This is a genomic window from Prochlorococcus sp., from assembly GCF_965655815.1.
GTDB classification, from domain to species: domain Bacteria; phylum Cyanobacteriota; class Cyanobacteriia; order PCC-6307; family Cyanobiaceae; genus Prochlorococcus_A; species Prochlorococcus_A pastoris.
In genome coordinates this window covers 57,672-114,084 of record NZ_CBFHHZ010000001.1, presented here as the reverse complement: position 1 = coordinate 114,084, position 56,413 = coordinate 57,672, and the positions used below count along the sequence as shown (strand labels likewise).

Sequence of the window (56,413 nt, the reverse complement as noted above, 5' to 3'; positions counted from 1 at the left end):
TTTATTCGAAAATCTGAAGACTTTAGATCCCTTAAATACTAGTAAGTTTTCTATGGATCAATTAACAAAAATATGTGATCTAAACGAAATTAAAGCTGCACAAATGAGTCTAGACGCTGAATTGACTCATTGGAAAGATGGCAAGAAAATGATTTGTAGAGAATGGATAAAAAATGTATTAGCTGATTTATCTTTAACTGCAGAAAAGTTAAATATGACTCATCTTTTGAAACCTATTTATAAAGTTCTTGAGGAAGGAAATCAATCTATGAAATGGATAAAACAATATAAAGAAGGATTGTCTATTGAGGATATTATGAAATTCACTGCTCATAAGATGATTCAAAGTGAAGAAGAAAGTATTTAATAATATAAACAAATATTTGATCCCAATATATTTACTTATGACATAATAATTATATGGAATCTATGAAACAGTTTAAAAATAATAATGTGGATCTTATAAGCAACAATGATCCGTTGGATAAAAATCGTGTATTGATAGAAGATTTGTGGGAATCTGTATTGAGGGAAGAATGTCCAGATGATCAAGCAAATCGTTTAATACAGCTGAAGGAATTAAGTTATTCAAATCAAGTTGAAGAATGTAGTTCCAAAAATTTTAAAACTGAAATAGTTGATATTGTTAATTCTATGGATTTAGCTGAATCAATTTCTGCAGCCAGAGCTTTTTCATTATATTTCCAGCTAGTTAATATTTTAGAACAAAGAGCGGAGGAAGATAGATATATTCAAAGCTTTACTAATCAGAATGTTAAAAAATCACAAGAAAATCTAGACCCATTTGCTCCTGCTTTAGCAAGGCAAAATGCTCCCGTAACATTTAAAGAATTATTCTTTAGGCTTAGAAGATTAAATGTCCCCCCAGGAAAACTAGAGGAATTACTACAAGAAATGGATATCCGATTAGTTTTTACCGCACATCCTACAGAGATAGTTAGACATACAATTAGGCATAAGCAAACAAGAGTAGCTAATCTGCTGCAAAAAATACAAGTTGAAAAGTTTTTAACAATTGAAGATATTAAATCTCTCAAAATACAACTAAAAGAAGAAATAAGACTTTGGTGGAGAACAGATGAGTTACATCAATTCAAACCATCAGTAATAGATGAAGTTGATTATGCACTACATTATTTTCAACAAGTGCTCTTTGATGCGATGCCTCAGTTAAGAGGGAGAATTTCTTCAGCCCTTACTGAAAATTATCCAGACGTTCAGATGCCAACTGAATCTTTTTGTACATTTGGATCTTGGGTAGGCTCTGATAGGGATGGGAATCCATCAGTTACTCCTGAAATTACTTGGAGGACTGCCTGTTACCAAAGACAATTAATGTTAGAGAGGTATATCAAAGCGACCTCTAATCTTAGAGATCAACTAAGCGTCTCAATGCAATGGAGTCAAGTAAGCTCATCTCTTTTGGAATCACTAGAAACCGATAGGGTTAAGTTTCCTGAAATTTATGAAGCAAGGGCAACAAGATATAGATCAGAGCCTTATAGATTGAAATTGAGTTATATTTTAGAAAAATTAAGATTGACTCATGAACGAAATAATTTACTAGCTGAAGGCGGATGGAAGTTATCTTTAGAAAGGGAATCTGATAACAAAAATTTAGAGCTGGTTGAAAAATTACATTACAAGTCTGTTGCTGAATTTACTTATGACCTAGAATTAATAAAAAATAGCCTTAATAGTACAGATTTAACTTGTGAGGCCGTAAATAAATTATTAACTCAGGTACATATTTTCGGCTTTTCTTTAGCAAGTTTGGATATACGTCAGGAAAGTACTAGACATAGTGATGCAATACAAGAATTAACTAATTACCTTGAGTTGCCAAAACAATATGATCAAATGTCTGAAAAAGAGAAAATACAATGGCTTAATGAGGAATTAAATACCAAAAGGCCCTTGATTCCCTCTGAAGTTAACTGGAATAAAAGTACTGAAGAAACTTTCTCAGTTTTTAAAATGGTCAAAAGATTGCAAGAAGAATTTGGAAGTCGTATTTGTCATTCATATGTTATTTCAATGAGTCACAGTGCATCTGATTTGCTTGAAGTCCTTCTTTTAGCAAAAGAGATGGGACTAATTGATCAAGGTTCTCAAAAATCGACATTGTTGGTCGTCCCTCTGTTTGAAACTGTTGAAGATCTGCAAAGAGCTCCTGATGTAATGGAGCAATTATTTCAATTAGATTTTTATAAGTCATTATTACCAAAAGTTGGAGAAAGTTTTAAACCTCTCCAAGAGTTAATGTTAGGTTATTCAGATAGCAATAAAGATTCAGGATTCTTATCTAGTAACTGGGAAATTCATAGAGCTCAAATTGCTCTTCAAAATCTTTCAAGCAAAAATAATATACTTTTAAGACTGTTTCACGGTAGAGGAGGTTCCGTAGGAAGAGGAGGAGGTCCTGCTTATCAAGCAATATTGGCTCAACCAAGTGGGACGCTCAAAGGAAGAATAAAAATTACAGAACAAGGAGAGGTTTTAGCTTCTAAATATAGTCTTCCTGAATTGGCATTATATAATTTGGAGACTGTTACAACAGCGGTTATTCAGAATAGTTTGGTTAACAACAGACTTGATGCTACACCAGAATGGAATGACTTAATGACTAGGTTGGCAGAAACATCTAGAATCCAATATAGAAAATTAGTACATGAGAATCCAAATTTGCTAACTTTTTTTCAAGAGGTCACTCCAATCGAGGAAATTAGTAAATTACAAATATCAAGTAGACCCGCAAGAAGGAAAAAAGGCGCAAAGGATTTATCAAGTTTAAGAGCAATCCCCTGGGTATTTGGCTGGACACAGAGTAGATTTCTTTTGCCAAGCTGGTTTGGAGTGGGTACGGCTTTATCTGTAGAATTAAAATCAGATCCTGAGCAAATTGAATTACTTAGAGTACTTCATCAAAGATGGCCCTTTTTTAGAATGCTCATATCTAAGGTAGAAATGACATTATCTAAAGTTGATTTAGAAGTAGCGAAATATTACGTTGACACACTTGGGAGTAAAGAAAATTCAAAGTCGTTTGAGGAGATTTTTGATGTTATCTCTAAAGAATATAATCTTACTAAATCCTTAGTGCTTGAAATAACTGGTAAAAATAAGCTTCTAGAATCAGATAGAGATTTAAGATCATCCGTTAACTTAAGGAATAAAACCATAATTCCTTTGGGATTTTTACAAGTCTCACTTTTAAGAAGACTTCGAGATCAAACAAGACAACCTCCAATTAGTGAGTTTATTGAGGATAGGATTGAGTCTAAAAGAGCTTATAGTCGTAGTGAATTATTAAGAGGAGCACTTTTAACAATTAATGGAATTGCGGCAGGCATGAGAAATACAGGATAATCATTGCAATATTTTTCCCAAAAAAAACTAATTCTTCCAGAGGGTTATTTTATCAATTCTTCACAAGTTCCAACTGCTAAGGATTTAAATAGACTTTTGGTAAATAGTGGTTGTGAGTCATTCCCAATACAAAAGTTATCTCTTGCTATTAAAAGTAGTAATTTTTTCTTCACGATTCAAAACGAATCTAAAAATAATCTTTATGGTTTTGTAAGGGTCACATCAGATAGAGGACTCAACGCTAACTTATGGAATTTATGCGCTGAAAAAGGCAATAATCAAAATCTTTTTTACTCAATATTACTTCAAGTGACCCTTGAAAAAATAAATAGGGAAATGCCAGGATGTAGTATTTCTGTTCAAGCGCCAGTAACTTCATTTAAAAGTTTAGAAGAAAGTGGATTTATACTAGATCCGAATGATATTAGAGTAATGAGCTTTAAACTTTAAATCTTTTATTACGAGCATGGAGGGAGTCGAACCCCCGACTCTCAGAACCGGAATCTGATGCTCTATCCAACTGAGCTACATGCTCTAAATTTTTCAATTTCTTTAAAGAAATTCTAAATAGTTTAAATTTAGCTAATTTAACTAAGGAATGCATTAAAAAAATTTTTTTAAATAACTTAAAAATTTATAATTTTCGAAATCATAAAAGTTTTGAGGTCGACCTTAATGAGCAAAGAGCTATCGTTCTTGGTTGTAATGGTGTTGGTAAGTCAAATTTACTGGAATCTGTCGAAGTTCTTAGTCAATTAAAATCTAATAGAGCATTAAGTGATAAAGATTTAATAGAAAATGATAGCGACATGGCCGCTATTTTTGGTCAAATTGATTTCACTGATAATTTGAAAGTTAATTTATTTAGGAAAGGAGCTAAAAAGATTTATGTAAATGATTCTTTATTGAAAAAACAGACTGAAATACAAAATTATATTAGGAGTGTATGTTTCTGTTCTAATGATATTTATATTGTCAAAAGTGAACCTGGTTTCAGAAGATCTTGGATTGATAAAGTTGTATCTCAGCTTGAACCAGTATATGTAGAGCTGATTCATAGATTTAATAGACTTTTAAAGCAACGAAGTCATTTTTGGCGTTCAGAAAGCTTTCAAAAAGATATATCTTCAGAAGTTATTGAAAGTTTTGATATTCAAATGTCATTAATTAGTACAAGAATTTTTAGACGTAGAAGGAGAGCTCTATCAAAAATTAAACCATATGTTGAATATTGGCATAATCATTTAAGTAAATCCAAAGAGCAAATTGGTATAAATTATCTTTCTGGTTTAGAAAATATCAATCAAGAAGAAGAAGAAGTTATCAGTAAGAAAATATTGGAACAACTACAAAAGCAGAGGCCGTTAGAGGCGGTGACTGGTAAATGTAATTTTGGTCCTCATCGTGATGATATAGAGTTTCTGATTAATAATATCTCTATAAGAAAGTATGGCTCATCTGGTCAACAAAGGACTTTTATTTTGGCTTTAAAAATGGCCGAACTGGATTTATTACGTAATATGATTGATTTACCTCCTATTCTTATATTGGATGACGTTTTGGCTGAGCTTGATATCACTAGACAAAATTTATTACTGAATTCTGTAGGAAAAGATAGTCAATGTTTGATAAGTGCAACGCATTTGGATAAATTCAATAAATCTTTTTTAAGCTCTTCGCAGATGATATACTTATAATTAAAAATTTTATAAGTTTTAGTTAATCTATAAACTCTAATACAATTAATTAATGGAAGTTCCCAAAAAAAATCAAACTTTCACAGCATTAAATGATAAGAAGCAATTAGTTAATAATAGTAAGCATTTTTTGTTAGAACTTTATAGATGTGATTACGAAAAATTGAATGACGAATCTTTTTTGCGTTGTACTTTAAATAATGCTGCCAAATTAGCTAATGCAACAGTTTTGAATCTAATAAGTAATAAATTTGAACCTCAGGGTGTTACAGCAATTGCTTTACTAGCTGAATCTCATATGTCAATACATACATGGCCTGAAGCCCATTATTCTGCAGTTGATATTTTTACATGTGGTCAAAATATGAAGCCAGAAATATCATGTAAATACTTAATTCAAGCTTTCATAGCTAAAGAACATCTTTTGCGTATAATTGATAGAAATCTACCTTCAGAAGTCCATAGTCAATTAAAAAAATAAATTAAATTTTGAAACTTATCTATTTAGCTTGCCGCTTATTAAACCCTCAAGATCTAAGCTTGTACAATTAAATCCTAGATTAGAGAAATAGTTAACTAATTCATTAAAATCATATTCTTTACAAAATATTTGTAATTCATTTTTGGGAATCTCAATTCTTGCTGTTGCACCATGACATCTAACTCTGACTTCTGATATGCTCCCTTTCTTAATATATTCTTCAGCTTTTTCTACCATGTTTAGTCTTTCATTTGTAATTTGATTTCCATAAGGAAATCTTGATGATAAACAAGGTTGAGCAGGTTTATCCCACCAAGGGAAACCTAAAGCTTTTGATATATCCCTTATATCTTTTTTTGTAAACTTAAATAATGCTAAGGGAGATAAAACTCCTGCTTCTTTAGCTGCTTGAATCCCAGGCCTGTAATCGTCAATATCGTCAAGATTAACTCCGTCACAGACAATTTTGTAATTAAGTTTTTTAGATAAAAATGTAGTGTGTTTGTGAAGCTCTTTTTTGCAAGCAAAACATCTATTTTTAGGATTTTCACTATAACTAGATTGATCTAATTCTGAAGTCTCAATTTCTAAATGTTGTATTCCAATCCATCTTGCTTGAGTTTTTGCCTCTTCAAGTAATGTTTTAGTTAATGCGGGGGAAACTCCAGTAATTGCAATAGCTTTGCTTCCTAATTGCTCAAATGCCAAAGAGGCTACCAATGTACTATCTACTCCTCCTGAATAGGCAACACAAACGCTATTGAGATTTTTGAAAAAGTTTCTAATTTCCTTGAGTTTTTCACTTTGTTCATGAGAGAGGATTTCAAGTTTATAGAACATACGACTGTTATTAAAAATTAAATTAAGATATACATAGGTTGAGTTTATTATTAAAGTTTTAATAATATTATTAACTATATCCTAGATTAAATTTACTAACTTTTCTCAATTGACAAACACTGGTAGAAATAGAGGTATTGGTATTGTTACCGCAAGTGACAGTAAAGAAAGATCCAAAGGTCAATTACATATTTACGATGGGGAAGGAAAGGGAAAAAGTCAGGCCGCCTTAGGAGTGGTACTTAGAACAATAGGTTTAGGGATATGCGAAAAGAAACAGTCAAGAGTTTTATTGCTCAGATTCTTAAAAGGTCCTGAGAGGTCATATGATGAAGACTCTGCAATAGAAGCATTACAAAGAGGTTTCCCTCATTTAATAGATCATGTGAGAACTGGGAGATCTGAATTTTTTAATGCTGATCAAGTTACAAAATCGGATATTACTGAGGCTGAGAGAGGTTGGAATATTGCTAAAGGAGCAATTGCTAGTTCCCTTTATTCTGTCGTTGTTCTTGATGAATTGAATCCTGTTTTAGATTTAGGGATGCTTAATATTGAGGAAGTGGTTAATTCTCTTCAAAATCGACCTGAAGATTTGGAAATAATTATCACAGGAAGATCAGCACCCTCTTCACTGATATGCATATCTCAACTTCACTCAGAAATGAGATCATGCTTAAAAGGGGATTTAAATAAATCTCATAGAAAAATGAATAACCCCGCTGGTATTGAAGTTTATACCGGCGAAGGTAAAGGCAAATCCACGAGTGCATTGGGTAAAGCTCTGCAAGCTATTGGCAAAGGAATATCTCAAGATAAAAGTCATAGAGTTCTAATATTACAATGGCTAAAGGGTGGTAATGGTTATACCGAAGATGCTGCAATAGAAGCGTTGAGAGAGAGTTACCCACATTTAGTCGACCACCTACGTTCTGGGAGAGATGCCATAGTATGGAGGGGGCAACAACAGCCAATTGATTATGTTGAAGCTGAACGAGCTTGGGAAATTGCAAAAGCGGCTATTTTGAGTGGTCTATATAAAACTATTATTTTAGATGAATTAAATCCAACTGTTGATTTAGAACTTTTACCTGTTGAATCTATATATCAAACTCTCATAAAAAAACCTGCAGATACAGAAGTTGTTATTACTGGGAGATGTAAAAATGAACCATCATACTTTGAACTAGCAGATGTATATTCTGAAATGGTTTGTCACAAGCATTACGCAAATGTTGGAGTTGATTTAAAGAGAGGGGTGGATTATTAGTTTTTTTTAATAATTAACCTATTATTACTTTATTGATTTTTTTTATTCCCCCTTCTATTGATGTTGAGGAAATTTTAAATTTCATCAAAATTTTTGATGCTTTTTCTGAACGTTTTCCTAATTGACACAATGTGAAAATTTCTTTAAATAAACTTTCTTGTTTAATAAATTCTAGGTGAGACTTTTGTTTGAGATTATTGATGGGTATAGATATAGAACCTTTTATAGAGCCTTTATTAAACTCTTCTTTTTCTCTAACATCTATTAGAAGTATTTTATTAAATTTTGCTTTGTATAAAGTATTAAATTCTTGAGCGTTAATTTTCTTGATTTTAATATTATCTTGGCATTCATTATCTTTGTAAAAATCTTCAAATTGAGAAAGGTTTTTAATATTTTTATTTAACTTGTCAGATTTTAAATTTAAAGTTTTTATATTCATATTTAGTAGGTCAAAAATCATAATCTTGCCGTCAAGAATCTCTCCTTTATTTAGAATAATTTTTATTATTTCATTTACTTGTAAAATCCCTATAAGACCAGTTGAAACTCCCACAACCCCAAACTCTTCACAACTTGGGATATTATTTTTTACGGGAGATTCTGGTAGTAAGTCTCTTAAATTAGGACTCTTTTTATTGAGATTAAAGACACTTATTTGGCCCTCAAAACCCTGAACACTTCCAAAAACTAAAGCCTTATTAAGTATTAAACAGGCATCGTTTATTAAATACCGAGTACCAAAGTTATCTGAACAATCACAAATAATATCAAAGTCTTTAATGATTTCAATAACATTTTCGGAGTTTATTCTTTTATTAAATGTTGTTACTTCAATATTAGGATTAAATCTTTTAATTCTTTCTTGGGCAGAATTAATTTTTAAATTTCCAACCGTATTTGTTTCATGAATAATTTGTCTTTGTAGATTCGACTTTTCAACTTGATCATTATCAACTATTCCAATTCTTCCTATTCCTGAAGCGGCAAGATAAAGTAAAACTGAAGAACCCAGTCCGCCTGCTCCAATACATATTACTGAACTATTTTTTAGTTTTAATTGCCCTTTAAATCCTATTTCTTTTAGAGTTAAATGTTTTTTGTATCTTTCCTTTTCATCTAAAGATAAGAAATCAGAATTTAGATCAGTTGATATTACCATTTTTATTATAAAAAATAATCTATGAAAATATAATAATTTAAAAAATTATCTTAGTCTTTTTATTTTTTTATGTTGATGAAGTTTTTAAGTGCTTTTTGTTAGAACAAGATGATATTGTGAATTTTTTTAAATTCAAATTTGGGGTTAAATATCTTAAAACTTTCCTATTATCAATGTTTATTTCAGAATACAAAATGTTTCGGTTCGGAATTATGCATAACAAAAAGGTAGTCAACAGACAATTTTTCCGATACTGTCTGGTTCATATATTAAGTTGACTGAATTCATGAGTGATAACACTCCTGAGTCAAATCAAGACTCCGGCTCCGAAACAAACTCAGAAAGTAAAAGCTTTTCAGAGAAGTATTCTGATGTAATGGGAAAAATCAATGAAACACTTGGAACTATTGATTGGACCCAAATGGGAAAGTATGGTAAAGCAGCGGGCATAATTGCCGTTGTAGTTATCGCTCAAATAATAATTAAAGTTATTATTGACACGATTAATTTTTTCCCGATTCTACCTGGCCTTCTAGAATTACTAGGAGTAGTCGTTGTAGGTCAATGGAGTTGGCAAAATCTCCGTACAAGTGAAAATCGTGAAGCAGTTCTAGAGAAGGTCCAAAATCTCAAAAAAACATATTTAGGATAAATTTAGTTTACATACTCAATATATTCCTGATGTAGCTTTGGACTTGATGACAATATGAACCACCAAACATATTGGCATGATTTAATATGTGATAAAAATTATAAATAATAGTTCTTCTTTCAGATCCTTTTTTAATTGGAACAATTTTATGATAATTTTCGTAAAATTCATTTCGAAAATTACCAAATAATCTTGTCATAGCAATGTCTACTTCGCAATCTGCCCACCAAGATGCAGGGTCAAATATTACACCTTTATTCATAAGAGTTACTCCGATATTTCCCGACCATAAATCACCATGAACAAGTGATTTCATCGGTTCATGGTCAAGTAGTACCGATTCTATTTTTGACTTTATTTTATTTTTAATATCAATTTCTAAAAAATCTTTTTCTAAGATTGCTAATTGAGGTTCAATTCTTAAATTAATAAAACATTTAATCCAATCCTTTTCCCATCCTTTTATTTGATTTGTGGTTCCTATAAAACCATGAATCGGATATCCAAAACTTGGTTGATTAAATTTATTTGATTCAATATGCATCTCTCCTAAACCCCTTCCTAATTTTTCCTGATCACTATTCTTCATATCTATCCATTCCAATAATAAAAGTTCTACATTATTAACCTCTAAGTAGGTAATGATTTTAGGAACGATTAAGTTTTCATAGTTAAGATATTTTTGTAGATTATTAAGGCAAGATTTTTCAAATTCGAGAAATCTTCCTTCTCTTGCATTTCTTTTAAGAAAGAATTTAGCGTTTTTAAATTTTATTTGCCACGACTCATGAATATCTCCCCCCAAAACTTGTTTTATACTTTTTGGTGATCCTTCACCTAATTGATAACAAATTTCGTTAAGTTCGATATGTGGTATTTTTTGCATTTTAATGTCAAAGACTGAAATTGTTGTTGTTGGTGCTGGTATAGCAGGGCTAACTTCTGCGGCAATTTTATCAAAACTAGGGCTTTCAGTGACTTTGATTGAGTCGCATACTCAATCGGGAGGTTGTGCAGGAACCTTTAAAAGAAAAAGATATATTTTTGATGTTGGAGCAACTCAAGTCGCTGGTCTGGAAGAAGGGGGAATACACTCTAAGATTTTTAAATTTTTAGATATTCCTCTTCCTGAAGCATCCATCTTAAATCCAGCTTGCATTGTTGACTTAAAAGATGGCAGCAAGCCAATTCCTATTTGGTATGACAAAGATGAATGGATTAAGGAGAGGGAGATGCAGTTCCCAGGTAGTCGTCAATTTTGGCAACTATGTAATTTAATTCATCAGAGTAATTGGACTTTTGCTAATAATAACCCTGTATTACCCGTCAAGAATTTTTGGGATTTTTCGCAACTTCTTAAAGCATTAGTTCCAACGAATTTAGTTACAGGAATATTGATTAAATCTACTATCTTTGATCTTTTACGTTTTTGTGGATTATCTAATGATGAAAGATTAATTAAGTTTCTTAATTTGCAATTAAAGCTTTATTCACAAGAAGATGTTTATAATACTGCAGCTTTATATGGTTCTACAGTGTTGCAAATGTGTCAAAAACCACATGGTTTATGGCATTTAAAAAAATCAATGCAGGCTTTAAGTGATGCTTTAGAAGATTCATTAAAAAAAAGGGGAGTTAATATTGTTTTCGGGCAAAAAGTAAATTCCATTAATTTTGATTATGTAAAAAAAAGTTGGAAAGTTTGTGCATCATCTAAGCAAGAGAAGATGGTTTACTTCGCCGATGATGTAATTTATACACCTCCTCCACAATCTCTTTTGAAACATCTAGAAAATCCTCTAGATAATAATTATAATTATAAAAAAAGAATACAAAGTCTTCCTGATCCAAGCGGTGCGTTAGTCTTTTATTCAGCTTTAAAAAAAGAACATATTAAAGTAATCTCTTCCAATCATTATCAGTTTGTTTCAAATGAATTAGGGTCACTTTTTGTATCCATAAGTGAGGAGGGAGATGGAAGAGCTCCAAAAGGAGAGATTACATTGATAGCAAGTCTTTTTACAAAAACGAACGACTGGTTTAGTTTAGATAAACATGACTATATAAAGAAAAAAAAGGAGTATTTACAAAAAATATCAACGGCACTTCAAAACCAATTTGATATTGCTTCTGAAAATTGGCTTCATAAGGAATTGGCTACTCCATTAGGATTTGAAAGGTGGACTAATAGGCCAAATGGGATAGTAGGTGGTCTAGGTCAAAATCCTGATATTTTTGGATTATTTGGGTTATCAAGTAGAACTCCTTTTAAAGGTTTATGGTTATGTGGCGATTCTATTTATCCAGGAGAAGGGACAGCGGGTGTTAGTCAGTCAGCATTAATGGTTGCAAGGCAACTTTTAGCTTCTAAAGGAATTAATGATTTTTATTTATAAGATTTTTTAATTTGTAAAATTTGATCTGATTTCTATCGCTTTTGTAAGTTTTTCAGATAATAATTCCCACTTATTGTTTTTGATTAGAGATTCGATTTCATTAATATTTTTTTTAAATTCTTTAATTGCTTTTAAGATATTTGTCTGATTATTCATAGCCAAATCCAAACCTAAATTCGGATTTCCACCTCCAACTCTTGTTGTATCCGCATAACCTGAAGCGGCAAGTCGTTGAGTTAGAGCTAATAGCGATTCATTTTTCTCTGTATTGGCAGTTTTAATTAATGAAGAAGCAACAAATATCGGTAAATGAGATATTAAAGAAACAGCTTCATCATGCTCTTTTGGTGATGCTTTATAAATCTCACATTGCATAGAAGTTATTAATTTACTCAGCGTTTTTAATGAATGTGAATTGGTTTTCGAAGTAGGAGTGATAATCCATTTTGCATTTTCTAATAAACTTTCGAAACCTGATTCAACTCCTTTTTCTTCTGAGCCTGCCATGGGATGTGAACCAATAAATAATGGATGTATCCCCCCCCATGTGTTAATTATGGGTTCTTTTATAGAACCGACATCAGTCACTATTGCATCTTTTGGAATCGCATTTATTAGGTCGTTAGAAGGATAGATTAGATCTTTAATCGGTAATGCCAATATAATTAGAGAACATTCTCGTAGGATGCCTAAATCGCAGCTAACAACGTTTGCAAGATTTCTCTCTATTGCCTTTTTTTTATTAAGGTTATTGTTCGTGACTCCGTAAATAGTGTGTTTTAATCTTTGGAGTTTTAATCCTATTGAACCACCAATAAGTCCTAGACCTACAATTCCAATATTCATTGATTTATTTATTTGAGGCTTTTTTATATTGATAACAATTTTTTGTATATTAAGATCATGTTTTTTTCAATTTGATATTACTAAAATTATATAATGCTTGAAATTTTAAGTCATCAGTACTTAAAAAGATTTATTAGATCCCATGAGATAGATTGGGATCATATTTATTCTTTCGGGAGAATAATTTCAAAGTGTCTTCAAACAAATGAAACGTATCTGATTAACTCGGAAATTTTTTCTACTAATATTTGGCTACCCGCTCTGTTGATTTCTATATTTTTATTCGAAGAAAATTCGACTTTTGTTTTATCTCAAGACAAAATAGAATTTTTAAAAAATAATTACTTAGGAGAATTAAAAAGTCTTGGGTTAAATTTTATTTTAGAAAATGATCAAATAATTTTTTCAAATCACCGAGTTTGTTTTATCTCTCTGGAAAAACTGCTAGGTGATGTAAATATTTTTAATGCTAGAAATCATCGCATTATTTTTTCTGGGATTGAAAATATAAAAGAAGATTTAAAAAACTATTTTAGAATTTCATTTTTGAAAAAAAATTGGTTTCATAAATTTGAACAATCATCATTTAAAAGTCAAAAGATAATTAGTACGTACAACCTACTTAAAAAGAAGTTTTTCTTGAGAAAAGTTTTAGATAGTAGGAGTATTTTTTTAGATAAAGAAGAAATAAATTTTCTTTCTAATTTCTTTTTTGAAAACTCTTCCTATTCTGATCAATTTTTGAGGGTAAGTAATGCTCTTTCTGCAGGTTGGGCATGCTGGGTAACTTTAGATGATATAAATTTTGAGTGGAATTTTTATTTAGAACCTATAGATGAACTTTCTCAGATAAAACATTTACTAATTAATAATAAATTTGTTTTTTTGTCCGCATTAAGAGAAGATAATTTTTTTCAAAAGTATCTCAAGAAAGAAAGTTTAGACATTGATTTGGTAATGAACTTTAAGAGTAATTTTATTGAAAATAAAATCTTAATATACGTTCCGCCTAGACAAATGCTTCCAAATAATCCAATGTTTACAAAAAATATTTTAGATAAGTCTAAAAAATTAATAATTTTCTCAAAAGGTCTGACTTTATTTTTATCTGATGACGTTGATTTGAACCTTAAATTTGCTACAGAATTAGCCTCTATCTATGGAAAGCGAGTTTTGCTAGAGAATATTCCTTTGTTTAATAATGAAATTCTATGTGCTAGCTATACCTGGTGGATCAATAATTCTTATTGTATACAAAGTCCAGAACAAATAATTATTCCATTACTACCAATCCCTAGCATTAAAGAGCCTATCAATACATTGACTGTCTCTTATAATAGAAATCTTTCTAAAGATTGGTTCCGAGAATTTTTACTTCCTGAGGCAATACAAAAATTAGAAAGGTCTATTTCACCTTTAAGAAAAAACGCTGGTAAATTAATAATTCTTGATGGAAGAGCACATAAAAGAAAATGGGGTAGATTAATTTTAAAAAGTATTCAACCTTCAAAACAAATAAACTATATGCTTCCTTACGATTAGGTTATTATTTAGGAAATATCTTTAAATATGGGAGAAGCAAAAAGGAGAAAATCATTAGGTCTTCCTCCTAAACAAAAAAATACTAAATCTAAATCAGACGAATCACCTAGAATATTTGATTGGCTGCCTCTTACTATTAATCAGAGAGACAGTTTAATGAAAATAAGTATAAAAGCTAGTTGGTATGGAATTGGAGGTTTAGTTATTTTGTGGGTAATTGTTAGATTTATTGGACCAGCCGCAGGTTGGTGGACTCCAGCTGATTCATTATGAATCTAAGCTATTTTCTTGATGTTATTAGCAATCACAGCATTTTCTGGATTATTATTTAATGCTTTCATCGAATTAGAACTTACTTCAGTACCTTCTGTTAGTTTCGTTTTGACAATAGATTCTACTTTATTCTTTATTTCTAAGTTCTGATCCAACCAAATAATTGTGTTATCTCTTCCTTGTCCAATGTTTTCTCCTTCGTAACTATACCAAGCACCTCTCCTAATTATTATATTAGTCTCTTCTGCTAAATCTAATAAACATCCTGTCGTACTTATTCCTTTGCCGAATAGAATATCAAACTCTGCAATTCTAAATGGAGGAGCTACTTTATTTTTTGCTACTTTAACTTTTGCTCTTATTCCATATTCTTCTGTACCTCTTTTAAGAGTCTGAATTCTCCTAATGTCAAGTCTTACTGAAGCATAAAACTTTAATGCATTACCTCCTGTAGTTGTCTCTGGATTTCCATATGTAACTCCGATTTTTAAGCGTAATTGATTGAGGAATATCACTGTACATCCTGATTTGCCAATATTACCAGTTATTTTTCTCATTGCTTGACTCATTAGTCTTGCCTGGCTTCCTATAACGTGATCTCCCATTTCACCTTCTATTTCTGCTCTAGGAGTTAATGCTGCTACTGAGTCAACAACAACAAGGTCTACGGCAGTTGATCTTATGAGTTGATCAACTATTTCTAAAGCCATTTCACCTGTATCTGGCTGAGAAACTAATAAATTTTCGACATCCACTCCTAGAGAAGCCGCATAGACTGGATCTAAAGCATGTTCAGCATCAACAAATGCTGCTATTCCTCCATTTTTCTGTACTTCTGCTATTGCGTGAAGAGTTAGGGTTGTTTTTCCTGAACTTTCAGGTCCGTAAACTTCAACCACTCTTCCCTTTGGATATCCCCCTCCTAATGCTAAGTCTAATGTAAGAGCTCCTGTAGATATTGTTTCCACTTTCATTCTGGAGGCATCTCCAAGCCTCATTATTGATCCTCTACCAAAGTTTCTTTCTATTTGTCCTAAGACTAGATTTAAGGCTTTGTTTTTCTCTTCAGATGAGGATTCCTTTGAATCCTTTTTTCTTCTTTCTTCTAAACTCATTTTAATTTATTGATAAGTTCTCATAATTATTTTTAAATCTATAATTTTTAAATAAATCTAAAATTAATAATTACAATTCATAGTACATGTGTACTTTAGCCGAAGATAACTAAATTGCAAGTAAATCTTCTAAACTTTTCAACTTTAATAATTTAATCTCAAGTGGCAAATTAAGTCTATCTACATTTTTTAAATAGCCCCAATCAGCCAAGTAGCAGGGAATGTTACTTGTCTCGGGGTTTTGCTTTATATCAAGAAGTGTATTTCTCCTATCTTCGATAAAGCCCATGATTTCATATTCTCTCCAGAGTTCTGAAATAATCTCAACTTTTGTTCCCGATTCATAGCCAAAAATCAACTCCGGGTAAATATTTAATTTTTCAAGAATTTTGCCTGCAAATATTTTTCCTTTCGTTGTTATGATTCCCGTCTTGATTTTTTCTTTCTTTAATTTTTCTATAAAAACTATAACCTCATAAAATGGGCGATGTAATCTTATCCAATTGTCAAAATCATTATCTATTTGATATTTTCTTGCTTTATCAAGACATTTTTGTAAATCTTCAGCCACCCAAGAATTTTCTAATAAAACTTTCTGACAATTTTGATGATATTTATTTAGGAAATTGATTTTGTTTTGATTATTTAGTGGATCTTCACTTTTGATAATTTGGTGGACAATGATTAACATCTCCCATCCATATTTAACCCAGGGTCTCATTTCTATGAAAGTATTTGAAACTTGTTTGTAAAGATTTTGATCGATTAAGATTTTTGGAGAATTTATAAATTTTTCAAAAGCTAATAATGAACTGTGCCAGTATTCATTCATTCCATCAACAATAACTCCATCAAAATCAAATAGAAATAATTTATGAGAGCTCACTCAACTAATTTTTAGAACTGGGCCGCTAGGATTCGAACCTAGGAATGTCGAGACCAAAACCCGATGCCTTACCACTTGGCGACGGCCCAATGAAATTTTATTTTAATACATTACTAGATTTTTTTCTATCAAAAATATAAATTTTCATTCTAGATTTTATGAAATTGTTTTTTAATTTAATTAAATAGGGCGATTAGCTGATTTTCCATGGGTTAAGCAATTTTTGTGCTTTTTTTATTGCTAAATCCATTTTTTCTGGATATTCATATAATTTTTTATTATTTTTGTTTGCATCTTCAATAAGTGGTTGCATTATTTTTCTAGCAGAACTCCCAAAGGCAATTCCATCAGGAAAATTATTTATTTTCAAAAATTCATGAGTTTTCTCATTTGTTCCTCCTGCTAGTTGAATTAAACCTGGGGGAAGATGAGATCCTATATTATTCCATAATTTAACTGTATCCTTGCCTGTTGATGGAGCTAGATCACCAGACATAGGTCTTCCATCTAGTTGCCAAATAAGCGGCACATTATGTTCGACAAGAATTTCATATCTATCCCAGAGAGCTTTTAAAAGATCTTTTGGTCCTTTTTGGGATTGATTTAATCCACAACTTACAGATATTTTTTTAAATTCTATCCCTGAAGTTTTGAGAATATTTGCAACTTGTATAAAAGAATCTAGTCGATTGATTTCCGTATGAATTTCTACTGCATCAGGCTTTATTGTTTGTAGAGTTTTTGGTAAGTCATTATTTGACAATTTATATTCATATTCAGAAATTAAATTGAGGGGACAACTATTTATACATCTTCCACATCCATAGCATTTATTTTCTTTTACCCCAGAATAATCAATCGCAAACGTAGGGCAAATCCTTTCGCATGGCCTAGGACAATTAGAGGGGCATTTCAATGGATCAAATTTAGCTTTGCGAAAATGTATATCCTTCCCATCACTAATGCTTATCATCAATCCAGGAGAGGCACCGTAGAGTTTCTTGGCCCATTTGATACCATTTCTTGCTGCTTCAACTATAGATTCGTCAGCAGCAACATCAATATAGTCAACTCCAGCAGCGGAATAAATAGCACTTAAATCTTCTATGGCAACAATATCTTCATTGCTCGCCCCGCAAATTAATTTAACCCATTTATCTGATCCCTTTTTATTTTTTTTTAATAACTCAATTTCAGAATTCATTCAATATGTAATCATTTAAAGATTTCCATTCAAGTTTTCTAGAACCACCCATTTCAACAACAATTTTTAGTTTGTTATCTGAAGTACAGATTTTAATTAAGCTTTCTAGTTCAGATTGAGATAAGACTTGACCTTCCAATAGCCATAATAATTTATCTTTATCATTCTCATTAAATAGTTCAGACGCTTGAGGGATTACTTGCTGAACTTCTCCAAGAGCACCATTTCTGCCAATACTTTGATGACCGAGATGAGGTGGCCTTATACCGTGTAATTTTAGTAAAAATACTTCAGGATCACCTAATCCTCTAGCAGAGGTAATGTAAGTTTTAAAACCTTTAGCTCGCATTCTTCTTAAAAGACGAGTTTCATACCCCCCCTCTAGAGGTGCAAACATAGCTAAGCATTTATTTTTATTTAAATCATTATGAAACTTTTTTCCCGTCAGAAGTAATGGCATGAAGATTCTCTTTAACTATATATTATTTCATTTTATGGTACTTGATGATGTACAATTTATATTCGGTGAATTTTTTTTAAGCTCGCAAGCTAGCCGAGCCTCTGGAATATTCATGTTTTTAGCGTTTCGTTAAAGAATTTGGGATGGGTTTAACCCCACGAGAAACTTTCTAATTTTAGAAAAGTCTCACTCCTACAATTAAATTTTTGATTAATAACGTTGTTGAAACTTTTAAGAGATTTGACAATTAAACAAAAATTATTTATGAGCTAGCCTACTCAAGTCTTATGTCTATAGGAATTTTAGGAAAAAAATTGGGCATGTCTCAATTATTCGATGAAGATGGGAATGCAGTACCGGTTACTCTTATAGAGGCTGGCCCTTGTCGAGTCACCCAATTAAAAACTCAACCTTTGGATGGTTATTCTGCTATTCAAATAGGTTATGGAGTATCAAAGGATAAGCATTTGAGTAAGCCTGAGAAAGGACATCTAATAAAATCAGGTGAAATACTTTTAAAACACCTAAAGGAATACAGAGTCGAAGAGACTTCCCCTTATGAGATTGGAAAGGAAATAACTGTTACAAATTTTGAGGTTGGTCAGAAAGTTGATATTAGCGGGAAATCAATGGGTAGAGGTTTCTCTGGATATCAAAAAAGACATGGTTTTAGTAGAGGACCTATGAGTCATGGTTCCAAAAATCATAGAGCTCCAGGATCAACAGGTGCTGGAACAACTCCTGGAAGAATTTATCCTGGTAAAAGGATGGCAGGAAGATATGGAGGTAAAAAAATAACGACAAAGGGTTTACTAGTGGTCAAAATTGATGATCAGAAAAATTTACTTGTAGTAAAAGGTTCTGTACCAGGTAAACCTGGCTCGATAGTAAATATAAAGCCTAATAATGTTGTCGGTAACAAAGGAGGAGCAAAATCATGACAACCCTAGAAACTTTAAAATGGGATGGCAAAAAAGCTGGCAAGGTCTCAATTGATTTAAAAGTTGCCAAAGAGACTTCTTCTGCCGATTTAATTCATAGAGCTGTTCTTAGACAATTAGCTAACAAAAGACAAGGAACTGCATCTACTTTGACAAGGTCTGAAGTTCGTGGAGGAGGTAGGAAGCCTTATAAGCAGAAGGGTACGGGTAGAGCTCGTCAAGGATCAATCAGGACTCCATTAAGACCAGGAGGAGGGGTAATTTTTGGCCCTAAACCACGTTCGTATAACTTAGATATGAACCGAAAAGAAAGAAGATTAGCACTTAGAACAGCCTTAATGTCTAGGATTGCTGATATCAAAACTGTTGAAGATTTTGGTTCCACATTAAACCAACCAAAAACTAGTGAGATAATCAATGGTCTTTCTAGATTAGGAATAGAAAAAACAGAAAAGGTTTTAGTTATTCTTGATAATCCCTCTGATGTCATTAAAAAATCTATTAACAACATTGAAAAGGTAAAATTAATTGCTGCTGATCAATTAAATGTTTTTGATATTCTCAATGCCAATAAGTTAGTTATTGGTCAATCAGCAATCAATAAAATTCAGGAGGTTTATGCATCATGAGTAGATTATTTGATTCTCGTCTAGCAGATATAATTCGTAAACCTGTAATTACAGAAAAAGCGACAAATGCGCTAGATCTTAACCAATATACTTTTGAGGTAGATCATAGGGCCGCAAAGCCACAGATAAAGGCAGCAATTGAGTCAATGTTTAGTGTTAAAGTTATAGGAATAAACACTATGAATCCTCCAAGGAGAACAAGAAGAGTCGGTAAATTCTCCGGGAAGCGTTCTCAAATTAAAAAGGCAATTGTACGTCTTGCTGAAGGAGACAAAATTCAACTATTCCCAGAATCTTAAGGAGTATTTATTATGGCTATTCGTAAATTCAAACCCTATACACCTGGAACTAGACAAAGAGTTGTTACTGACTTTAGTGAGATTACAGGTTCAAAACCAGAAAGATCATTAATAGTTTCTAAGCATAGGAATAAAGGTAGAAATAACAGAGGAGTTATTACCTGTCGTCACAGAGGGGGCGGACACAAAAGACAATACAGATTAGTAGATTTCAGAAGAGACAAAAAAAATATTAATGCAAAGGTTGCAGCTATTCATTATGATCCCCATAGAAATGCGAGACTCGCACTTTTATTCTATGAAGACGGCGAGAAAAGATATATTATCGCTCCAGCGGGAATTAAAGTAGGTCAAAATGTAATTTCTGGTGAAGGTGTTCCAATTGAAGAAGGGAATGCAATGCCCCTATCTTCCATGCCATTAGGATCGAGTGTTCACTGTGTAGAACTATATGCTGGTAGAGGTGCTCAAATGGTTAGATCTGCAGGAGCTAGTGCACAACTAATGGCGAAAGAAGGAGAGTATGTCGCTTTAAAACTTCCATCTACTGAAGTTAGACTTGTACGTAAGGAATGTTATGCAACTTTAGGTGAGGTGGGTAATTCTGAAATACGTAATACTAGCTTAGGAAAAGCAGGCAGAAGAAGATGGTTAGGTAGAAGACCTCAAGTAAGAGGTAGTGTTATGAATCCATGTGATCATCCACATGGAGGAGGAGAGGGAAAAGCTCCGATTGGTAGAGCAGGCCCTGTAACTCCTTGGGGTAAGGCAGCACTTGGATTAAAGACACGTAAGAAAAACAAGCCAAGTAACAAATTAGTTGTTCGAAGACGTCGTCGTATTTCTAAGAGAAGTAGAGGAGGAAGAGATTCTTGATTACTACTATTTCTATTTCTATTTCTATTTTATAAATTATGGGACGTTCATTAAAAAAAGGGCCTTTTATAGCAGATAGTTTGCTTAAAAAGGTAGAAAAACAAAATACTGATAATGATAAATCAGTCATCAAAACATGGTCTAGATCTTCGACTATCCTTCCTGTTATGATTGGTCATACGATTGCTGTTCACAATGGTAAGGCCCATATACCAGTTTTTATAACTGAACAAATGATCGGCCATAAATTAGGTGAATTTGCTCCTACAAGAACCTATCGTGGCCACTTAAGAGATAAGAAGGGGGCAAGATAAATGACAAAAACACCTGAAATGACAAAAACAGCTATTGCTCACGGTAAGTACATTCGTGGTTCTGCATCAAAAGTAAGAAGAGTTCTCGATCAAATTAGAGGTAAATCTTATAGAGACGCACTTATTATGTTGGAATTTATGCCATATAGATCTACTGATCCAATTACTAAGGTTTTAAGATCTGCAGTAGCTAATGCAGAACATAACTTGGGTATGGACCCCTCGTCCCTAGTAATATCTTCAGCTTCGGCTGATAACGGTCCGGTGATGAAAAGGTTCAGACCGAGAGCTCAAGGTAGAGCCTTCTCTATCAAAAAACAGACTTGCCATATAAGTATTTCTGTTGAATCTGCTCCTAATCAAACTAATACGGAGGGACAAAACTAATGGGTAATAAAATTAACCCAACAGGGTTTAGGTTAGGCATCACACAAGAACATCGTTCAAAATGGTTTGCTACTTCTAAAACTTATCCAACTCTTCTTCAAGAAGACGATAAAATACGTACTTTTATCCAAAAGAAATATAGTTCAGCTGGAATCAGTGATGTACTAATTGCTAGAAAAGCCGACCAGTTAGAACTAGAATTGAAAACAGCCAGACCTGGAGTGGTTGTAGGAAGGCAAGGAAGTGGCATTGAAGAATTGAGGTCAGGTATACAAAAAACCATAGGAGATAGAACAAGGCAAGTTCGAATTAATGTTGTTGAAGTGGAGAGAGTTGATGCAGATGCATATTTACTTGCTGAATACATAGCACAACAATTAGAAAAAAGAGTTGCCTTTAGACGAACTATAAGGATGGCTTTGCAAAGAGCACAAAGAGCTGGTGTCTTAGGCTTGAAAGTACAAGTAGGAGGACGACTCAATGGTGCAGAAATAGCTAGAACAGAGTGGACTAGAGAAGGTAGGGTTCCTCTTCACACTTTGAGAGCTGAGGTTGATTATGCACTGCGCGAAGCAAATACAACTTATGGTGTATTAGGAATTAAAGTTTGGGTTTTCAAAGGGGAGGTTCTTCCCAAAGAAGAACAAACTATTCCTGTTGGTGCTATTCCGAGAAGGAAAGGTAGCCGAAAACCTCAGCAATTTGAGGATCGTTCAAATGAGAAATCATAGGAGGTATAACAATGCTTAGTCCAAAACGTACTAAATTCCGAAAACAGCATAGAGGCAGAATGAAAGGAATTGCCTCTAAGGGTAATACCATTGCATTTGGTCAGTTTGCACTCCAAGCTCAAGATTGTGGGTGGGTAACTGCTCGACAGATTGAAGCAAGTAGAAGAGCAATGACAAGATATGTTAAACGTGGTGGCAAAATATGGATTCGTATTTTTCCAGACAAACCAGTCACTATGAGACCAGCTGAAACTAGGATGGGATCAGGAAAAGGTAATCCAGAGTTTTGGGTGGCTGTTGTAAAACCTGGAAGAATATTATTTGAAATGGGTGGCGAAGAGATTACAGAAGAAATTGCAAAAGAAGCTATGCGTCTAGCACAATATAAATTACCAGTAAAAACAAAATTTATTTCTAGTGATATAAATCTAAGTAGTGATTCATCAGTAGAAGGTAAGACAGGGAAAGATTCAAAAGAGGAGGTTAAAAAATGAAAAATTCAGAATCTATAAAAGAATTTAAAAAGTTAAATTCTTCTCAAATTACCGAAAAAATTGATCAACTCCGAAAAGATCTCTTCGACTTGAGATTCAAGCAGGCAACAAGACAGCTTAATGAAACTCATCAATTTAAAATCATTAAGAAACAAGTTGCACAATTACTTACTCTTAGTAAAAGTCAATCCACTTCTCAAAAACCCGCTGATTAATTATTGCTATGGCACTTAAAGAAAGAATTGGTACTGTTGTAAGCGACAAAATGGACAAAACAGTTGTTGTTGCCGTAATCAATAGATACCCACATCCAACTTATAAAAAGATTGTAAGTAAAACTACTCGCTATAAGGCACATGATCCAGAAAACACATGTGTTTTGGGAGATCGAGTTAAAATTAAAGAAACAAGGCCACTAAGTGCTCATAAAAGATGGGCAATAGAGGAAATTCTTAATAAAACAATAACGAGTAAGGAGGATAAAAAATGATTCAACAGGAAACTTATTTAACTGTTGCTGATAACAGTGGAGCTAAAAGACTTCAATGTATAAGAGTGCTTGGTTCAAATAGAAGATATGCACATGTGGGAGATGTTGTCGTTGCATCAGTAAAAGATGCATTGCCAAATATGGGGGTTAAAAAATCAGATGTCGTTAAAGCAGTTATTGTTAGGACAAGACATACTTTAAGAAGAAATACAGGGAACTCAATTCGTTTTGACGATAATGCAGCCGTTTTGATTAATGAAGATAAAAATCCAAAAGGTACAAGAGTATTTGGTCCAGTAGCAAGGGAATTACGCGATAAGAATTTTACAAAGATCGTTTCTTTAGCTCCGGAGGTTATTTAAATGTTGGACTCACTTAAACAAAAGAAAAACTTCAAACGAATAAAAATGAGAATTAAAACAGGAGACTTAGTCAAAGTTATTAATGGTAAAGAAAAAGGTAAGACTGGTGAAGTATTAAAAACTATTCCCCTAGAGAATAGAGTAGTTGTGAAGGGAGTAAATCTTAGGACAAAACATGTAAAACCTACTCAAGAAGGTGAAAGTGGGAGAATTTTGACAGAAGAAGCATCATTACATGCTTCTAATGTAATGTTTTTTTCAAAGGATAAAAATCTAATAAGTAAAATAGAATATTTTATTGATAAAGAGGGAGTTAAAAAAAGGAGATTAAAAAAAACTGGTGAACTAATTGATTAAATTCTTCATCAAAAACGAGATTTCAATTTTCTTATTACACAATTCTGACAAAGACCAGAATTAATTACAAAAATCATGACTCTTAAAACTCGCTACAAAGAAGCAATAAGACCAAAGCTTTTAAAAGACCTTGGTCTTAAAAATATTCATCAAGTACCCAAGGTTATTAAAGTTAACGTAAATAGAGGTCTTGGAGAAGCTGCTTCAAATTCAAAGGCTTTAGAGGCCTCTTTAAATGAAATGGCAACTATTACGGGACAAAAAGCTTTAGTTACAAGATCCAAAAAAGCAATTGCTGGCTTTAAAATAAGGGAAGGAATGGCAATTGGCTGTACCGTTACCCTTAGGGGAGATAGAATGTATTCTTTTTTAGAAAGATTTATAAATCTAGCCTTACCAAGAATTAGAGATTTCAGAGGTGTTAATCCAAAAAGCTTTGATGGAAGAGGTAATTATACTTTAGGAGTCAAAGAACAATTGATATTTCCTGAAATTTCATTTGATAAAATAGATTCCATTAGAGGAATGGATATAACAATCGTAACCAGCGCCTCAACCGATCAAGAGGGTAAAGCTCTCTTGAAAGAGCTAGGAATGCCTTTTAGTAATTAACTTTATAAACATGTCAAATCACGATCCTATTTCAGATATGCTTACTCGTATAAGAAATGCGAGTCAAAAAAAGCATACATCTACCGCAATCCCAGCTTCTAAAATGTCTCTAAGCATAGCTAAAGTTCTGCAAAAAGAAGGTTTCATAACTGATATTAATGAGGAAGGTGAAGGTTACAAGTCTCAAATCGTTTTAGGACTTAAATATAGTGGTAAAAGTAAATTTCCTACTATCAGATCAATGCAAAGAGTAAGTAAGCCTGGATTGAGAGTTTATAAAAATACAAAGGGCTTACCAAAAGTTCTTGGGGGTCTTGGAGTTGCTATAGTATCAACTTCAAAGGGTGTAATGAGTGACCGTGACGCAAGGAAACAAGGCATCGGTGGCGAAGTTCTTTGTTATGTTTATTAAGGGGTATTAATTATGTCAAGAATAGGAAAATCTCCAGTACAAATACCAGAAAAGGTATCTGTTGATATTAAGGGATTAAGCATTACCGTAAAGGGTCCAAAAGGGGAACTCAAAAGACTGATGCCTGAAGGTGTAAATTTTGATCAGAAAGAAAATCAGATCGTTGTTACTCCAGCAACTACGAAAAGATATTCACGGGAAAGGCATGGTCTTTGTAGAACATTGATTTCAAATATGGTTCAGGGAGTTACTGAAGGCTACTCAAAGAAATTGGAAATAGTAGGTGTTGGATCTAGGGCTCAAGTGAAAGGAAAAAATTTAGTAGTAAGTGCTGGATATAGTCATCCAGTAGAAATGACCCCCCCCGATGGTATAACATACAAGGTTGAAAGTAATACTAATGTAACTGTATCTGGAATTGATAAAGAAATTGTTGGAAATGAAGCAGCAAAAATCAGATCAATCAGACCTCCAGAACCCTATAAAGGTAAAGGTATCAAATACCAAGATGAGAGAATCATCAGAAAAGCTGGTAAATCCGGCAAAAAATAATTGCTTTAAAAATCATGGCTAAAATTTCAAGGAAACTTCAAACTCAAAAAAGGCATAAAAGATTAAGGCGTTACTTAATTGGTAGTAGCGCACGCCCAAGATTAGCTGTTTTCCGTTCAAATAATCATATTTATGCCCAAGTTATTGACGACGATGCACAACAAACTATATGTTCTGCTTCTACGGTAGATAAAGAACTTAAGGAAGATAAAGAAAAACTCTCTTCTAACTGCAGCTCTTCTTCAATTGTTGGTAAATTATTAGCTAAAAGAGCAATGAAGAAAGGTGTTAAACAAGTAATTTTTGATCGAGGTGGAAATCTATATCATGGCAGAGTTAAAGCTCTAGCAGATGCGGCCCGTGATGAAGGCTTGAACTTCTAAATATTTATTTTTATCATGACAGACACTCCAACAAAACAAGAAAATCAGTCAAAGACTGAGAATGCACCCTCATCTAATGCTAATGAACAGAGGAGAGGTAATCGTAATAATGATCGAAAAAGAAATCGAAGAGGTGACTCTAAAAATGAGAGGGATTCTGAGTGGCAAGAAAGAGTTGTTCAAATTAGAAGAGTATCTAAAACAGTAAAAGGTGGTAAAAAAATGAGTTTTAGAGCAATTGTTGTTGTTGGGAATGAGAAAGGACAAGTAGGAGTAGGAGTAGGGAAGGCAGGAGATGTTATTGGAGCAGTAAGGAAAGGAGTCTCAGACGGTAAAAAACATCTTGTTAGAGTTCCTTTAACTCCGAATAATTCTATCCCTACTTTATCTAAAGGGAGAGATGGAGCAGCGAATGTACTTATTAGACCTGCTGCACCTGGTACAGGTGTAATTGCTGGTGGGTCAATTAGGACAGTTTTAGAATTAGCAGGTATAAAAAACGTCTTAGCTAAAAGATTAGGTAGTAAAACACCCTTAAATAATGCGAGAGCTGCAATGGTAGCTCTTTCTCAATTAAGAACCCACAAATCTGCCTCTAGAGAGAGAGGTATTTCTCTTGAACAGCTTTACTCTTAAAATTATGACTTCAACTTTAAATACACTAAAATCAAACACAGGTTCAAGAAAGAAAAAATTAAGAAAAGGTAGAGGTATCGCGGCAGGGCAGGGAGCTTCTTGTGGTTTTGGTATGAGAGGACAGAAATCTCGATCTGGTAGACCTACACGACCTGGATTTGAAGGTGGTCAAATGCCCCTCTACAGGAGAGTACCCAAGTTAAAGCATTTTGAAATTATTAATCAAAAAAATTTTTCAATAGTTAATCTAAGCAAATTAAGTGAATACAAAGAAAGTGAAGTTGTCAATATAGATTCGCTTGTGAAAAAAAAGTTGTTATTTAAGCCGAAATTTCCTCTCAAAATTTTAGGTAATGGAGAAGTTAAAGTGAAATTAAAAGTTCAAGCTCATGCATTCACTAAAGTTGCCAAGGAAAAAATAGAAGCTGCAGGTGGATCTTGCGAAATTATTAATAATAAATAAATTTACTCATAAATTTAATTTTATTTGCCGATGTTAATTAACAAAAGTAGAAATCCTAGTGCTTCAGAAATAGTCACTCAATTATTTTTAAATAAAGAGTTAAGGAATCGAGTTTTAACAACTTTAGGTCTTCTACTTTTGGTCCGACTGGGCATTTATATACCAATGCCTGGAATTGATAGAGTTGCGTTTAAAAGTTTTATTGACCAGGGTGGTCAATTAATTGGTTTTCTAGATATTTTTACTGGAGGAGGAATTTCAACCTTAGGAATATTTGCACTTGGAATTTTACCCTTTATTAATGCTTCAATTATTATTCAACTTTTGACTGCTTCATTACCTGTCCTTGAAGATTTGCAAAAAAATGAGGGTGAAGCAGGTAGAAGAAAAATCGCTCAGATTACCAGATATGTTTCTTTGGGATGGGGTTTTTTACAAAGTATAATATTCTCGTTAATTCTTAGACAGTATGCAATCGAGGGTATAAGTGAAACTGCTTTTGTTTTGCAAACATCTATTGCCCTTGTAACAGGCTCAATGATAGTAATGTGGTTTAGTGAAATTATTACGGAGAAAGGAATAGGTCAAGGCGCCTCATTGGTGATCTTCTTAAATATTGTTGCAACCTTGCCAAAAGCTTTGAGTTCAACTATTGAAAAAGCACAAACTGGCGATCGTGGAGATGTTCTTGGTATAGCCGTTTTACTCGGAGTCTTTTTACTAACAATCGTAGGAATAATTTTTGTTCAAGAAGGAGCAAGACGCATACCAATTGTTAGTGCAAAAAGACAGATAGGTAATTCTTCATTACTTCCAACAAGACAAAGTTATTTGCCATTAAAGTTGAATGCTGGAGGAGTAATGCCAATTATCTTTGCATCTGCCTTGATATTTTTACCAATAACAGTTGCAAATGTTACCGGGAATCCAATTCTAATTAAATTAGCTGGTAGTTTAAATCCGGGTTCTTCCAATCCATGGCCATATGCACTAACATTTTTTGCTTTAATTTTAGGTTTCTCATACTTTTATGCCTCTCTTACCATTAATCCAGTAGATGTAGCATCTAATTTAAAAAAGGGAGGAGTTGCTATTCCTGGAGTAAGACCTGGTTCTAATACAGCAAATTACTTGTCAGGTATTCAAAATAGGCTGACACTATTAGGAGGATTATTTTTAGGTTCAGTAGCCATAATTCCTGCGGCTGTGGAAAGAGCAACTAATGTTCAAACTTTTCAAGGTTTAGGAGCCACTTCACTATTGATTCTTGTAGGAGTTGCTATCGATACGGCTAAACAAATTCAAACTTATGTTATTTCTCAGAGGTATGAGGGATTAGTTAATAATTAATGAAAAAACATTTACTATTTTTAGGACCGCCCGGAGCAGGTAAAGGAACTCAAGCTGCCCTTTTGAGTGAAGCCAACTCTTATTTACATTTATCTACTGGAGAATTATTAAGAAAAGAAATTGATTTGGATACTGATTTGGGTAAACAAGTAAAAGATATTATGAATAATGGGGAACTTGTAAGTGATCAATTGGTTTTAGAAATTGTAAAAAAAAATTTGGATAAGGATAATAATGGTTGGATTTTAGATGGTTATCCTAGAAATTTGTCTCAAGTGCATTCTCTTAATGATGTATTGATTAATATAAATCAACCTTTAGAAATCGTATTTTATTTAGATATACCAGACGAAGTTTTAATAAAGCGTTTACTTATTAGGGGTAGAAAAGATGATAATGAAAAAACTATTAAAACAAGATTAAAAATTTATAAGGAAACTACAGAGCCATTGATTGAATACTACAAAGATCTTGCCTTATTAGAAAATATCAAGGCTGATGGTGATCTAAAAACAATTTCTGCTGATATAAAACAAAAAATGGCTTGTCGATGATGTAGAATATAGAATTAACATTTTAATGAGAAAACCTTATGAAGGTTAGAGCCTCAGTAAAAAAAATGTGTGACAAATGTCGTGTTATTCGTAGGCATGGCAGGGTAATGGTTATTTGCACCGCTAGCCCTAGACACAAACAGCGTCAAGGTTAATCTTTGACGAAATTTAATTAAAAACCTTTTACTAATTCGAAACAAGTGGCCAGGATTGCAGGAATTGACATACCTCGTGAAAAACGAGTTGAAATTGCACTTACATACATCTATGGAATTGGTCTAACAAGATCAAAATTAATCCTTTCAAATACAGGAGTTAATCCTGATATTCGTGTCAAAGATTTATCAGATAGTGATGTACAGAAATTGAGAGGTGCTACAGAAGACTTTACTGTAGAGGGTGATTTACGCAGGAAAGAGGGTATGGCGATGAAACGCTTGCAAGATATTGGTTGTGTAAGAGGGAGAAGGCATAGAATGAGTCTTCCTGTAAGAGGTCAAAGAACAAGAACAAATGCTAGAACGAGAAGAGGCTCGAGAAAAACAGTTGCCGGAAGAAAAAAATAATCAATTAATTATAAAAAAAATGACACTAAATTTATTTATCTAAATTGTTATGGCAGCTCCAGTAAAAAAAACAGGTTCAAAGAAATCAAAGAAAAATGTACCAAATGGCGTAGTACATATTCAAAGTACCTTTAATAACACTATCGTATCTATAACTGATACTTCGGGCCATGTAATTTCTTGGTCTTCTGCAGGAGCAAGTGGATTCAAAGGTGCTCGAAAAGGGACTCCATTTGCTGCTCAAACAGCTGCCGAAGCAGCAGCTAAAAGAGCTCTTGATCAAGGTATGAGACAAATAGAAGTATTAGTTAGAGGCCCTGGCTCAGGTAGGGAAACCGCCATAAGAGCTTTACAAGTGGCCGGTTTAGAAATAACTCTAATAAGAGATGTAACTCCATTACCTCATAATGGATGCAGAAGACCTAAACGTAGACGCGTTTAGAACTTAACCACTCCCCCCCAAACTTTCAACCTTTTTTTTTCCGTGTTGCAATACCAGATTGACAGAATCGATCATCAAATTTCAGATGATCGCTCCCAAACAGGAACATTTTTAATTGGCCCCTTAGAAAGAGGACAAGCTACAACTCTCGGTAATTCTTTAAGAAGAGTTCTTATGGGAGGACTTGAAGGTAGTGCTGTTACTGCTGTAAGAATTGCAGGAATTAATCATGAATTTGCCACTATCCCAGGAGTTAGAGAAGACGTTCTAGATATTCTTTTAAATTGTAAGCAACTCTCTATTAATAGTTCCAACCCAGAGACTGAGATTGGGAGGTTAGTAGTTAATGGCCCAATGGAAGTAAAGGCAAACGATATACAATTTTCTTCTCAAGTTGAAATAGTTGATGGTGAAAAACCTATCGCAACTATTCAAGAGGGACATAATTTAGAGCTAGAAATTCATGTAGAAAGAGGGGTTGGTTATAGACCTGTAGATCGAAGAAATCAAGAAACTACAGCTATAGACTTGCTCCAGATTGATGCTGTTTTTATGCCTGTAAAAAGAGTTAACTTCACAATAGATGAAACTGCTGTTGCAGAAGGAGCAACAGGTAGAGAAAGATTAAAAATGGAAGTTGTTACAGATGGTTCCACAAGCCCTGATGATGCAATTGCTGAAGCAGCAAACCAGTTAATTGAACTCTTTCAGCCCCTAGCAACCGTTACAATGGTTGAAGAAATACCTGAAGAACCAGAACCTTCTCCTGAAGCGCAAATTCCATTAGAAGAACTAAACTTGTCCGTTAGAGCGTATAATTGTTTGAAAAGAGCACAAGTTAATTCTGTTTCAGATTTAATGGGATTCAGTTACGAAGATCTTTTAGAAATTAAGAACTTTGGCTCGAAATCTGCAGATGAGGTGATTGAAGCTCTTGAGCGAATAGGAATTTCAATTCCACAAAGCAGGACATCTGTTTAACAAACTATTGAGATTATGAGACATCAACTAAGAGTTCCTCTTTTAAGTAAACCAGCTGATCAAAGAAAAGCTCTTCTTAGAGCTTTAACTACGCAACTTATTCGAGAAGGTAGAATAACTACTACCAAAGCAAGAGCTAAAGCTTTAAGAAATGAGGCGGAAAGAATGATTTCCTTAGCAAAGGAGGGGACTTTATCAGCCAGAAGAAGAGCACTTGGTTATATTTATGATAAAAAGTTAGTTCACTCACTATTTGAAAAAGCTCAAGAAAGATATGGAGAAAGAAACGGTGGTTATACCCGAATCGTCAGAACTGTTGCTAGAAAAGGTGATAATGCCCAAATGGCTATCATTGAACTAGTTTGAAGATAGAAAAATAAAACTTGGAAATATAAAATAACTTTTGAAAAGAGTAGCTTTAGTTATCCAATATGATGGATCATATTATTCAGGTTGGCAAAGACAGAAAAATGCAATAAGTGTTCAAGAGACAATAGAAAATTGCCTATTTAAAATATCAAATCAAATTATAAAAACATTTGCTTCAGGAAGAACAGACGCTGGAGTTCATGCTTCTGGTCAAGTAATTCATTTTGATATTGATTTCGTAATACCAATTGATCGTTATGCAGATGTACTAAATAGTAGATTACCTCATACTATTAGAATCCTAGAATCAGTAGAAGTAAAAAATAGCTGGCATGCTTGCTATTCTGCAGTTTATAGACATTACCGATACGTAATTAATAATAGTAAGATACCTAATTTGTTTTTAAATAAGTGGTCATGGCATAGATACCAGAAATATCTTGATGAGTTTTCAATGTCAATTGCCTTAGATGGAATGATTGGAGAGCATGATTTTTTTGCTTTTCAAAAGAGTGGAAGTAATAGATCAACTTCAGTGACAACAATAAAAAATATAAAATTGGAGAGAACTGATGATTTGATATTGATAGATATAAAAGCTACAGGATTTCTTTATGGAATGGTACGTTCAATAGTGGGTCAACTTGTTTTAGTAGGAGAAAAGAAAATAACACCAGATATTTTTAAAGATAGATGGGTTTTAAAAAAGAAAAATGATGTTCGAGAGTCAGCGCCAGCCAAAGGTTTATGTTTCGTAAATTCTATATACGAAGAAAATATTTTTAAAAGGATTAATAAAAATGACCTTTTCCCGAAATTTGTAATTAGAGGTTACTCCTAGATTGGAAGATTTTATAAACTTAAATAATATATTTAGATAATCAAAATAATTGTTTATTCCTCCTTCAATAAGGTAGAATTTAAAACTGATTAAAATTTATTCAAGTAAAATTTATAAATGAATAAAACTATTACTCCCTCTGTAGAAACTATCGAAAGAAATTGGTTTTTAGTTGATGCTAAAGATAAGACACTTGGCAGGCTTTCTACAGAAATAGCTGCTGTTCTGAGAGGAAAGAATAAACCAACATTTACCCCTCATTTAGACACAGGTGATTTTGTTATTGTTGTTAATGCCGAGAAAGTAGAGGTAACAGGTAAAAAAGCATCACAGAAATTATACAGAAGGCATTCTGGTAGACCAGGAGGAATGAAAGTTGAAAAATTTGAATCGCTGCAAGAAAGAATTCCTGAGAGAATAATTGAGCAAGCTGTTAAAGGAATGCTTCCTCATAATTCATTGGGAAGACAGCAATTCAAGAAATTAAAAGTTTATAAAGGTTCAGATCATCCTCATGCTGCACAAAATCCTGTATTATTAAATAGTTAAGCTCTACTAATGAATAGTCAAATAAAAAACAAAGCAGTTTATTGGGGTACCGGAAGAAGAAAAACTTCTGTAGCAAGAGTTCGTTTAATTCCCGGCAATGGACAAATTAAAATAAATGGTCGATCTGGTGATGATTACTTAAACTTTAACCCATCACACTTAAATTCAGTTAAAGCACCTTTGCTAACTTTAGGCCTTGAAAATTCATACGATATTTTTGTAAATGTTTTTGGTGGTGGTTTAACAGGGCAGGCAGATGCAATCAAGCAAGGAGCAGCTAGAGCTCTTTGTGGTTTATCTCCTGATAACAGAAAGCCTTTAAAAACAGAAGGTCACCTTAGTAGAGACCCTAGATCAAAAGAAAGAAAAAAATATGGTCTTAAAAAAGCTCGGAAAGCTGGTCAATTCTCTAAACGTTAAAACATCTTTTATTATGCCTAAATCAGAAATTCATCCTAAATGGTATCCAGATGCAAAAGTTATTTGTAATGGAGAAGTCGTAATGACTACAGGTTCAACTAAGCCTGAATTACATGTTGATGTTTGGAGTGGGAATCATCCTTTCTTTACTGGGACACAAAAGATTCTTGATACTGAAGGTAGAGTTGATAGGTTTATGAAAAAATATGGAATGGGTTCAGCCGATTCAGCCACTTCAAAAGAAACAAAAGAATCTAAAAAATCAGATAAATAAAAATTTACTAATCAAAAATTAAGCAAATTTTCAATTGGAATATACAACATTAATTGCAAGGTTGAAAAATGCTTCAGAAAGTTTTGTCAATTTGGAAATGCAGTTGGCTGACCCAGATATTGCAAATAACCCTAAAAAACTAGAATCAATAGCAAGAGAAAGAGCCAAGCTGGAACCTTTGGTTCTAGATTTTAATCAATTGCTTGATACTGATAAAGAAATTGGTGACTCCAAACAATTGCTTAAAGAGAATAGAAATGATAAAGATATGGAATCATTGATCAATGAAGAATTATTCAGTCTAGAAGATCTTAAGAATCAACTTATTGAAAAATTAACAATTGCTTTATTACCCAAAGATCCAAGAGATGAAAGAAGTGTAATGTTGGAAATTAGAGCTGGAGCAGGAGGAAATGAAGCTTGTATTTGGGCCGGTGATCTAGCAAGAATGTATGAAAGATATGGACAAAAGATTGGTTGGACAGTAAAACCTATTAGTGCTTCTGAATCAGATATGGGAGGATTTAAAGAATTAGTTATTTCTGTAAAAGGAGATTCTGTTTATAGTCAATTGAAATTTGAGGCAGGTGTTCATAGAGTTCAAAGAGTCCCAGCAACTGAATCTCAAGGCAGAGTTCATACTTCTACTGCAACAGTTGCGGTTATGCCTGAGGCTGATCCAGTAGAAGTTAAGATTGATCCAACTGAGATAGAAATTGGTACAGCTAGATCAGGTGGTGCTGGAGGTCAAAATGTTAATAAGGTAGAGACTGCTATTGATCTAATTCACAAGCCGACAGGTATCAGAGTATTTTGTACACAAGAAAGATCTCAGCTACAAAATCGTGAGCGAGCTATGGAAATTCTAAGAGCTAAGTTATATGAGATTCAATTAAAAGAAGCTAATGCTAAGGAAAGGTCACAAAGGCTAATGCAAGTTGGAAGTGGAGATAGAAGCGAAAAAATTAGAACTTATAATTTTAAGGATAATAGAACTACTGATCATAGGTTGGGATCCAATTTTGCATTAGAGCCAATTCTGGCAGGACAATTAGATGATGTTATTGATGCTTGTTTAGCACAAGAACAAAAAAGGATGCTAGAAGATTTTAATGAAAATGAAAATTAATTAATTTTAAGCAGCTAACCCAATCACATATTTACTCCATTCTTTATGTTTTCCAGAGTCTATTTGCCTTGTGGCTTCAAAATTTAGATTACTTAATGGACGATATGGCTTTCGATTTAAAGGCATATTTGCTTCTTCGGGAGTCCTATTACCTTTTTGAACATTACATCTAAGGCATGCAGTTGTTACATTTTCCCAGTTGTCAGTTCCACCTCTGCTTCTTGGTAAAACATGATCTATCGATAAATCACTACCTCTGTGGTTACAATATTGACATGAATTATTGTCTCTAAGAAGTATATTTTTTCTTGTAAGTGCAACCTCTCTGAAGGGAACTTTAACGTAGTAGCGAAGCCTAATAACAGTAGGAAGGTTTTGCCCAGAATGTATGGCATATGATTGATCTTCTTCTAAACTTTCAGCTTTACCTTTGATCATTAAAATTACAGCCCTTCGCCAAGAAGTAATGTTTAAAGGTTCATAAGATGCATTTAAAACAAGAGTCTGGCCCATGCCAAATATCAATTTACATGTCATGCTAGCGGTATATTTAAATAAGCGCATATAATCGCTTAATCATTAATTCAAGTTCTTTGAATAATCGAAAAATTAATTTTGATACTCTTCCAAGTTTTGAAGGAGAAATAGATCCAACTCAAAGGGCTTGGATAGAAGTCAGTGGTAAAGCAATAGAGGCAAACGTAAGGCAACTAAGATCAAAATTAAAAAATAATTGTGAATTTATGGCAGTTGTTAAGGCTGATGGATATGGACATGATGCAAAAGTTGTATCTGAAAATGCGATTAAAGGTGGCGCTTCTCAATTAGGAGTAGCAACCTTAAAGGAGGGTATAAAGCTTCGTTCTTTTGGGATAAATGCCCCAATTCTTGTACTTGGTAATCTTTATACGAAAAAAGATTTATTAATATGTTTTAGAAATAATTTGATGCCAACTGTTAGTACTTTTAGAGAGTGTTTGATTTGTAATAACATTGGAAAGAGTAATAATTTCAAATTCTCGTTGCATCTAAAAGTTGATACTGGGATGTCAAGATTAGGATTTGAATGTGATCAGTTTAATCAACAATTTAATATTATTAAATCACTTGAAAATATTGCTGTTAAGGGAATATATAGTCATCTCGCTTGCGCAGATGAAAAGAATGCTTTGAATCCCAAAAGCAGCACTCAATTACAAAAAGAAAAATTTCAAGAATTATTGAAAATTATTGATATTGACAATACAGAAAATATTAAGATTCATCTTGCTAATTCTGCTGGCATGATTCTTGGCAAAGATTTTCATTTTGATATGGTACGCGTTGGCCTTTCCATGTATGGCTATAGTCCATTAGCAAATATAAATGAAAATTTATTCCTTAAACCTGCTTTATTTTTAAAGGCTAAAGTGACTTTTGTTCGAACTATTGAAAAAGGTATTGGAGTCAGTTACGGAAATAAATTTGTTAGTGATAGAAAAACAAAGTTAGCGGTTTTAAGTATTGGTTATGCTGATGGAATTATTAGAAATTTATCTGGCAAAATAAGTTTGATTCATAATAAAAAACTTTATACTCAAGTTGGATCTATAACAATGGATCAAATGATGGTAGATATTACAGACTCAAATGATATTGAAGTTGGTAGTACCATGCTATTACTAGGATCTGAAGGAGATAAATCAATTTCTCCGATTGACTGGGCAGATAAATGTAATAGTATTCCTTGGGAAATTCTTTGCTCTTTTAAAAATAGATTACCAAGAGTTCAAGTTGATTAGACATTTCGATTAAATAAATAATTTTGAATGTTTGCACAAAAATTGATAATGTAAAAGAACTGGAGAGGTGGCTGAGTGGTTGAAAGCGGCTCCCTGCTAAGGAGTTACAGGAGGTAACTTTTGTCGAGGGTTCGAATCCCTCCCTCTCCGTATTTATTTATAAGAATTATTTTTATTCTTGGAGTTTTTTAAAAAAATCAATATCTATATTTTTAAGATCATTTACTGTATTTAGAATTAAATCAGCTCCTGCATCTTTAAGTTTTGATTCATATGAAATACGTTCTTTCATCCTAGATTTTAAATGGAGATGAGGAGGAGCTACTCCAATGCTTATAAATTTTTGACTTGGAATTCTTTTTTTTGCATTAGAAACAGTATTGATATCAGCAATTGTGTCACCGACATATGCAATGGGTACATTTGCATAACCCAAACTACTTTCGGAAAGCTTGCTTGCTAAGTCAAGAAAACCTTGAGGATCTGGCTTATCAGGAGCATCACCCATTGCTATTAAAGGGGGAGATTCTAATTTTAGTCTCTTTTCTAAAACAAATTTAGCAGATGCAGATTCTGCTCCACTAACAAATCCCCAACTAATCCTATTTATACTTAATAAAGTAAAAAATTCTTTTTCCACTAATAACTCCTCATTTCTTATAAAACCTGACCAGTTATTACTATCTTTATTTGGATTTCCACCAAAGTAGAAGTCTTCAAAACATCGAATTATATCTTTCCTTTGAGGTGGTTTAAGTTTTAGATTCTCGCTTTTAATATGCCTCTTTATTAGTTCTAAACTTAAATCCCAATCGTTATTCCAGATACCTTCGTTTTTTGCATTATCTATATCTCGATAACTAGGATCCCAACCGCAAAATTGATAAACTGTTTTTTTAAGTGAAAGTCTATAACTGTTTTCTACGCTTCGGATCACACCATCTATATCAAATAAAATTACACCAATATTATTCAAGGAATTAATCTCAAAACTATTTATTAAACATTAATATTCTCTCGCAAAAAAAGCAAAACAAAATATTCAATGATCAAGATAAGATGTAGTTTCAAATTACTTTTTTAAATATCCTCTTGGAGTTAAAAATATTTCATCAACCAAAGTAGTTTTAGAATTACCAATAATTATTATTGATAGCATATCTATATCCTTTAAAGGCATACTATCTAAACTAAAAAAGCTCTTGGATTGATTTTCCCTACCTACTTGTCTTCCTACTAAGACTGGAGTATTTCCTGGTCTATATCCTAAGCATAATTCTATAGCTCTTTTCAATTGCCAATTTCTTTCAAGTGATTGTGGATTGAAAATGGCAATTACAAAGTCTCCTAATAAAGCACCTGCAATTCTTTTTTCTATAGTTTCCCAAGGGGTTAACTTATCACTCAAGCTGATTGAACAGAAGTCATTCATCAATGGGGCTCCACCAATTGCTGCAGTCAACTGCATGCTACTTATTCCTGGATGTACTTCAAATGAAGGCCTAAAATCTTTATGAACTTTTTGAATTAATTCTAAAAGTAGGCCAGCCATCCCATAAAAACCTGCATCGCCAGAGGATATTAGTGCTACTTTGATTCCCTCTTCGGCAAGTTTTATAGCTTTCTCACATCTCTCTTTCTCTTCAGTAAGATTGCTTTCAATCATTACTTGGTCTTTTCTTTTAAGAGGTTTAATTAGATCCAAATACATTTTGTATCCAATCCAAATAGAACATTTTGATAAAGCTTTTCTAGCATCATTTGTTAAATAGGAAATATCTCCTGGCCCACTACCTACAACATGAAGCTCACCAGTTAATGGGGAATATTGATTTTTAGATTCAGAGACTGCAATAGTTACTGCGCCAAACGTATTTTTTGAAGAATCGATACTTTTAAAAATTTTCTTTTCTTTCAATAGTTTTGAACCTTGTCCTGCAGCGATCATGCAAGCTGCCTCAGCAACTGAAGGAGTACCAATTTCATTTAGTACTACATTCGATGGATTTGGGGTATTGATTGAAGAGAGCTCTTCAGATGTAAAAAATTTTATAGGTAAATTTTTTTCTTTTGAGATCTCTATTATTGCCTTCTCATCTTTTTTTAAATCAACAGTTGCAAAACCTGCTATTGATAATGGAGATAAATTATTAGTGGCTAAAAAACTTTGTAAAGAGTCTTCAATTAATTCTTTGCTAGTATTTCGCTCACAACCTAAACCGATCCATAAAGTTGGAGGATGCCAAGTATTTTTATGATTATCGAATATAGATATATGAAAAATTGATTTCTTTTGCTCATAATCTTTGTCTGATAATTGAGTAATAGTATTTCCTACTTCAGAAGTTTTCCATAAATTGTTGCCTGATAATTGGCTACAAAAAATCTCTTTTTTTGTAGATTGCTTGATTACTAATTTTGACCAGTCCTTAATATCTCCAGATCTTTTCCATCCCCATTGATTTCCAAATGAGTCAATATTTAAGTAATTCTGATCAATTGAATTATTAGTCTCTATTATTTCACCACTGAATAAATTACATATTTGAAATGCAATATTTTGGATATTTGATTGATGTGCGCCAATTATAGGTATAATTTTTGATCCTTTTTTATCAATAACAATTACTCCAGGATCTTTATCTTTGGAAGATAATAAAGAATTAATAAGTCTAATAGAGGCGCCAACTGAACCGACAAAGATAATCAACTCCAATTTTTCCCACTTTTCTCTCAGAATTTGCCTTGGTTTCACAAACTTAACTGAGTCTTTTATTGTTTTATCTTTAGGGGATGAGCTGCCTATGAAAATCTCATTAATAAATTCAGTTTTTTTTAGTCTTTTTAAAATCTCTTTTGAAGTATCAGAAAAACCTATTGCAATACCTTTCAATTTAAGAAGTTCTCTTTAATATCAATTTAAAACTATATCTCTTCGCTGCAATTAAAAAAGATAAAAACGAAATATTAAAAAAAAATTAAAGAAATTTACGTCTTTTTTAAGTAATTATACTCAGAACCCTTTTATGTTAATGGCTTTGGAGAAATATCAATTAAGTAACAATCATTAGAACATTTGTTACGTTACTGCATATCGAAAGAATCTTTGACTTATTATTTTTAAAACGAAGATCTAAAGTTTTGATTTTCATCGTTTCTTGAAGTTTATCATTGAGAGTAAGCTTTAAGATTTGATAAATCTGCTTTAAGGTCAATTATTTTTGAGGTGCTAGATGACCATCAGCCCACCAGAAAGTGGAGAAAAAAACAAAAAAGTTTTGGAAGAGCCAGTAAAGGCTGATCCAAGACCTATTGATTTTGCCAAATTAGATAAACCAGGTTTCTGGTCAACTAAATTATCCAAAGGTCCAAAAACTACAACTTGGATTTGGAATTTGCATGCAGACGCGCATGATTTTGATATCCATACAGGAGACGCTGAAGAGGCAACTAGAAAGATCTTCTCAGCTCACTTTGGACATCTTGCAGTTATTTTTATTTGGATGAGTGCTGCATTTTTTCATGGAGCAAGATTTTCAAATTATTCAGGCTGGCTAGCTGATCCTACTCATGTAAAACCTGGGGCTCAACAAGTATGGGCAATAGTTGGACAAGAAATGCTAAATGGTGATCTTGGTGCTAACTACAACGGAATACAAATAAGTTCTGGAGTATTTCACATGTGGCGAGCATGGGGAATTACAAATGAAAGCGAATTAATGGCCTTAGCTATAGGAGCAGTTGTAATGGCTGCACTTATGCTTCATGCAGGTATCTTCCATTATCATAAAGCCGCTCCAAAAATGGAATGGTTCCAAAATATAGAGTCAATGTTAAACCATCATATTGCTGGTTTAGTTGGCCTTGGATCACTAGCATGGGCAGGTCACTGTATACATATTGGTGCTCCGACTGCAGCACTTTTAGATGCAATTGATGCAGGCACACCTCTAGTTATTAATGGCAAAGAGATAGCAACAATTGCTGATATGCCAATGCCTCATCAATTGTGTGATCCTCAAATTATTGCTCAAATTTTTCCAGGACTAGCAAGTGGTACTGGAAATTTCTTTAGCTTAAATTGGCTTGCTTTTTCAGATTTCCTAACTTTTAAAGGTGGTTTAAATCCTGTTACTGGAAGCCTATGGATGACTGATGTTTCACATCATCATTTAGCTTTTGGAGTTATTGCGATAATTGGTGGTCATATGTATAGAACTAACTATGGTATTGGCCATAGTATGAAAGAAATATTAGATTCTCAACAAGGAGATCCAATTTTATTTCCAGCGCCTAAAGGACATCAAGGACTCTTTGAATTTATGGCTGAAAGTAGACATGCACAGCTTTCTGTCAACTTAGCAATGCTTGGTTCTCTTAGTATCTTGATCTCTCATCATATGTATGCGATGCCTCCGTATCCATATATCGCGACTGATTACATGACTGTGCTTGGTTTGTTTACTCATCATATGTGGATAGGTGGATTATTTATAGTTGGAGCTGGAGCTCATGCAGGCATAGCTATGGTCAGAGATTATGATCCTGCAAAACATATAGATAATGTTTTAGATAGGATTTTAAAAGCTAGAGATGCGTTAATAAGTCATCTTAATTGGGTTTGTATGTGGTTAGGTTTCCATAGCTTTGGACTCTATATTCATAACGACACAATGAGAGCTTTAGGAAGACCTCAAGATATGTTTAGTGATTCTGCAATTCAACTCCAACCAATATTTGCTCAATGGGTTCAAAGCATTCAAGCTTCAGCTGTTGGTACTTCTATATTGGCCGGAACAGCAGAAGCTTTACCTCATAAAGCTATAAGTGAAGTATTTAATGGAAGTTTAGTTGAAGTAGGTGGAAAGGTTGCTATCGCTCCAATCCCCTTAGGAACTGCTGATTTGATGATTCATCACATTCATGCATTCCAAATACACGTAACAGTTTTAATTCTTCTTAAAGGTGTCCTTTATGCAAGAAGCTCAAGATTGATCCCTGATAAAGCATCATTAGGATTTAGATTTCCATGTGATGGCCCTGGTAGAGGAGGCACATGTCAAGTTTCTTCTTGGGATCATGTTTTCTTAGCACTCTTCTGGATGTATAACTGCTTATCAATTGTTATTTTCCATTTTTCTTGGAAGATGCAAAGTGATGTTTGGGGACTAACTGGAGGTAACTTCTCTCAAAGTGCCATTACTATTAATGGATGGCTTAGAGACTTTTTATGGGCGCAATCTTCTCAGGTTTTGACCAGTTATGGTTCAGCTATAAGTATGTATGGTTTGATGTTCTTAGGAGCACACTTTATCTGGGCATTTAGCTTAATGTTCTTATTCAGTGGAAGAGGTTACTGGCAAGAACTGTTTGAATCAATTGTTTGGGCTCATAACAAACTTAAAGTTGCTCCAACAATTCAACCAAGAGCACTATCAATTACTCAAGGTCGTGCGGTTGGTGTTACTCACTTCTTAGTGGGCGGTATTGCGACTACTTGGGCATTCTTCCATGCTCGCCTATTCGGGCTTGGCTAAATAACCTGAACTTCTCCTTTTTATACAATGGCAACAAAATTTCCATCATTTAACCAGGGTCTAGCTCAGGACCCTACAACCCGCCGAATATGGTACGGAATAGCTACTGCTCATGACTTTGAAAGTCATGATGGTATGACTGAAGAAAAGCTTTATCAGAAGTTATTTTCTACACATTTCGGGCATCTAGCAATAATTGCCCTTTGGGTAGCAGGAAATCTTTTCCATATCGCTTGGCAAGGTAATTTTGAGCAATTTGTACTTGATCCTACTCATGTTCGTCCTATAGCTCATGCTATTTGGGATCCTCATTTTGGATCTGGTATTACGGAAGCGATGACACAGGCAGGTGCTAGTGGCCCTGTAAACATAGCTTATTCAGGCTTATATCATTGGTGGTACACAATAGGTATGAGAACTAATGAGCAACTGTTCCAAGCTTCAATCTTTATGAGTATCTTGGCTTGCTGGACCTTATTTGCCGGTTGGTTACATTTGCAACCAAAATTCAGACCTTCACTTGCTTGGTTTAAAAATGCTGAGTCAAGATTAAATCATCATTTGGCTGTTTTATTTGGCTTTAGTAGTATTGCTTGGACAGGACACTTAGTTCATGTAGCAATACCTGAATCAAGAGGCCAGCATGTAGGTTGGGATAATTGGTTGACAGTACTTCCTCATCCTGCTGGATTAGCGCCATTCTTTACTTTGAATTGGGGTGCGTATGCACAAAACCCTGACTCCTTGGAACAAGTATTTGGAACTTCTGAAGGGGCTGGGACAGCAATATTTACCTTCTTAGGAGGCTTACATCCCCAAAGTGAAGCATTATGGCTAACTGACATAGCACATCACCATATTGCAATTGGTACCATATTTGTAATTGCAGGACATATGTATAGAAATACATTTGGAATTGGTCATAGTTTAAAAGAAATTACAGAAGCTCATAACACAAGACATCCTAATGATCCTCATAAAGGGAATTTTGGAATTAACCATGATGGAATTTATGAGACAGTAAATAACTCTTTACACTTCCAGTTGGGATTAGCTTTAGCATCACTTGGAGTTGCTACTTCTTTGGTAGCGCAACATATGGGTGCTCTTCCTTCATATGCTTTTATTGCAAGAGATTACACCACGCAATCTGCCCTTTATACTCATCATCAATACATTGCTATGTTCTTGATGGTTGGAGCATTTGCACATGGAGCAATTTTCTTCGTAAGAGATTATGATCCTGAACTAAATAAAGATAACGTTTTAGCTAGAGTTTTAGGAACTAAAGAAGCCTTAATAAGTCATTTAAGTTGGGTAACTATGTTACTTGGCTTCCATACTTTGGGAATATATGTTCATAATGATGTTGTTGTAGCTTTTGGTAATCCTGAAAAACAAATCTTAATTGAACCGGTTTTTGCACAGTTTGTGCAAGCAGCTCAAGGTAAAATGATGTATGGCTTTGATGCTTTATTATCTGACCCTACAAGTTCTGCTAGCGTTGCGGCAAATTCTTTACCAGGAAATCATTACTGGATGGATTTAATTAATAGACAAGATGCTCTTAGTTCTTTCTTACCTATAGGTCCGGCAGATTTCTTAGTACATCATGCTATTGCTCTTGGACTTCATACAACTGCACTAATACTTATTAAAGGAGCTTTAGATGCTAGAGGAACAAAACTAATTCCTGATAAGAAAGATTTAGGTTACGCATTCCCTTGTGATGGACCTGGTCGTGGAGGTACATGTGATAGCTCATCATGGGATGCTATGTATCTTGCAATGTTCTGGGCCTTGAACTTGATAGCATGGGTAACTTTCTACTGGCATTGGAAACATTTAGCTATATGGCAAGGTAATGTAGCTCAATTTAACGAGTCTGGGACTTATTTAATGGGTTGGTTTAGAGATTATCTTTGGTTAAACTCTGCTCAGCTAATTAATGGGTACAACCCTTTCGGTGTGAATTCACTTTCTGTCTGGGCTTGGATGTTCTTATTTGGCCATCTTGTATGGGCGACTGGATTCATGTTCTTGATATCATGGAGAGGATACTGGCAAGAATTAATTGAGACATTAGTTTGGGCTCATCAGCGTACTCCAATAGCTAACCTTGTAGGTTGGAGAGATAAACCAGTTGCACTTTCAATTGTTCAAGCAAGACTAGTTGGATTAGCTCATTTCACAATTGGAAACATCCTTACTTTTGGAGCATTTGTAATAGCATCTACTTCAGGTAAGTTTGGATAAAGTTTTATCAAATAATTTAAATCACCACATTAGTGGTGATTTTTTTTGTTTATTTTTATTGTTCTAGTTTAAATTAAAATTATAAGATTATTAATCGCTATTCATATGACAAATCCTAATCAGTTAATTTCTATTATTATTCCTGTTTTTAATGAAAGTGAGAGTATTGGATATTTATTAGATGAAGTTTTAAATGTGATGTATTCTAATAAATTAAATTTTGAAATAGTTGTCGTAAATGATGGTTCTCAAGATACTACTTCAAATGTATTGGATGAATTAACTATCAAGATTAAGGAATTATCAGTCATTTCGCTTCGCACTAATTACGGACAAACTGCAGCAATGGCAGCAGGTTTTGATAATTCTAATGGCGAAGTTGTAATTACTTTAGATGGAGACTTGCAAAATGATCCAACTGATATCCCGAAATTAATTTCCCATATAAATGAAGGCTATGATTTAATTTGTGGATGGAGATACGATCGAAAAGATAAGTTAATTAATAGACGTATACCATCAAAAATTGCAAATAAGTTAATAGCCAATGTTACAGGTCTAAAGTTGCATGATTATGGATGTTCACTAAAAGCTTTCAAAAAAGAGATTTTAGATGATATAAAATTATATGGCGAACTTCATAGGTTTTTGCCTGTATTAGCAAAAATTGAAGGAGCTAAAATTAAAGAAATTAAAGTTAATCATCGAAGTCGGAAATACGGTTCTAGTAAATATGGGATTGATAGAACGTTTAGGGTTTTAATGGATTTGCTTACAGTTTGGTTTATGACTAAATTCTTAACAAGACCAATGTATGGATTTGGTTTCGTTGGGATTATAAGTATTTTAGTTAGTCTTGGAATGACATCTTACTTATTTATTATAAAAATTCTAGGTGAAGATATAGGTAATAGACCTATGCTTATGTTCGCTTTAATACTAGGAATTGCAGGTGTTCAATTATTTAGTTTTGGCTTATTAAGCGAACTTTTAATTAGAACTTATCATGAAAGTCAAAACAGGCCAATTTACAGGATTAGAAAAATTCAAACTAAAATGAATAACTGAATTTTTATTTGAATTTTCCTATAAGAGAAGCTGAAAGTTCTACTATTTCTGGATCCATATCTTTTAAACCTCGTCTGAGTATGGGTAATGTAGATTTATCGGCTAATTCTTCTGCTAAATTTAAGGCTTTCAATTTATCTTCTGCTGAACCATTAAAAAGGTTATTCATTTTTCCTCTTAGTTTTCTTTTGTCAAACTCTGAGTACTTATTAGAACTATTTTGATAATGATTATATTTTTTTGCTGAAGAGGTCATTATATTATTTTCATTATGCATTTCTTTCATTGGATATAATTTCTTTTTATTAAAAGCATTTAATATATATTTTCTCTTGAAAATTACTACAAAAAATATTATTAAAATGATGAGAACTATTGAGAGAAAATTGAGCATATATAAAGTTAATAATTTTTATATCATCCAGTAATAAAAGTAACACTATTTGTCCTTTAAATACTAAAGTGTTCAAAGATCTTTAATAGATTATGCCATCTGATTTTTCAACGTTCTTACCATCAATCTTTGTCCCATTGATTGGTCTAGTAACCCCAGCAGTATTTCTTGTATTAATTGGAAGATTGATTACAGCTACTGATTAAATTCAAATTACACTTTTATTAAAAATGAGCGACTTTCAAAAATCATTCTCAGAATCAACAAGTTCTATTAAATTTGATGAGAAATATATAGATAATTCTGTTCAGCCAAATGATATTGGTATAGCAAATCAATGGGCTGTTAAACCAGTTTCAGATCCATGTGTTGGAAATCTTGCAACACCTGTTAATAGTGGTTACTTTACAAAGGCATTTATTAATAATTTACCTTTTTATAGAGAAGGGATTTCTCCAAATTTTAGAGGTTTAGAAACTGGAGCAGCTTTTGGATATCTTTTATATGGTCCATTTTCTATGACTGGTCCGTTAAGAAATTCTGATTTTGCATTAACCGCAGGACTACTTGCAACGATAGGCGCTGTTCACATATTAACCGGGCTTTTGGTTCTTTATAATGCTCCTGGAAAAGCTCCTAATGTTCAGCCTCCCGACGCCACTGTATATAATCCTCCTGCAGACTTGTTTACCAGAACAGGCTGGGCCGATTTTACAAGCGGGTTTTGGTTAGGTGGTTGTGGTGGGGCTGTTTTTGCATGGCTTCTTGTAGGAACTCTCCATTTAGATACCATAATGCCCATTGTTAAAAATATTTGGACCACTGGTTGATTTCATTATTTAACTAGACCATATTCTCAATAGTCAGTTTTTAAATAAAATACTATCTGATAGATTTATTCCATCTGTAAGATCTTACTATTCTTCCTGCAGAAATAAGTTTTGATTGATAATGTAGAGAAATTTTATCGTTAGTGTCTTTCAAAGTGTCTATCCCTATACCATTTCTTCCGTAATCTATTCCTGAACTATGGTAATAAAGTCCATCTCCTTTATAAATACCAACATGATCACATTTATTTTTATTTCCAAAAAATAAAATATCTCCTTTTTTAAGTGATATATTGTTTTCTTTGAAATTGAAAAGATGCTTACAAAAACTTTTAATCTGATAAGAGTCTCTAGGTATATAAATTTTATGATTTAAAAAAGCCGTTTGAATTAACCCAGAACAGTCAAAATTAGGACCTGAAGTACCACCCCAAAGATATATATTTTTTACCTTAGATCGATCTTTGATCCAATTAAGAATCAATGGAATTTTTGTTTGTATTAATATTTGATCAGATTCGACAAAACTGTTTTTAAAATCAAATTTCTCAATAGATAATTTATCTAAATCAATCCAACATACATAACCATCTTCATAAAATTGAACCAATATCCTGGATAATTTATATTTACTTTGATAAGGACTTGGGTAAATAAGTCTAAAAATTCTATTTTTGACTATTTCCGTCACTAAATAATTTTCAGTTTCATTTTGATATCCAGAAATATTAATTTTTACTTTCCACCAAATAGTGTTTGAAAAATTAGTTTGCTTAAATAGTGAGATAGGATCTATATTTTCTTTCATTAAATGTCTTTTTATTATTTACAAGCAGAAATGGGTTTAGCCTTAAATGATATTTTAGACAGAATTTGCTCTAACAATATAGAAAATTTAAGGAATGATATTGCAATCACTTGGATCAATTATAAAAATGAAAGTAATCATATAAATAAAGGGTATGGATTTGGAATCAATAATAGAAAACTTATTTATCCTGCAAGTATCGTAAAGCTAATTTACGGCCTTGCTGCATACTCATGGATTGATTCAAAAAAAATATTATTAACCCAAGAAATAAGTGATGCAGTCAATAAAATGCTTTTTTACTCAAGTAATGATGCAACAAGCTTTATAATCGATATTATCACTGGGACTACAAGCGGTCCATGTATAGAAGGTGATCCTTGGGAGAATTGGAAATATCAAAGATCAATAATCAATGATTGGTTAAAAGAGCTTAATTGGAATGAATTAAATGAAATAAATTGCTGCCAAAAAACTTGGGATGATGGACCATTTGGTCGAGAAAAAGAATTTTACGGAACTGAAAACAGCAATAGAAATATGATGACAACTGATGCTACTGCTAGGATTTTGGAGGAGATAATGATAAAGATTGATTATCAAAAAGATAATTTAAATTTAAGAAGTTTTTTAAAAAGAAATTTAAATAAGAATATTCTTTATAATGATCCTCTTAATCAAGTAAATGGTTTCTTAGGAGAGGGATTGCCGGAGAATATTAATTTCTGGAGTAAAGCAGGTCTCATGTCACAAGCTAGACATGATGCTGCTTGGTGGGTTAATAACGACTCAGTACAGACTTTATTAGTTGTTTTTGGTAATGGAGAAAAATACTTCAAAGATGAGACCTTGTTTCCCGAAATAGCAAAGGCTGTGTACAAATATAATAATAATTTTGTTTGATATTAATTTAAATCATCTAAGAAATCTCTATCTAATTTATTTGTATAGGCTTCGTAAGGTAACATCATAACCTCATCAAAATCCAAGTCATTCAAAATCCATTCTTTATATTCAGCTATTAAACTATTTCTATCTTTATTATCTAATTCATGAATGCGTAAGGCAGTATCTTTGAGGTTTTCTTTAATCAGGTTTTCAAGTTCTTTTTTATTCATATCAGCTAGCTTCTCCATCTAAAATTATTCTTCTAATTGTTGATAAAGCAATTCCAGTTTGAGTTCTGATTGATCGATATGAGCAACCCTCATTACGTAACCTCATCACTAATGATTCTTTTAAAGGACTAATTTTCGGTCTGCCACCTAAATTATTTCCATTTAATCTTCTTTGCGAAATAAGTTCTTTTTTCCTCTCTCCCAAACACTCATTATCTAAATTATCTAACTCATATAAAATATTAAAGACTGACAAAGATATATCTGATGAATGTTTGGGAGATAAAAAACCAGATAAAGTTCTCAACCTAACATCATTATTCAAGAGTTTATGAATTGTTTTTATACATTCATTCCTGTTAGAAAATGCCCGATCTAGTTTTGTAACGACTAATTCATCTCCTTTTGATAAATAATTTAGAGCTTTTCTAAGTTCGGGTTTTATTTCTTCATCTAAACTTACGATTTCAGAAAAAATTAAGCTGCAACCCTCATTTTTTAAGCATTTTATTTGTTCTTTTAAGTAATCAAATTCACTATCTATAGCTCTTGCATATCCAATAGTTTTGGATTTCTTATTTTTTTCAGATAAAAGAAAACGTTTTCTTTTAAATTTAATAGTCAACGTTTTAATACATATATTTTTAACTGTATCAAATACTTTAGAAAAAAACACTTTATAGAACATTATTTTGTTATAAGTTACTGAAATTAACTTATTAAGAAATAGATTATATTGTTTTAAAACTGTAGTTAAAATAACGTTCTGAATATTGTGCTAGTTAGTGTTATTAGAACGGTTTGTTTATTGCGTAACTAGTTTTTGTGGGAAACTGTTTAAAAAATGCCAAATTTTTTTCTAAAAGTAATAACTAAATTAGTTCCAGATTTTATTAGAAATTTAAATTTTTTAGTGAAGTAAATAAAAATAGAAAAGTTACATTATTTTGATAAAATTAGAGATAATTGATTTGAATAAATTAATTTGACTAATATTTCTGATAATGCAATAACGAAGCCTGACTGGCTAAGAGTAAAAGCACCTCAAATTGAGAGAATAGGTAATACTGCAAATTTGTTGAGTGATTTAAAATTAAATACTGTATGTCAAGAAGCAAGCTGTCCTAATATTGGTGAATGTTTTGCCAGTGGGACTGCAACTTTTTTAATCATGGGCCCAGGCTGTACTAGAGCATGTCCATATTGCGATATTGATTTTGATAGATCCAAGAGAGATTTAGACCCAACAGAACCTGATCGTTTGGCAGAGGCTGTTTTTAGAATGAAACTTAAACATGTTGTGATTACCTCTGTTAATAGAGACGATTTAGATGATGGCGGAGCTTCCCAGTTTGATAAATGTGTTTCGGAAGTTAGAAAAAAATCCCCTGAAACAACTATTGAATTATTAATTCCAGATTTATGTGGTAACTGGTCAGCACTTGAAAAGATTTTAGATTCTAGACCAAATGTTTTAAATCATAATATTGAAACTGTCTCAGCTTTGTATAGGAAAGTAAGGCCTCAAGGAAACTATCAAAGAACTTTAGAGTTACTTAAAAGAACAAGAGAATATTTCCCAAGTGTTTATACTAAATCTGGATTTATGTTGGGATTAGGAGAAAAGGATGATGAAGTTCTTACTCTTCTTATGGATTTAAGAAAAAATGATGTAGATATAGTTACTATTGGTCAATATTTATCTCCAGGTCCAAAACATCTTCAGGTCCAAAGATTTGTTACCCCTTCAAAATTTAATTATTTTAAATTATTTGGAGAAAATGAATTAGGGTTTATGCAAGTTGTCAGTTCTCCTCTAACTCGTAGTAGTTATCATGCTGAAGAAATTCAGAAACTCATGAAAAAGTTTCCAAGATAATTAAATTATCTATTGATTAATATTAATCCATTCATTTAATTTCCATTCGACAATATTATTTTTTATCATCGGATCTTTTTTTATAATTTCTAAGGCTTCTTTATAAGTTCCAATTTCAAGAATTAGTAACCCACCAGCTCCTGATTTTTTTAATTCATTCACCAGAAACCCACTTTTGATATTTATTCCTTTTTTCTTTAAATTTTCAATCCATTTGATATGTTCATTGATTATTTTCTTTCTTATATCTTTTTGAATTAAGTATTCTTTTTTTATGAGTTCAGTCTTTATAAAAATAGGCATTCATTAACTTTATATACCAAGCATTTCTTCTTCGCTAGGAGGAACAACTATTTTAAAAATTCCCTTAAAATTAGACCAATTATTGATTATTTTGGATGCTTTTAGACTCTTTGTTTTTTCTTGATATTCACTAAGAATTCCTAACAAAATCTCTTCTTGCTTGAGGTTAGTTATTTTATGGATACTAACTATTTCCTTATTTACTTTATTTTCTAAATCATTATTTTCATCAAGTATATAAGCTATTCCACCAGTCATTCCTGCTCCAATATTTCTTCCTGTTGAACCTAAAATTACTATCTTGCCACCAGTCATATATTCACAACAATGGTCGCCCGAACCTTCTGTGACTGCAATAGCTCCACTATTTCTAACAGCAAATCTTTCTCCGGATTTACCTAAAGCAAATAACTTTCCTCCTGTTGCTCCATAAAGACAGGTATTACCCAATATTACTTGCTCTGCAGATTTCTCATCTACTTGGGGAGGAACAATAGTAAGTACACCTCCATTCATTCCTTTGCAAACATAATCATTAGCTTCTCCAATTAATTGGATATGCATTCCTTTTAATAAAAAAGCACCAAAACTCTGTCCTGCGTATCCTTTGAAATTGAGATTTAGTTCACCATTAAATCCATTATTTCCATAAAGTCCCGCAATTTCACCTGATATTTTTGCACATACACTTCTGTCAGTGTTCTTGATTTCTATTTCTTTGATTAATTTTCCATGATTCTTAATAGAATTCATGAATTCATTATCAGACAAAAATTGATCCTCTAATACATATCCATTAGTATGAGCAGTCTTAGAATGCTTTAACCATGACCTATCTTTATTTTGAGTCCCTTTTTTAATTAGAGAACTAAGATCAATATTTGCAGTTTTTGGAAGTTTAATATCTCTTGCTGTTAGAAATTCCTGATTGCCAATCAATTCCTCCATATTAGATACTCCAATGCTACTCATTATTTGTCTTATCTCTTCAGCAATATATAAGAAAAAGTTCACGACATTTTCAGGTAAACCTTTAAACCTTTTTCTTAATTCTTCTTTTTGAGTAGCTACACCCACAGGACATTTATTTGTATGACAAACACGCGCCATTATGCAGCCTTCAGCAATCATTGCTACTGAACCAAAGCCAAATTCTTCGGCACCTAAAATAGCTGCGATTACTACATCCCATCCTGTTTTAAGTCCGCCATCAGTTCTTAAAAGTACTCTTTCTCTAAGATTATTTTCTATAAGGGATTTATGGACCTCTGCAACACCTAATTCCCACGGTAAACCAGCATGTTTAATAGAACTTAGAGGGGAAGCCCCAGTACCTCCATCATGCCCGGAAATTTGTATTACATCAGCATTCGCCTTGCTAACTCCAGCAGCGATAGTACCTATCCCAATTTCAGAAACGAGCTTTACACTGACCTTCGCTCTTGGATGAACTTGGTGCAAGTCATGAATTAACTGAGCCAAGTCTTCAATAGAGTAAATATCATGATGTGGGGGTGGAGATATTAAGGCTACTCCAGGTTTGCTGTTTCTTAGCTTTGCAATATATGAATCAACTTTTGGTCCTGGTAATTGGCCACCTTCGCCTGGCTTAGCTCCTTGAGCCATTTTTATTTCCAGTTGCTTCCCACTTCTTAGATATTCTGGAGTAACCCCAAATCTTCCAGAGGCTATTTGTTTAATAGCTGAGCAAGCAGTATCCCCATTTTCTAGGCCTTTTATGGATGGTAATATTGCCGATTGAGTATTTTCATCAATATCATTCAATACATTAAAACGAGCAGGATCTTCTCCTCCTTCCCCGCTATTACTTTTCCCACCAATTCTATTCATTGCAACGGCCAATACTTCATGAGCTTCTCTTGATAATGCTCCTAAACTCATTCCTCCAGTACAAAACCTTTTACATATTGATTCAACACTTTCAACCTCATCTATGGAGATACTTTTTCTTGTCGAGTTAATTGACAGTAAATCTCTTAATGAAGTGACTGGTCTATTTCGAATAAGTGTTTTATAAGTCTCGAAATGATCGTATCCTGGTCCTTGCTTTAAGGCAGAATGTAAAACCTTTGACATTTCAGGATTATTAGAGTGATATTCGCCATTATTTCTAAACTGAACAAATCCTAGAAACTCTAATTTTTTTAAATCTATTTCTGGAAAGGCTTTGGTATGAATTAAGAGTGATTCATTTGCAAGTTCTTTTAGTGTGATCCCTGCAATTCGACTTGTTGTTCCATCGAAAGCTATTTTAATTAAGTCAGAGCCAAGTCCTACAGCTTCAAATATTTGAGCACCATGATAACTAGATAAAAGGGAAATCCCTATTTTTGAAAGTATTTTTCTTAATCCATCTTCTAAAGCTTTTTTGATATTTTCCTGAACGTCATCGATTGATAGTGGATTAATTTTCTTTGTAGCAATAAGCTTTTGAGTTTTTGGATGTTGTAACCAATGTCTTCCAGATTCAAGTGTTAACCAAGGGCATACTGCGCTAACTCCATAACCAATTAAACATGCTAGGTGATGCGTGCTCCAACATTGACCAGTTTCAATTATTAGCGAGGCTTTTAATCTTATTTCTTTTTTAAGAAGATAATGATGAATTGCACCTACAGCTAATAAAGGAGGAATAAAACTTTCTTTGGAACTGACTCCTTTGTCAGAAATGATTATTAAAGAGCAGCCTTCTTTTATTGCTTTCTCGCTTACTTTACAAATATCATCTAACTTTGCTTCAAATCCTTTTATTCCTTCCTCAATATCAAATAAACTTGAAATGGTTTTTGATTTAATTTCTGATTCTTTTAATGAAATTAATTCTTGTTCATTAATAATTGGACTTTTTAAATGAATAAAAGGCTTACTATCATTAGATTCGAAGGGAGAGCATCTTTCACCTAAATGCATCTCTAAACTCATTACTAATTTTTCTCTTAAAGGATCTATGGGAGGATTAGTAACTTGTGCAAATCTTTGTTTGAAGTAGTCGTATAAAATATGAGGTTTAGAAGAGAGCACTGCTAATGGTATATCGTCACCCATACAATATGTTGGCTCCTTAGAAAGAGAAGCCATTGAATCAAGAATGAGGTCATTGTCTTCTGAGGAAAAACCAAAAGCAGTTTGCTGTTGGAGTAATTCAAAATCTTTTAAATTACAAGTATTGGACCATTCATTTTTTTTGAGTTTTATAGTTCTTTTTTGTATCAGTTTTTTATAATTTTTTCTTTTGGCAGCTTCTGCTTTAACTTCCCAATTTCTTAAAATTTTGTTCTGAGAAAGATCTACTGCGAGCATTTGGCCTGGCCCTAAACGTCCTTTTTCTATAACTCTGTTTTCTTCAATATCCACTACTCCTGTCTCTGAACCCATTATCACAAAACCATCATTGGTAATTGAATATCTAGCAGGTCTTAATCCATTCCTATCAAGTGTCGCTCCAACATAGTTTCCATCTGCAAATACTAATAGAGCAGGGCCGTCCCAAGCTTCTTGGAGAGTAGCTGAATATTCATAAAAGGCCTTAATATCTTCTCTGCTTTCAAGTTCTGGTTGATCTCGAAATGCTTCTGGAACAAGTTTCAATAAGGAATCAGTTATTGGTTTGCCTGAACGAATGTTAATTTCTAGTGTTGCGTCAAGATTTGATGAATCACTTTTATTCTTATCTACTATTGGCTTAATATCACGAGACAACTCTCCCCAGTAATCATCAATATGTGTTTCTGATGCTTTCGCCCAATTGATATTACCCAAAAGGGTATTAATTTCTCCATTGTGACCCAAAAATCTCATTGGCTGGGCAAGAGGCCATTTTGGTAAGGTATTTGTGCTAAATCTTCGATGGTAAACAGAAAAAGAAACTTTAAAATCTTCTTTCTTTAAGTCTTCGTAAAATTCTGATAAAACTTCAGATCTAACCATACCTTTATAAACAACAGTTTTAGAACTAAGTGATGCGAAATAAAATTCGCATTCACCGATAGCATTTTTTGTATTATCTCTTATCCTTTTTTCAATTCTTTTTCTTAGTTGAAATAAGAGCATCTCAATATCTCTACTATCATCTTTCTCTAAGCAGACGATCCATTGGTTTATAAATGGTGCGTTTGCTTTTGCTAAAACTCCTAATGTTTCATTTTTAGAAGGTACATTTCTCCAAAATGTTTCTTTAAAATTTAATTCTTTAGCTTCTTCATCGCATATAAGTTTTGATTCTTTAACTTTTAATTCATTATTTGGCATAAAAATCATGCCTAAACCTCGTTTTTCGTAGCTTTCAGTATTTAAATTTAATTCTCTATCTAAAAATTCCCATGGAATAGAACATAAAATTCCTGCCCCATCACCAGAATCACTATCTCCTCCGCATCCTCCTCTATGCTCCATACAATTAAGACCTTTTAAAGATTGCTTCAATATCCAATTACTTTCTTTGCCATCAATATTTGCTATGAAACCAACACCACAAGCATCTTTCTCTCCAATAATTCCATTTGGAGAATAACTATCTTGATATGGCTCGTTGCTTCTTTTGATACTCCCTCGCATAGATTATTTAACTATATAAGAAAATTTATTTATTTCTATTATAAAAATGAATTTCAAAATACAAAGCAAAAATAATGAAGAATTACTAAACAAATTAAAATTTTATTTATAAATCAAAAAAAATCAAAAATGCTTTAGATATGACTCGTAAAAGGTTATGATGTTTTGATATGTATTTTTATCTATTAATATAGATGCCGACCATTTCCCAATTAATTGGATCAGAAAGAAAACGTCTGACAAGAAAAACAAAATCTCCTGCACTTAAATCTTGTCCAGAGAGAAGAGGAGTATGTACAAGAGTTTATACATCTACTCCTAAGAAACCTAATTCTGCCTTAAGAAAAGTTGCAAGAGTTAGACTAACTTCTGGTTTTGAAGTTACCGCATATATTCCAGGAATCGGACATAATTTACAGGAACACTCTGTAGTCCTACTCAGGGGAGGAAGAGTTAAAGATCTGCCGGGGGTAAGATACCATATAATAAGAGGAACTTTAGATACTGCAGGAGTCAAAGATAGACGTCAATCCAGGTCTAAATATGGTGCAAAAGCTCCTAAAAATGATTAATTTTTTAACTTCAATTCTTTTCTAAAATGTCACGTCGTAATGCAGCAGTAAAAAGACCGGTTTTACCAGACCCTCAATTTAATAGTCGTCTTGCCTCAATGATGATTTCTAGATTGATGAAACATGGTAAAAAATCTACTGCACAAAAAATATTATCTGATGCATTCTCTTTAATCAGTGAGAGAACAGGTGGAAATGCTGTCGAGTTATTTGAAACAGCTGTAAAAAATGCAACCCCTTTAGTAGAGGTGAGAGCTAGAAGAGTTGGAGGTGCTACTTATCAAGTTCCTATGGAAGTTCGTCAAGAGAGAGGAACTGCTATGGCACTAAGATGGCTTGTTACTTTTTCAAGAGGAAGAAATGGAAAGAGTATGTCACAAAAATTAGCAGGTGAATTAATGGATGCAGCTAATGAAACTGGTAGTGCAGTTAAGAAGAGAGAAGATACTCATAAAATGGCAGAAGCTAATAAGGCTTTTGCTCACTACAGATACTAATTTCGACCCAAAATGGTCCTTATTTAGTTTATTATTAAACAAAAGTTTATTTGAATAAATAAACTGTAGCTATTTAGCAATTCATTCTATTTGGAGTTTTAACATTGGCACGCGACTTTCCCCTTGAACGAGTAAGGAATATAGGTATAGCCGCTCATATTGATGCTG

The 56,413-nt window shown here is 33.0% G+C and carries 68 protein-coding genes and 3 tRNA genes (2 of these 71 only partly in view); 52 read left to right on the top strand and 19 right to left on the bottom strand.

From position 1 onward, the window contains the following. The 3 genes in view from gshA to ACTF45_RS00605 are tightly spaced (at most 53 nt apart) and all read left to right on the top strand, a layout consistent with a single transcriptional unit that may run on beyond the window. Window positions 1-367, top strand: the final stretch of a protein-coding gene (gshA, locus tag ACTF45_RS00615; protein WP_438949170.1) for a glutamate--cysteine ligase. 752 nt of this gene lie to the left of the window's left edge; only the last 367 of its 1,119 coding nucleotides appear in the window; its start codon lies beyond the left edge, outside the window; it ends in the stop codon at window positions 365-367. A 53-nt stretch (window positions 368-420) separates the two neighbouring features. Further along, window positions 421-3,390, top strand: coding sequence for a phosphoenolpyruvate carboxylase (gene ppc / locus ACTF45_RS00610; protein ID WP_288346977.1), 2,970 nt, complete (start codon window positions 421-423; stop codon window positions 3,388-3,390). A 3-nt stretch (window positions 3,391-3,393) separates the two neighbouring features. Next, entirely contained in the window at window positions 3,394-3,840 is a 447-nt protein-coding gene (locus ACTF45_RS00605) for an N-acetyltransferase (RefSeq protein ID WP_438949169.1), read from the top strand. 11 nt (window positions 3,841-3,851) lie between these two features. Here ACTF45_RS00605 and ACTF45_RS00600 read toward each other — a convergent pair. After that, window positions 3,852-3,925: transfer RNA gene (locus tag ACTF45_RS00600), tRNA-Arg, on the bottom strand. Between the two features lie 25 nt (window positions 3,926-3,950). On the opposite strand from ACTF45_RS00600, the gene recF reads away from it, so the two are divergent. Then, entirely contained in the window at window positions 3,951-5,087 is a 1,137-nt protein-coding gene (gene recF / locus ACTF45_RS00595; protein WP_438949324.1) for a DNA replication/repair protein RecF, read from the top strand. A gap of 52 nt (window positions 5,088-5,139) precedes the next feature. Then, entirely contained in the window at window positions 5,140-5,568 is a 429-nt protein-coding gene (gene speD, locus ACTF45_RS00590; protein WP_438949168.1) for an adenosylmethionine decarboxylase, read from the top strand. 15 nt (window positions 5,569-5,583) lie between these two features. Here speD and larE read toward each other — a convergent pair whose 3' ends face one another. Next, on the bottom strand, window positions 5,584-6,408 hold the full coding sequence (gene larE, locus ACTF45_RS00585; protein ID WP_438949167.1) for an ATP-dependent sacrificial sulfur transferase LarE: 825 nt from the start codon (window positions 6,406-6,408) through the stop codon (window positions 5,584-5,586). Between the two features lie 109 nt (window positions 6,409-6,517). On the opposite strand from larE, the gene ACTF45_RS00580 reads away from it, so the two are divergent. Further along, a complete protein-coding gene (locus ACTF45_RS00580) occupies window positions 6,518-7,678 on the top strand; it encodes a cob(I)yrinic acid a,c-diamide adenosyltransferase (protein WP_288348172.1) in 1,161 nt (386 codons plus the stop codon). Window positions 7,679-7,691: 13 nt separating this feature from the next. On the opposite strand, the gene moeB is transcribed toward ACTF45_RS00580, so the two are convergent. Next, complete coding sequence (moeB, locus tag ACTF45_RS00575) at window positions 7,692-8,840, bottom strand: molybdopterin-synthase adenylyltransferase MoeB (RefSeq protein WP_438949166.1); 1,149 nt, start codon at window positions 8,838-8,840, stop codon at window positions 7,692-7,694. A 286-nt stretch (window positions 8,841-9,126) separates the two neighbouring features. On the opposite strand from moeB, the gene ACTF45_RS00570 reads away from it, so the two are divergent. After that, the gene (locus ACTF45_RS00570) at window positions 9,127-9,492 is read left to right on the top strand and encodes a CAAD domain-containing protein (protein WP_011133196.1); all 366 of its coding nucleotides are present in this window, start codon (window positions 9,127-9,129) and stop codon (window positions 9,490-9,492) included. 7 nt (window positions 9,493-9,499) lie between these two features. Here the strand turns inward: ACTF45_RS00570 and ACTF45_RS00565 are convergent, their stop codons facing one another. Next, window positions 9,500-10,378 (bottom strand): fructosamine kinase family protein, encoded by an 879-nt coding sequence (locus ACTF45_RS00565; protein ID WP_288348169.1) that lies wholly within the window; start codon window positions 10,376-10,378, stop codon window positions 9,500-9,502. A gap of 4 nt (window positions 10,379-10,382) precedes the next feature. Here ACTF45_RS00565 and crtD point away from each other — a divergent pair, with 4 nt between their 5' ends. Beyond that, the gene (gene crtD / locus ACTF45_RS00560) at window positions 10,383-11,888 is read left to right on the top strand and encodes a C-3',4' desaturase CrtD (protein WP_438949165.1); all 1,506 of its coding nucleotides are present in this window, start codon (window positions 10,383-10,385) and stop codon (window positions 11,886-11,888) included. A 6-nt stretch (window positions 11,889-11,894) separates the two neighbouring features. On the opposite strand, the gene ACTF45_RS00555 is transcribed toward crtD, so the two are convergent. Further along, the gene (locus ACTF45_RS00555) at window positions 11,895-12,734 is read right to left on the bottom strand and encodes a prephenate/arogenate dehydrogenase (protein ID WP_438949164.1); all 840 of its coding nucleotides are present in this window, start codon (window positions 12,732-12,734) and stop codon (window positions 11,895-11,897) included. A 93-nt stretch (window positions 12,735-12,827) separates the two neighbouring features. On the opposite strand from ACTF45_RS00555, the gene ACTF45_RS00550 reads away from it, so the two are divergent. Beyond that, entirely contained in the window at window positions 12,828-14,276 is a 1,449-nt protein-coding gene (locus ACTF45_RS00550; RefSeq protein WP_438949163.1) for a DNA helicase, read from the top strand. Between the two features lie 27 nt (window positions 14,277-14,303). Next, window positions 14,304-14,549 carry a DUF2839 domain-containing protein gene (locus ACTF45_RS00545; RefSeq protein ID WP_288348322.1) on the top strand — a complete coding sequence of 82 codons (246 nt, stop codon included), beginning with the start codon at window positions 14,304-14,306 and terminating at the stop codon, window positions 14,547-14,549. A 2-nt stretch (window positions 14,550-14,551) separates the two neighbouring features. Here the strand turns inward: ACTF45_RS00545 and recA are convergent, their stop codons facing one another. From recA to ndhN, 5 genes are all read right to left on the bottom strand, one after another. Further along, a complete protein-coding gene (gene recA / locus ACTF45_RS00540; RefSeq protein ID WP_288348321.1) occupies window positions 14,552-15,664 on the bottom strand; it encodes a recombinase RecA in 1,113 nt (370 codons plus the stop codon). Between the two features lie 109 nt (window positions 15,665-15,773). Next, the gene (locus ACTF45_RS00535) at window positions 15,774-16,550 is read right to left on the bottom strand and encodes an HAD family hydrolase (RefSeq protein WP_438949162.1); all 777 of its coding nucleotides are present in this window, start codon (window positions 16,548-16,550) and stop codon (window positions 15,774-15,776) included. Between the two features lie 17 nt (window positions 16,551-16,567). After that, window positions 16,568-16,639: transfer RNA gene (locus ACTF45_RS00530), tRNA-Gln, on the bottom strand. 104 nt (window positions 16,640-16,743) lie between these two features. Beyond that, the gene (locus ACTF45_RS00525) at window positions 16,744-17,754 is read right to left on the bottom strand and encodes a Light dependent period protein LdpA domain-containing protein (RefSeq protein WP_438949161.1); all 1,011 of its coding nucleotides are present in this window, start codon (window positions 17,752-17,754) and stop codon (window positions 16,744-16,746) included. Then, window positions 17,744-18,214 (bottom strand): NAD(P)H-quinone oxidoreductase subunit N, encoded by a 471-nt coding sequence (gene ndhN, locus ACTF45_RS00520; RefSeq protein ID WP_011133187.1) that lies wholly within the window; start codon window positions 18,212-18,214, stop codon window positions 17,744-17,746. The genes ACTF45_RS00525 and ndhN overlap by 11 nt, the downstream gene beginning before the upstream one ends. A gap of 287 nt (window positions 18,215-18,501) precedes the next feature. Between ndhN and rplC the strand changes: the two genes are divergently transcribed. From rplC to prfA, 30 genes are all read left to right on the top strand, one after another. Next, window positions 18,502-19,155 carry a 50S ribosomal protein L3 gene (rplC, locus tag ACTF45_RS00515; RefSeq protein ID WP_288347137.1) on the top strand — a complete coding sequence of 218 codons (654 nt, stop codon included), beginning with the start codon at window positions 18,502-18,504 and terminating at the stop codon, window positions 19,153-19,155. Then, the gene (gene rplD, locus ACTF45_RS00510; protein ID WP_288347136.1) at window positions 19,152-19,784 is read left to right on the top strand and encodes a 50S ribosomal protein L4; all 633 of its coding nucleotides are present in this window, start codon (window positions 19,152-19,154) and stop codon (window positions 19,782-19,784) included. Before rplC ends, rplD begins: the two co-directional genes overlap by 4 nt. Next, the gene (locus ACTF45_RS00505; protein ID WP_288347134.1) at window positions 19,781-20,083 is read left to right on the top strand and encodes a 50S ribosomal protein L23; all 303 of its coding nucleotides are present in this window, start codon (window positions 19,781-19,783) and stop codon (window positions 20,081-20,083) included. The genes rplD and ACTF45_RS00505 overlap by 4 nt, the downstream gene beginning before the upstream one ends. 12 nt (window positions 20,084-20,095) lie before the next feature. Next, on the top strand, window positions 20,096-20,959 hold the full coding sequence (rplB, locus tag ACTF45_RS00500; RefSeq protein WP_288347132.1) for a 50S ribosomal protein L2: 864 nt from the start codon (window positions 20,096-20,098) through the stop codon (window positions 20,957-20,959). A gap of 38 nt (window positions 20,960-20,997) precedes the next feature. Continuing rightward, window positions 20,998-21,273 (top strand): 30S ribosomal protein S19, encoded by a 276-nt coding sequence (rpsS, locus tag ACTF45_RS00495; RefSeq protein WP_011133182.1) that lies wholly within the window; start codon window positions 20,998-21,000, stop codon window positions 21,271-21,273. After that, window positions 21,274-21,660 (top strand): 50S ribosomal protein L22, encoded by a 387-nt coding sequence (gene rplV / locus ACTF45_RS00490; RefSeq protein ID WP_288347131.1) that lies wholly within the window; start codon window positions 21,274-21,276, stop codon window positions 21,658-21,660. Then, window positions 21,660-22,391, top strand: a complete 732-nt coding sequence (gene rpsC, locus ACTF45_RS00485; protein WP_288347129.1) for a 30S ribosomal protein S3 — start codon at window positions 21,660-21,662, stop codon at window positions 22,389-22,391. Before rplV ends, rpsC begins: the two co-directional genes overlap by 1 nt. Before the next feature lie 11 nt (window positions 22,392-22,402). Next, window positions 22,403-22,885 (top strand): 50S ribosomal protein L16, encoded by a 483-nt coding sequence (gene rplP, locus ACTF45_RS00480; RefSeq protein ID WP_288347128.1) that lies wholly within the window; start codon window positions 22,403-22,405, stop codon window positions 22,883-22,885. After that, window positions 22,882-23,100, top strand: a complete 219-nt coding sequence (gene rpmC / locus ACTF45_RS00475; protein ID WP_288347126.1) for a 50S ribosomal protein L29 — start codon at window positions 22,882-22,884, stop codon at window positions 23,098-23,100. The genes rplP and rpmC overlap by 4 nt, the downstream gene beginning before the upstream one ends. An 8-nt stretch (window positions 23,101-23,108) precedes the next feature. Beyond that, complete coding sequence (rpsQ, locus tag ACTF45_RS00470) at window positions 23,109-23,375, top strand: 30S ribosomal protein S17 (protein ID WP_288347124.1); 267 nt, start codon at window positions 23,109-23,111, stop codon at window positions 23,373-23,375. After that, a complete protein-coding gene (gene rplN / locus ACTF45_RS00465) occupies window positions 23,372-23,737 on the top strand; it encodes a 50S ribosomal protein L14 (protein WP_011133176.1) in 366 nt (121 codons plus the stop codon). Before rpsQ ends, rplN begins: the two co-directional genes overlap by 4 nt. Further along, complete coding sequence (gene rplX / locus ACTF45_RS00460; RefSeq protein ID WP_288347122.1) at window positions 23,738-24,094, top strand: 50S ribosomal protein L24; 357 nt, start codon at window positions 23,738-23,740, stop codon at window positions 24,092-24,094. It begins immediately after the preceding gene. 75 nt (window positions 24,095-24,169) lie between these two features. Continuing rightward, window positions 24,170-24,706 carry a 50S ribosomal protein L5 gene (rplE, locus tag ACTF45_RS00455; protein ID WP_011133174.1) on the top strand — a complete coding sequence of 179 codons (537 nt, stop codon included), beginning with the start codon at window positions 24,170-24,172 and terminating at the stop codon, window positions 24,704-24,706. 10 nt (window positions 24,707-24,716) lie between these two features. Next, window positions 24,717-25,118, top strand: coding sequence for a 30S ribosomal protein S8 (gene rpsH, locus ACTF45_RS00450; RefSeq protein WP_288347120.1), 402 nt, complete (start codon window positions 24,717-24,719; stop codon window positions 25,116-25,118). 12 nt (window positions 25,119-25,130) lie between these two features. Then, entirely contained in the window at window positions 25,131-25,670 is a 540-nt protein-coding gene (gene rplF / locus ACTF45_RS00445) for a 50S ribosomal protein L6 (protein WP_288347119.1), read from the top strand. 14 nt (window positions 25,671-25,684) lie between these two features. Beyond that, a complete protein-coding gene (rplR, locus tag ACTF45_RS00440; protein WP_288347117.1) occupies window positions 25,685-26,053 on the top strand; it encodes a 50S ribosomal protein L18 in 369 nt (122 codons plus the stop codon). Between the two features lie 15 nt (window positions 26,054-26,068). Then, window positions 26,069-26,689 carry a 30S ribosomal protein S5 gene (gene rpsE, locus ACTF45_RS00435; protein WP_288347116.1) on the top strand — a complete coding sequence of 207 codons (621 nt, stop codon included), beginning with the start codon at window positions 26,069-26,071 and terminating at the stop codon, window positions 26,687-26,689. A 4-nt stretch (window positions 26,690-26,693) separates the two neighbouring features. Further along, complete coding sequence (gene rplO, locus ACTF45_RS00430; RefSeq protein WP_288347115.1) at window positions 26,694-27,152, top strand: 50S ribosomal protein L15; 459 nt, start codon at window positions 26,694-26,696, stop codon at window positions 27,150-27,152. Window positions 27,153-27,182: 30 nt separating this feature from the next. Continuing rightward, complete coding sequence (gene secY / locus ACTF45_RS00425; RefSeq protein ID WP_288347114.1) at window positions 27,183-28,502, top strand: preprotein translocase subunit SecY; 1,320 nt, start codon at window positions 27,183-27,185, stop codon at window positions 28,500-28,502. Further along, a complete protein-coding gene (locus tag ACTF45_RS00420; protein WP_288347113.1) occupies window positions 28,502-29,056 on the top strand; it encodes an adenylate kinase in 555 nt (184 codons plus the stop codon). Before secY ends, ACTF45_RS00420 begins: the two co-directional genes overlap by 1 nt. Window positions 29,057-29,094: 38 nt before the next feature. Then, entirely contained in the window at window positions 29,095-29,211 is a 117-nt protein-coding gene (rpmJ, locus tag ACTF45_RS00415) for a 50S ribosomal protein L36 (RefSeq protein WP_011133166.1), read from the top strand. Between the two features lie 45 nt (window positions 29,212-29,256). Next, entirely contained in the window at window positions 29,257-29,622 is a 366-nt protein-coding gene (rpsM, locus tag ACTF45_RS00410; RefSeq protein WP_288347112.1) for a 30S ribosomal protein S13, read from the top strand. A 49-nt stretch (window positions 29,623-29,671) separates the two neighbouring features. Further along, window positions 29,672-30,064, top strand: a complete 393-nt coding sequence (gene rpsK / locus ACTF45_RS00405; protein WP_036930693.1) for a 30S ribosomal protein S11 — start codon at window positions 29,672-29,674, stop codon at window positions 30,062-30,064. Window positions 30,065-30,106: 42 nt separating this feature from the next. Beyond that, window positions 30,107-31,045 carry a DNA-directed RNA polymerase subunit alpha gene (locus ACTF45_RS00400; protein WP_288347110.1) on the top strand — a complete coding sequence of 313 codons (939 nt, stop codon included), beginning with the start codon at window positions 30,107-30,109 and terminating at the stop codon, window positions 31,043-31,045. A 15-nt stretch (window positions 31,046-31,060) separates the two neighbouring features. Then, complete coding sequence (rplQ, locus tag ACTF45_RS00395; protein WP_011133162.1) at window positions 31,061-31,411, top strand: 50S ribosomal protein L17; 351 nt, start codon at window positions 31,061-31,063, stop codon at window positions 31,409-31,411. A gap of 37 nt (window positions 31,412-31,448) precedes the next feature. Beyond that, a complete protein-coding gene (gene truA / locus ACTF45_RS00390) occupies window positions 31,449-32,255 on the top strand; it encodes a tRNA pseudouridine(38-40) synthase TruA (protein ID WP_438949160.1) in 807 nt (268 codons plus the stop codon). 117 nt (window positions 32,256-32,372) lie between these two features. Further along, window positions 32,373-32,804: a 50S ribosomal protein L13 gene (gene rplM / locus ACTF45_RS00385; protein ID WP_288347108.1), complete on the top strand. Its 432-nt coding sequence runs from the start codon at window positions 32,373-32,375 to the stop codon at window positions 32,802-32,804. Between the two features lie 9 nt (window positions 32,805-32,813). Beyond that, window positions 32,814-33,224: a 30S ribosomal protein S9 gene (gene rpsI, locus ACTF45_RS00380; protein WP_288347107.1), complete on the top strand. Its 411-nt coding sequence runs from the start codon at window positions 32,814-32,816 to the stop codon at window positions 33,222-33,224. A gap of 13 nt (window positions 33,225-33,237) precedes the next feature. Then, window positions 33,238-33,498, top strand: a complete 261-nt coding sequence (rpmE, locus tag ACTF45_RS00375; RefSeq protein ID WP_011133158.1) for a 50S ribosomal protein L31 — start codon at window positions 33,238-33,240, stop codon at window positions 33,496-33,498. A gap of 34 nt (window positions 33,499-33,532) precedes the next feature. Further along, on the top strand, window positions 33,533-34,627 hold the full coding sequence (gene prfA, locus ACTF45_RS00370; protein ID WP_288347105.1) for a peptide chain release factor 1: 1,095 nt from the start codon (window positions 33,533-33,535) through the stop codon (window positions 34,625-34,627). A 6-nt stretch (window positions 34,628-34,633) separates the two neighbouring features. Here prfA and ACTF45_RS00365 read toward each other — a convergent pair whose 3' ends face one another. After that, complete coding sequence (locus ACTF45_RS00365; RefSeq protein WP_288347104.1) at window positions 34,634-35,191, bottom strand: HNH endonuclease; 558 nt, start codon at window positions 35,189-35,191, stop codon at window positions 34,634-34,636. A gap of 29 nt (window positions 35,192-35,220) precedes the next feature. Between ACTF45_RS00365 and alr the strand changes: the two genes are divergently transcribed. Together alr and ACTF45_RS00355 are read left to right on the top strand one after the other, a co-directional pair. Next, on the top strand, window positions 35,221-36,408 hold the full coding sequence (alr, locus tag ACTF45_RS00360; protein WP_288347103.1) for an alanine racemase: 1,188 nt from the start codon (window positions 35,221-35,223) through the stop codon (window positions 36,406-36,408). Window positions 36,409-36,469: 61 nt separating this feature from the next. Next, window positions 36,470-36,558 (top strand) — tRNA-Ser (locus tag ACTF45_RS00355). 22 nt (window positions 36,559-36,580) lie between these two features. On the opposite strand, the gene ACTF45_RS00350 is transcribed toward ACTF45_RS00355, so the two are convergent. Next, window positions 36,581-37,384, bottom strand: a complete 804-nt coding sequence (locus ACTF45_RS00350) for a TIGR01548 family HAD-type hydrolase (protein WP_438949159.1) — start codon at window positions 37,382-37,384, stop codon at window positions 36,581-36,583. A gap of 96 nt (window positions 37,385-37,480) precedes the next feature. Continuing rightward, the gene (gene cobJ, locus ACTF45_RS00345) at window positions 37,481-39,301 is read right to left on the bottom strand and encodes a precorrin-3B C(17)-methyltransferase (protein ID WP_438949158.1); all 1,821 of its coding nucleotides are present in this window, start codon (window positions 39,299-39,301) and stop codon (window positions 37,481-37,483) included. 340 nt (window positions 39,302-39,641) lie between these two features. Here cobJ and psaA point away from each other — a divergent pair, with 340 nt between their 5' ends. The 3 genes from psaA to ACTF45_RS00330 all read left to right on the top strand — a co-directional run bounded on the left by psaA (window position 39,642) and on the right by ACTF45_RS00330 (window position 45,269). After that, window positions 39,642-41,945 (top strand): photosystem I core protein PsaA, encoded by a 2,304-nt coding sequence (gene psaA / locus ACTF45_RS00340; RefSeq protein WP_288347098.1) that lies wholly within the window; start codon window positions 39,642-39,644, stop codon window positions 41,943-41,945. Window positions 41,946-41,972: 27 nt separating this feature from the next. Continuing rightward, window positions 41,973-44,201 (top strand): photosystem I core protein PsaB, encoded by a 2,229-nt coding sequence (psaB, locus tag ACTF45_RS00335; RefSeq protein WP_288347096.1) that lies wholly within the window; start codon window positions 41,973-41,975, stop codon window positions 44,199-44,201. Window positions 44,202-44,306: 105 nt separating this feature from the next. Continuing rightward, window positions 44,307-45,269, top strand: coding sequence for a glycosyltransferase family 2 protein (locus tag ACTF45_RS00330; RefSeq protein WP_438949157.1), 963 nt, complete (start codon window positions 44,307-44,309; stop codon window positions 45,267-45,269). A gap of 4 nt (window positions 45,270-45,273) precedes the next feature. On the opposite strand, the gene ACTF45_RS00325 is transcribed toward ACTF45_RS00330, so the two are convergent. Further along, entirely contained in the window at window positions 45,274-45,555 is a 282-nt protein-coding gene (locus ACTF45_RS00325) for an annexin (RefSeq protein ID WP_288347093.1), read from the bottom strand. A gap of 200 nt (window positions 45,556-45,755) precedes the next feature. Between ACTF45_RS00325 and ACTF45_RS00320 the strand changes: the two genes are divergently transcribed. Together ACTF45_RS00320 and ACTF45_RS00315 are read left to right on the top strand one after the other, a co-directional pair. Next, complete coding sequence (locus ACTF45_RS00320; RefSeq protein WP_011133148.1) at window positions 45,756-45,869, top strand: photosystem I reaction center subunit VIII; 114 nt, start codon at window positions 45,756-45,758, stop codon at window positions 45,867-45,869. Window positions 45,870-45,893: 24 nt separating this feature from the next. Next, window positions 45,894-46,493, top strand: a complete 600-nt coding sequence (locus ACTF45_RS00315; protein WP_011133147.1) for a photosystem I reaction center protein subunit XI — start codon at window positions 45,894-45,896, stop codon at window positions 46,491-46,493. 52 nt (window positions 46,494-46,545) lie between these two features. On the opposite strand, the gene ACTF45_RS00310 is transcribed toward ACTF45_RS00315, so the two are convergent. Next, window positions 46,546-47,301 carry an NlpC/P60 family protein gene (locus ACTF45_RS00310; RefSeq protein WP_438949156.1) on the bottom strand — a complete coding sequence of 252 codons (756 nt, stop codon included), beginning with the start codon at window positions 47,299-47,301 and terminating at the stop codon, window positions 46,546-46,548. A 3-nt stretch (window positions 47,302-47,304) separates the two neighbouring features. Here ACTF45_RS00310 and ACTF45_RS00305 point away from each other — a divergent pair, with 3 nt between their 5' ends. After that, a complete protein-coding gene (locus tag ACTF45_RS00305; RefSeq protein ID WP_438949155.1) occupies window positions 47,305-48,204 on the top strand; it encodes a serine hydrolase in 900 nt (299 codons plus the stop codon). Between the two features lie 2 nt (window positions 48,205-48,206). On the opposite strand, the gene ACTF45_RS00300 is transcribed toward ACTF45_RS00305, so the two are convergent. Continuing rightward, window positions 48,207-48,419 (bottom strand): hypothetical protein, encoded by a 213-nt coding sequence (locus ACTF45_RS00300; RefSeq protein WP_036930687.1) that lies wholly within the window; start codon window positions 48,417-48,419, stop codon window positions 48,207-48,209. 1 nt (window position 48,420) lies between these two features. After that, window positions 48,421-49,107, bottom strand: a complete 687-nt coding sequence (locus ACTF45_RS00295; protein ID WP_288347087.1) for a recombinase family protein — start codon at window positions 49,105-49,107, stop codon at window positions 48,421-48,423. A gap of 297 nt (window positions 49,108-49,404) precedes the next feature. Here ACTF45_RS00295 and lipA point away from each other — a divergent pair, with 297 nt between their 5' ends. Further along, a complete protein-coding gene (lipA, locus tag ACTF45_RS00290) occupies window positions 49,405-50,298 on the top strand; it encodes a lipoyl synthase (RefSeq protein ID WP_288347086.1) in 894 nt (297 codons plus the stop codon). A 9-nt stretch (window positions 50,299-50,307) separates the two neighbouring features. Here lipA and ACTF45_RS00285 read toward each other — a convergent pair whose 3' ends face one another. Together ACTF45_RS00285 and gltB are read right to left on the bottom strand one after the other, a co-directional pair. Continuing rightward, the gene (locus ACTF45_RS00285) at window positions 50,308-50,601 is read right to left on the bottom strand and encodes a YciI family protein (protein ID WP_288347084.1); all 294 of its coding nucleotides are present in this window, start codon (window positions 50,599-50,601) and stop codon (window positions 50,308-50,310) included. 9 nt (window positions 50,602-50,610) lie between these two features. Beyond that, complete coding sequence (gltB, locus tag ACTF45_RS00280) at window positions 50,611-55,176, bottom strand: glutamate synthase large subunit (protein WP_288347083.1); 4,566 nt, start codon at window positions 55,174-55,176, stop codon at window positions 50,611-50,613. Window positions 55,177-55,370: 194 nt separating this feature from the next. Between gltB and rpsL the strand changes: the two genes are divergently transcribed. The 3 genes from rpsL to fusA all read left to right on the top strand — a co-directional run. Next, window positions 55,371-55,748: a 30S ribosomal protein S12 gene (rpsL, locus tag ACTF45_RS00275; protein ID WP_011133139.1), complete on the top strand. Its 378-nt coding sequence runs from the start codon at window positions 55,371-55,373 to the stop codon at window positions 55,746-55,748. Between the two features lie 26 nt (window positions 55,749-55,774). After that, window positions 55,775-56,245 carry a 30S ribosomal protein S7 gene (gene rpsG, locus ACTF45_RS00270; RefSeq protein ID WP_011133138.1) on the top strand — a complete coding sequence of 157 codons (471 nt, stop codon included), beginning with the start codon at window positions 55,775-55,777 and terminating at the stop codon, window positions 56,243-56,245. A gap of 104 nt (window positions 56,246-56,349) precedes the next feature. Next, window positions 56,350-56,413, top strand: partial view of an elongation factor G gene (fusA, locus tag ACTF45_RS00265; protein ID WP_288347081.1) — the beginning only. The gene runs 2,012 nt beyond the window's last position; 64 of the gene's 2,076 nt are visible here — the first part of the coding sequence; the start codon lies at window positions 56,350-56,352; its stop codon lies off the right edge, out of view.

Bases quoted from the DNA above. Each gene is read 5' to 3' on its own strand.
- psaA (WP_288347098.1), top strand. From the start codon at position 39,642: ATGACCATCAGCCCACCAGAAAGTGGAGAAAAAAACAAAAAAGTTTTG.
- ACTF45_RS00545 (WP_288348322.1), top strand. From the start codon at position 14,304: ATGGGAGAAGCAAAAAGGAGAAAATCATTAGGTCTTCCTCCTAAACAA.
- rplN (WP_011133176.1), top strand. From the start codon at position 23,372: ATGATTCAACAGGAAACTTATTTAACTGTTGCTGATAACAGTGGAGCT.
- moeB (WP_438949166.1), bottom strand. From the start codon at position 8,840: ATGGTAATATCAACTGATCTAAATTCTGATTTCTTATCTTTAGATGAA.
- ACTF45_RS00570 (WP_011133196.1), top strand. From the start codon at position 9,127: ATGAGTGATAACACTCCTGAGTCAAATCAAGACTCCGGCTCCGAAACA.
- rpsL (WP_011133139.1), top strand. From the start codon at position 55,371: ATGCCGACCATTTCCCAATTAATTGGATCAGAAAGAAAACGTCTGACA.
- rplX (WP_288347122.1), top strand. From the start codon at position 23,738: ATGTTGGACTCACTTAAACAAAAGAAAAACTTCAAACGAATAAAAATG.
- ACTF45_RS00365 (WP_288347104.1), bottom strand. From the start codon at position 35,191: ATGCGCTTATTTAAATATACCGCTAGCATGACATGTAAATTGATATTT.
- gltB (WP_288347083.1), bottom strand. From the start codon at position 55,176: ATGCGAGGGAGTATCAAAAGAAGCAACGAGCCATATCAAGATAGTTAT.
- rpsH (WP_288347120.1), top strand. From the start codon at position 24,717: ATGTCAAATCACGATCCTATTTCAGATATGCTTACTCGTATAAGAAAT.
- ACTF45_RS00320 (WP_011133148.1), top strand. From the start codon at position 45,756: ATGCCATCTGATTTTTCAACGTTCTTACCATCAATCTTTGTCCCATTG.
- rplO (WP_288347115.1), top strand. From the start codon at position 26,694: ATGACTTCAACTTTAAATACACTAAAATCAAACACAGGTTCAAGAAAG.
- rplB (WP_288347132.1), top strand. From the start codon at position 20,096: ATGGCTATTCGTAAATTCAAACCCTATACACCTGGAACTAGACAAAGA.
- rpsI (WP_288347107.1), top strand. From the start codon at position 32,814: ATGAATAGTCAAATAAAAAACAAAGCAGTTTATTGGGGTACCGGAAGA.
- recA (WP_288348321.1), bottom strand. From the start codon at position 15,664: ATGAGTTTAGAAGAAAGAAGAAAAAAGGATTCAAAGGAATCCTCATCT.
- rpsC (WP_288347129.1), top strand. From the start codon at position 21,660: ATGGGTAATAAAATTAACCCAACAGGGTTTAGGTTAGGCATCACACAA.
- rplV (WP_288347131.1), top strand. From the start codon at position 21,274: ATGACAAAAACACCTGAAATGACAAAAACAGCTATTGCTCACGGTAAG.
- ACTF45_RS00550 (WP_438949163.1), top strand. From the start codon at position 12,828: ATGCTTGAAATTTTAAGTCATCAGTACTTAAAAAGATTTATTAGATCC.
- rplC (WP_288347137.1), top strand. From the start codon at position 18,502: ATGTCTATAGGAATTTTAGGAAAAAAATTGGGCATGTCTCAATTATTC.
- ACTF45_RS00305 (WP_438949155.1), top strand. From the start codon at position 47,305: ATGTCTTTTTATTATTTACAAGCAGAAATGGGTTTAGCCTTAAATGAT.
- rplQ (WP_011133162.1), top strand. From the start codon at position 31,061: ATGAGACATCAACTAAGAGTTCCTCTTTTAAGTAAACCAGCTGATCAA.
- ppc (WP_288346977.1), top strand. From the start codon at position 421: ATGGAATCTATGAAACAGTTTAAAAATAATAATGTGGATCTTATAAGC.
- rplE (WP_011133174.1), top strand. From the start codon at position 24,170: ATGACTCTTAAAACTCGCTACAAAGAAGCAATAAGACCAAAGCTTTTA.
- ACTF45_RS00555 (WP_438949164.1), bottom strand. From the start codon at position 12,734: ATGAATATTGGAATTGTAGGTCTAGGACTTATTGGTGGTTCAATAGGA.
- speD (WP_438949168.1), top strand. From the start codon at position 5,140: ATGGAAGTTCCCAAAAAAAATCAAACTTTCACAGCATTAAATGATAAG.
- rplM (WP_288347108.1), top strand. From the start codon at position 32,373: ATGAATAAAACTATTACTCCCTCTGTAGAAACTATCGAAAGAAATTGG.
- larE (WP_438949167.1), bottom strand. From the start codon at position 6,408: ATGTTCTATAAACTTGAAATCCTCTCTCATGAACAAAGTGAAAAACTC.
- rplR (WP_288347117.1), top strand. From the start codon at position 25,685: ATGGCTAAAATTTCAAGGAAACTTCAAACTCAAAAAAGGCATAAAAGA.
- secY (WP_288347114.1), top strand. From the start codon at position 27,183: ATGTTAATTAACAAAAGTAGAAATCCTAGTGCTTCAGAAATAGTCACT.
- psaB (WP_288347096.1), top strand. From the start codon at position 41,973: ATGGCAACAAAATTTCCATCATTTAACCAGGGTCTAGCTCAGGACCCT.
- ndhN (WP_011133187.1), bottom strand. From the start codon at position 18,214: ATGCCATTACTTCTGACGGGAAAAAAGTTTCATAATGATTTAAATAAA.
- rpsS (WP_011133182.1), top strand. From the start codon at position 20,998: ATGGGACGTTCATTAAAAAAAGGGCCTTTTATAGCAGATAGTTTGCTT.
- ACTF45_RS00295 (WP_288347087.1), bottom strand. From the start codon at position 49,107: ATGTTCTATAAAGTGTTTTTTTCTAAAGTATTTGATACAGTTAAAAAT.
- ACTF45_RS00300 (WP_036930687.1), bottom strand. From the start codon at position 48,419: ATGAATAAAAAAGAACTTGAAAACCTGATTAAAGAAAACCTCAAAGAT.
- rplF (WP_288347119.1), top strand. From the start codon at position 25,131: ATGTCAAGAATAGGAAAATCTCCAGTACAAATACCAGAAAAGGTATCT.
- rpmJ (WP_011133166.1), top strand. From the start codon at position 29,095: ATGAAGGTTAGAGCCTCAGTAAAAAAAATGTGTGACAAATGTCGTGTT.
- rpsG (WP_011133138.1), top strand. From the start codon at position 55,775: ATGTCACGTCGTAATGCAGCAGTAAAAAGACCGGTTTTACCAGACCCT.
- rplP (WP_288347128.1), top strand. From the start codon at position 22,403: ATGCTTAGTCCAAAACGTACTAAATTCCGAAAACAGCATAGAGGCAGA.
- ACTF45_RS00325 (WP_288347093.1), bottom strand. From the start codon at position 45,555: ATGAAAGAAATGCATAATGAAAATAATATAATGACCTCTTCAGCAAAA.
- ACTF45_RS00315 (WP_011133147.1), top strand. From the start codon at position 45,894: ATGAGCGACTTTCAAAAATCATTCTCAGAATCAACAAGTTCTATTAAA.
- ACTF45_RS00310 (WP_438949156.1), bottom strand. From the start codon at position 47,301: ATGAAAGAAAATATAGATCCTATCTCACTATTTAAGCAAACTAATTTT.
- ACTF45_RS00285 (WP_288347084.1), bottom strand. From the start codon at position 50,601: ATGCCTATTTTTATAAAGACTGAACTCATAAAAAAAGAATACTTAATT.
- rpmE (WP_011133158.1), top strand. From the start codon at position 33,238: ATGCCTAAATCAGAAATTCATCCTAAATGGTATCCAGATGCAAAAGTT.
- rpsE (WP_288347116.1), top strand. From the start codon at position 26,069: ATGACAGACACTCCAACAAAACAAGAAAATCAGTCAAAGACTGAGAAT.
- rpsK (WP_036930693.1), top strand. From the start codon at position 29,672: ATGGCAGCTCCAGTAAAAAAAACAGGTTCAAAGAAATCAAAGAAAAAT.
- ACTF45_RS00525 (WP_438949161.1), bottom strand. From the start codon at position 17,754: ATGAATTCTGAAATTGAGTTATTAAAAAAAAATAAAAAGGGATCAGAT.
- rpmC (WP_288347126.1), top strand. From the start codon at position 22,882: ATGAAAAATTCAGAATCTATAAAAGAATTTAAAAAGTTAAATTCTTCT.
- ACTF45_RS00330 (WP_438949157.1), top strand. From the start codon at position 44,307: ATGACAAATCCTAATCAGTTAATTTCTATTATTATTCCTGTTTTTAAT.
- crtD (WP_438949165.1), top strand. From the start codon at position 10,383: ATGTCAAAGACTGAAATTGTTGTTGTTGGTGCTGGTATAGCAGGGCTA.
- ACTF45_RS00505 (WP_288347134.1), top strand. From the start codon at position 19,781: ATGAGTAGATTATTTGATTCTCGTCTAGCAGATATAATTCGTAAACCT.
- rplD (WP_288347136.1), top strand. From the start codon at position 19,152: ATGACAACCCTAGAAACTTTAAAATGGGATGGCAAAAAAGCTGGCAAG.
- ACTF45_RS00420 (WP_288347113.1), top strand. From the start codon at position 28,502: ATGAAAAAACATTTACTATTTTTAGGACCGCCCGGAGCAGGTAAAGGA.
- ACTF45_RS00565 (WP_288348169.1), bottom strand. From the start codon at position 10,378: ATGCAAAAAATACCACATATCGAACTTAACGAAATTTGTTATCAATTA.
- rpsQ (WP_288347124.1), top strand. From the start codon at position 23,109: ATGGCACTTAAAGAAAGAATTGGTACTGTTGTAAGCGACAAAATGGAC.